This window comes from Mesorhizobium sp. B2-6-1, from assembly GCF_006440475.1.
Lineage (GTDB): Bacteria > Pseudomonadota > Alphaproteobacteria > Rhizobiales > Rhizobiaceae > Mesorhizobium.
This window is the reverse complement of record NZ_VFUH01000008.1, coordinates 113,876-170,611: the sequence shown is the minus strand read 5'-3', so window position 1 is coordinate 170,611 and position 56,736 is coordinate 113,876. Positions and strand designations below refer to the sequence as shown.

Here is a 56,736-nt window from a genome sequence, read left to right as displayed (position 1 = left end):
TCGGCCAAGCGCATCGAGTTGGGTGCTACCGCCATACATGGTCGACCACCGTTCGAACGCAAGGTCGTCGCTGATCAGCGAAGGTGAGGCGATCTGGTTGGCGATTTCCTGGTCTTCGCGCGAATAGATCAGGAATGAGGCCGAGGGACAGCCGTCTCGCCCTCCGCGCCCGACTTCCTGATAGAAGCGATCGAGCGTCTCCGGGACGGCGGCATGGATCACCGTGCGCACGTCCCGCTTGTCGATCCCGACGCCGAACGCGGAGGTGGCGACCACCCCGTCGAGTTCGTTGTCGGACCATTGATCGATGATCCGGACACGATCGGCGTGGGCAGTCTCGCCATGAAAGCAGTCAATGCGCGCACAGCCTTCCTTGCGCAGACGCTTGATCCACCGCCTCGCATCGCTGCGCTTAGTCACATAGAGGATGAATGGCCGCGGCGCGTGCCGCAAGATTTCAAGGACCTTGCGGTCCTTCTCCTCAGGATCGTCCTCGCGGTGGACCCAATATTGAGGTTCGGGCCGCAGATGGACCGAGGCGACCATGTGAACCGTGCGAGCCGGGCCGAAGAGAGCGTCGATCGTCTCCACGGTCTCCGGGGTTAGCGTCGCGGACATTAGCAGCGTCCGAAAGCGGCGACTGGTCGGGCAGGCCGCGAGCAATCCCCGTCGCACGCCTGCCAGCATCTGAAAGGCTGGTCGAAAACTGTCACCCCACTGGCTTACCAGGTGCGCCTCGTCGACGATCAGATAGGACAGCAATCCGGCGTACGCCGTCTCGTATAGCGACGGCAGCAAGGCTCCGGTCACCGCTTCGGGCGAGCAATAAAGGATGCCTTGGCGGCCCTCGCGTATCGCGGCCTTGATCGCCGCTCGTTCCTCCACGCTGAGGCCGGAATGCCAAGCGAGCGAAGGCACATCACGCCGGGGAAAGCGGCGCTTGAGCATTTGCCGCATTTGACGGGCCTGATCGAGCACTAGTGCCGTGGTCGGAACGACGCACAGCGACAATCCACCTTCCAATCCGCGGGCGAGGACCGGGGCCTGTGCAACGAAGCTCTTCCCAGACCCGGTCGGCAAGGCGACGACGAGAGTCTCTCCGGGCGGCAGCAGAAAGGCGCTGCGCACCGCCTCGCGCTGGCCCGGCGACACATAGCTGTCGAATCCGCTCGCTTCGCCGAGGAACGGGTCGATCGGCCGCTGCCAATCGAGCCGAACATTCTGCTCGGCGAAGATGTCCTCGAAAACCGGATTGTCGCTGTCGTCGAGCCAATCAGCGCGCCACGGTCGAGCTTCGACTAGGAAATAGCCTTGCGTCTCGCTATGAGCCCGCACCCCGAAATTCGCCCAGGAAGCTCGGTCCGGCCAGCCCGCGCGAGAGGGTACGCGCAACTGCGCCTGCTGGCCCGCACGAAGGGACTGGCGTCGCAATACGTGCCTAAAAAGGGCCATGGCATCATATGCACTTTGCAGCCGCCCAGTTGCCTGTGAGGCTTTCAGGATCTGAGCTAGGCGATCGAAGACCCCGTCGCGAGGTCCGGAGCCGCCAATCTCGTTCCGAGGGTCGAGCAGAAAGTCTTGCAGACCTACGAAGTCGAATGCGCCCATCACAGGTCACTCGAAATGCGCTCGGTGACAGAGCGGCTCGCCGAGACGAAGATCGCGCCAACAGTGTCGAGCCGAACCTGAGGGATGCGAATGCCCTCTGTTAGCGCAGCAGCGAGTTGCTCCTCAAACGCAAGCTCGGTGTCGTCGCCAGCACTCACTGCGGCGCGAGCGCGAGCCCGCAACTGGCCCAGCCGCCTCTGATCGGCCCGTAGAGCGCGCTGCTCCGCTTTCGCGAGGCTTTCGATGAGATCGGGGTCCGCGCGAAGCGCGTTTTCGGCCACTTCCCGCGCCTTAAGGCAAAGGTCAGACCAATGGGCGAACTCCGGAAGGTGCAACTGTGACAGGCGTTGCCACCGGCGAGCATTAAGATTGAGGTCGCGAGCCCCGTTCTGATCCGGTTCGACTCGATAGCGTCGCGTAAGGAGCGAAAGAAGCGCGTGATCGGTCACCAGCGTCAGTTCGCGGTCGAGCCAAAACGAGCGGTAAAAGGGCGGGAGTGCCATGTCGCCGCGACGCCGGATCGCTGCGTTCGCCGCGCTATCGTTGCGTTCGTGTCGGCTGAGAACTCTGTCCGCGGCCGCGACGTCGGCTTCGAGGACGAAGTCGAACCGGAAGAAGACATCGGCTGTGGGATCGCCGACATGGCTGGGAGCAAAGCGCCACATAGCAAAGGAACGGCCGCGATCGTCCGACTCGGTGAACGCCGTAATGCCGCTGATCAGGTCATCGCCGTAGCGCAGCAAGCCCACGCCATTGGCGCGCGCGCGCGGATGCAACGCGGTGCGTCGGCGAAAGGTGTAGGGCATAGTCCGGATCGTCCTGTCGCCTCTATATCTCGGACCGAAGTCTAGTGCAGCGTCACAATGCGCCAGGAAGGTTGGTAGCGGAATGAGTGTTTGACGCCCGGGGGTGGTGGAGTAGATGTATCGGAACGGCGTTCCTGCCCCAGCGCTAGGCGCGAACCGCGGCTCGTCGAGATGCTCAAATCTTAGAGTTTTTTCGAGCCAGATCGTCGTATCGCTCGCGATCGCGCGCCAATCGTCTTCGATCGCGGAGAGACCGTTGAAAAGAGCCGCAGGTGGCGTGCCGAGGGCATCGAGTGCATCCTGCTGATCTAGCGCCGAGATTTCTCGCTCGATCTCGCCGTGTTCGCCGGTGCTCCTCGCTGTGAGATCAATGAGCCCTTCGGCGCCCTCGACGAACAGCGGAAGCGCGAAGCCTCGCATAGTGCTTTCCAGCAGATATTGTAGGCTCGCCACCGATCGGTCGAAAACTTTGAGCGCTGTACCGAGATAGCCCACCCAAGCCATCTCAAAAGGGTCGTCCTCGCAAGCGAGCACGACGGACCGTACGGCCTGGTCGGATCCATAGCGATCAGCGCGACCTAAACGTTGCTCGATTCGATTGGGATTGAACGGGACGTCATAGTGAACCACGACTTTATTGCCGCCCTGAAGATTCAGACCCTCTTCCGCCCGTCGATCGCAAACCAGAATGGGTCGGTCGACGCTGTAGCTAAAAGCCCTCCACAGATCGTTGCTGGGGTCATGGCGGTCGACGACGATACCCAGTCTGTTCGCGATTCGATTTGCCAGGAGATCGGCAGTCTTGGCATCAGAACAGAAAACGATGCACTGCGAGCTTGTACTTACAAGCGGCTGCAACGCCTCAATCAGTGCGTCCGCGCGATCCGCGAACAAGCCAGGGCGCCCCAGGCACCGGCGAACCGCCTCGAACCGACTCTTATCACTAATTTTCCCGGTCTGCTGTGCCAGAAAACTGATTATCCCAGCCCCGGAGCTCGGATATTGCGATCCGCGATCGAGCACGCGCCAAAAGGTTTTCGCACGATCCGCCCACGGTGCCTCGCGGCCGGCTTCATCGAGCTTCGCCGACTCGCCGAACCGCCAGTCTTCCATTGCGGCGGTCAAGGCTGCCCGATCGCTGCTGCGATAGCGGACGATCGCGGCCCCTATTCTATCTGGCGTTATCCCGCTGACGTTTCGACGACGATGGCGCAAGATACGACGGTGCAGCCGATAGACTTCGCTCAGGTGGTCATGCAATTGATCGATCGCTTCCACCAGCGCCGGGTCACTCTCGTCTGGCATCGTATCGACAACGGCGCCGAGCTTGGCAACGTGTTCCAGTAACAGTTCGTCCTCTGGAAACAGCCGGCGCAATTGATCTGTCACATAATCGAGAAACAGCACATTTTCCGTTGTCAGACCGGCGACGATTTCTGCTAGGGGCTGCCGGCTTTCGACCTTGCGGCGGAACGAGTCCTCGCCATCGAGTGGATATGTCAGGGGATCGAGGAGATGGAGCATCCTCAGAAATCCGCGCTCATTATGAAGTGCTGGTGTCGCCGACAACAAGAGGACCCGCTCCATTAGTGGAACGGCGCGGGCGATATCCTGGTAGATGCCGGCCGCATTCGCGATACCGAGGTCGATCAGGTGGTGCGCCTCGTCGATGACGAGCATCGTCACCTTCGACAGAATCGCTCGAATCTGGTCATCGTCATCATGTGAAATCACATGAATACTGCGATCCAGATGGCGCCCGAGAAGAAATTTCTCGGAAAGCTCCGCGCGCCATTGGCTGACGAGTGGGGCAGGAACCGCCACGAGAACCGTGCAATTTTCTTTCACATCGAGAACGCATTGGCGGATAAGAACGCCCGCCTCGATCGTCTTTCCGAGGCCCACTTCGTCGGCAAGCAGGTAGCGCTGCACCGGGTCTTGCAGGATCCGTCGCACCACCTCAATCTGGTGCGGTTCGAGTTCGACAGCGCACGCAAGCAGCGCGGACATCCCCATCGACGCGGCCCGCTGAGACACCTGTGATCGGACAAACGCGCTGCGTCCATCCGAAAAGCCAGGGCTCTCGCTGATTTTGTTGGCGAGAAATGGTGTTGGGTCCCTAATTGGAAGTTCCCACCGAACGAACACAGAGTTGCATTTCAGCCGTTTGGACTTGCTTTCTGGAAACTGGATGAGTTGGCTTTCACCGCTATCTTTCAGCAGATGGCCAATTTCCCACGCCCCAGCGGCCTCATCGAAATGATATATGCGCGTCTGCTCCGGGAGGACTACATGCTCTATGTTGCTTTTGCCAATGTTGTGGACCAGAGGCTCCGATGTCGGCGAATCGAAATACTCTACAGACCGCAGTGATCCGTTCTGGCCAACTAGTTTCCCCACTCCCAGGGAAGCATACTTCCCAATTGCTCTAACGAACACGGATTCGCCGTCCCCTTCACCCTTCATTTCATTATGGTGAGGATTTGCATTCGTCTAGTGGCTCTCCCGGAAATCGGTACGAAGCGCGCCAACCCGGCGCAGGCGCCGCAGGTGGGGTGTGACCGCAACACCAGAAGAGCGTTCCCTCCGGGTATCAGCGGACGCCGGAAGGGCACTCGCTGCAAACGCGCTGCTAGCTCAGCTAGTATGCGTAAGTCGTGAGGCTGTCCGTACGCACTGCCAAGTTCCTTCGGCGATCCACGTGCAGAATGCAGTCCTGCGGGGCGGCGTTCAGAATTTGGGACGAGTGACTTGCGATGACGATCTGTGCAGGCAGGGAGTTTAAGAGCGCAACCAGCCGTTTCTGCAAGGTGGGGTGCAAATAGACTTCAGGTTCATCAAGGATGATGGTGCTCGCATCTCTGGCGCTGTAGAGATGCCACAGCAATTGTATAAATATCTGCAAGCCATCGCCCGACCATGATAATTCCTTTGGTACCCGGCTTCCCGGTTCGCGATAGAAGACGGAAATCCGATTGCCAACCATATCGAGATCGACGTCCTCCAGGCGCATTTCCGGTAGCCAGTCCTCGCAAAACCCTCGGAAGTCGTCCCACGAGGACGTTTTGCTCAACCGCCAGAGATGATTGCGAAAGTGCCTGCTAGCCAGGCGGCCACTGGAGTGCTTCGCGATGTACTTGGTGTCCTTGACCTGCTCCACGCGATCAAGAGGTGTGATGACCGGTATCGGAACAATCGGTAAAAACAGACTACGGACCTTGGCTGGGGTAGAAATGGCCCGCCCATTCTCGTCATGCAGCACAAAGAATGGCGCCTGATCATATGTAGCGTCCGGCCACACGATCTCTATCGTTGCGCCGCTTTCCCATCGAGCTTTAATCCTCGTCTCGTCGTCCCGGAACTCGTGACGGACAGGATCGTCCTCGTCCTCCGACGAACTCGGGACCCGATAGGCGGGAAACAAGACTCCGCCCCACGATATCTGCATGTGATGATTTTGTCGCTTGGCGAGGCGCAGGCAGCCTTCCGCCAACGCAATTGCCTCGAGGATCGTGCTCTTGCCCGCGCTGTTTGCTCCTGACACGAAGGCATGAGGGGCGAGGGCAGCCTCGACACGTTCGAAACCGCGAAAGCTGCGCAACTCAACCCTGATGATCATCCGACGGGCTCCCTCTGCGGATCACCTTAGGCTGGCGACGTCGACGTTCCAACCCCGGCAAGGCGGACCCGGAGGGGACATCAGGAAGATTGTTATGGCAACTAAAGTCACTGGAAACGCTAACTGGACTGCCCGGATTGGCAGACATTTCCCAGCCTCCGTCTCCGCCATCGCCGACTATCGCCTGCCGCAAATCCCGGTCACGCTCTCCGCTGGCTATGAGTATGATCAAACCAAGGCACTGGGAATGACATCCGGAGAAACTGAGCGTGAACACCTTCCTCACCGGTCTGCGCTTCAGCTTCGGGCTCCAACAGCCTCAAGGAAGAAGAACGCAAGGGACCAGCTTGGTCGATCTCGCCTGTCAATCTCTAGTGGTCTTATTCTGATATTTGCATCCCTCAATACAGGATCGTGGCTGGCGAAATTGCGGCACGCGTGCTGGCGCCCGCACGATTAGGCGGACTGCTCGAAACCTACACGAAATCGAGCAACGAGCGTGCTGGACAGATCAAAGATCAACTGGCGCAACTACGCCATTCCCACAAGGAAGCGGAGGTCTCGATTACTCGCCTGCTCGCTCTCGTGGAGAAGGGCTTGATGGGGACGACCCGAACCTGCGGGAGCGTCTGGTTGGCTTGAAAGTCCGCCGTGACGAGCTGGCGGTTGAGGTCGCCGAACTGGGCAAACGAGCCGGCAGTGGCGAAACGTTGATAACGCCGGAAAAGATCGCCAGGTTGTCGAACCTGCTGCGGGATAAGCTCACGATGGTTCACCTGAGTTGAGGCAGGCCTATGCTCGCTTTGTCGTCCAGCAGGTCACCGTGCAGGGGAAGGAAATCCGCATCAGCGGCTCGAAAGCCATCCTGGCACGCGCCGCATCAAGCGGAGTTGGCGACGATCCGCCCGCAGTTCTCTCTTTTTTCGGGGATACGCCCAACAAGACGGATGGAGGCCGGATAGAACTGGCGGAGCGGGTGGGATTCGAGCCGACGGTGGGCCAATCCCTCGGATCAAGGTATCGATCTGTCGTGCTGAATCTCACCAACAATGCGGTGCATTTCGGGCCTCTCATCGGGACCACAAATCTCAAATCATAGTCAAGTCATTGAAATATCTGGTACGCCCAATGGGAATCGAACCCCTGTTACCGCCGTGAAAGGGCGTTGGGCGATGGTGAAGTTCGTCCAAAGCCTTCCGTCACGCTGATCGCGGCAATCATCAGAGCAGCTCCATAGCGAAACCGGATTCTGTAGATATGCTGTAGATCAGCCGTTTTCCGGAGATTTTCAGGATCGACTAAGTCTTTGAAAAGATTGGCTCCCCGGGCCGGATTCGAACCAGCGACCAACCGGTTAACAGCCGGTTGCTCTACCACTGAGCTACCGGGGAACAGAGGCTCTCATGCGAGTGGCGCAGCCTATAGCAAACCCTTTTCGGCTTTGCAAAGAACCATTTCGCATTTTTCCGAGACTTTTTCGCTCAGGCGTTTCTCGCAATCGGCGGCGTTCGTCCTCATATTAGCCGTCTTGCGAGGGGCGCGGAACCGAATGCGCGGTCGCGGCTTTCGTCAAGTGACATCCTCAAACCACCAGACGGACCAGCCATTCGAGATGACGGCAGCAGAAGAAAACCAGGCACCGGCGCGAAAGATATCGGTCTTCGGGCGCAAGTTCACCATGCCGCGTTCGCGCGGCCTCAGGATTGCAATCGGCGTGCTTTTGACGATTGGCGGCATTCTGGGGTTCTTGCCGATTCTCGGTTTCTGGATGGTGCCGCTCGGACTTTTGGTGCTCTCCTACGAATTCGCCATGGTGCGCCGCCATCGGCGCCGGTTCGTCGTCTGGTGGGAACGGCGGCGCCGGCCGGATTGATCGGCCACGCCGGGGACCTTGCCCGGCTTCGTCGCGGCGGCCTTTGGGGCCCGAATCAAATCGCAGCGCTATCCTGCGTTCCAGTGCTCGCCTCCTCCGGGGCGTCCTGCTGGCCTGCTCTCAGATCCTCGCTGATTTCCTTCAGGACGGCGGAAGCCGAGGCAAGGCGCGCGCGGTCGCGCGGCGAAAGCCGGCCGGGGCCTTCTATCTTGAGGCAATCCATGGCGTAGCGCACCAGCTCCTCGCACCCCAGCAGCGGCGAGCTGTCCGCGTTGTTGGTCGACTCGTCCGGTTTGGCCAGCTGCATGGCGCAGTCCTCCTCGGCCTCAACGCAGCCCGGTGCGCGGAGTTTCTCCCGATCATCCGCCATGCTTAACGGCTTTCTAACGCAGCTCGAACCGCCCTGTCTCGCATTTAGGGCGGGGTGCGAGGACTGGCGCAGGCGAAACCGTCGCGAATGCATTGTCGCCGCTTGACGGCTTTTTCGCCGCAACCTATTGGAACCGGGTGGAACGCCGGGAGTAACGAGGCCTCGTGGCGGAGTGGTTACGCAGAGGACTGCAAATCCTTGCACCCCGGTTCGATTCCGGGCGAGGCCTCCAATCTCCGGGCTCCCGCGCGTCAGCGCAGGGAGCTCGCCGTTCCCGTCTAAATGAACCGCGATGTGGCGCGGCAAGCGGATTGGTTGGGACATGAGCGCTGATTTCTCCGAGCTTCGCGTCAAGATGGTCGATGGCCAGATCCGCACCACCGACGTGACCAGCACGCCGCTGCTCGACGCCATGCTTTCCGTGCCCCGCGAGCTTTTCGTCGACGAACGCCAGCGCAATCTCGCCTACATCGACGAAGACATCCGCATCGCGGACGGCCCCGGCGGCGCGCGATATCTGATGGAGCCTTCGCCGCTGGCCAAGCTGATGCAACTGGCCGAGATCAGTCAGGCTGATTCGGTCCTCGATGTCGGCTGCGGCACCGGCTATGCCTCGGCCATCCTGTCGCGACTGGCGGGCTCCGTGGTGGCGCTTGAAAGTGACTCGGCGCTGGCCGAAACCGCAAAGTCGGTGCTCTCATCGCTGGGCTGCGGCAATGTGACCGTGGTCCAGGGCCCGCTGCCGCAGGGATATGCGGCCAAGGCGCCCTACGATGTCGTCTTCGTCGGCGGCAGCGTCGGCAAAGTGCCGGCGGCGCTGCTCGACCAGCTCGCCGAAGGCGGCCGCCTCGTCGCGGTCGAAGGGCAGGGCAATTCCGGCGTGGCGCGGCTTTTTTTCAAAGCAGGGGGGGTTGTAACCGGTAGACGGGCATTTAATGCGGCAATTAAGCCACTACCCGGGTTCGAACGTGAGCATGCTTTCGAATTCTGAATGATTTGGCCTTGCAGCAGAGGCTTTGTCATGGTCGCTTGCATTTGAACAATCGTTGCTGATCCCAATGGGGGCACTTTGGGCCGAGCGACAGGGAACATTCTGACACGCCGCTCCGGTTCTCCAAGGAGAAGCCGGTGCGGCGTGGTTCCCATGGAAAACGAATGAGGGTTTAATGGTGCCGTCTCTACGCAAGTCACTTTTCACCGCCGTCCTCGTTTCGGCGACCGCGCTTTCCCCGCTGGCCGCCTCGGCCGAAACCATCTCCGGCGCGCTTGCAAAGGCCTATCAATACAATTCCTCGCTGAATGCCTCCCGAGCCGGCGTACGCGTCACCGACGAGAGCGTGGCCATCGCCAAGTCCGGCTGGCGCCCGACCATCACCGGGACGGCCGACACGAATTATGTGAATACCCGTGCCAGCGGCGCCAACGTCAAGACGGGGTCGGCCAGTGTGGGCATCGTCATAAACCAGAACCTGTTCGACGGCTTCCAGACGAGAAACAATGTGGCGGCAGCCGAATCGCGGGTCAAGGCATCCGTCGAAAGCCTGCGCAACACCGAGGAGAACACGCTGTTGAGCGCGGCCACGGCCTATATGGACGTGATTCGCGACCGGCAGATCGCGGTGCTGACGGAGCAGAATCTGCAGTTCCTGACCGAGCAGGCGCGCGCCGCGCGCTCACGGTTCGAGGTCGGCGAAGGCACGCGCACCGACGTTGCGCAGGCCGATGCGTCGCGCGCTTCCGCCGTGGCGTCGCTCAGCGCCGCCCGCGCGCAGGCGCTGGCAAGTGCGGCGAGCTATCACCAGATCGTCGGTGACGAGCCGGGCAAGCTCAGGCCTGCCTCGCCATTGGCCAGGCTGCTGCCGCCGAGCCTCGATTCGGCGATAGCCATCGCCTCGGCCGAGCATCCGGCGATCCTCGCCACCCAGCATCTGGTCGATGCGGCCGCGTTTTCGGTGAAGTCGTCCGAGGGCGCATTGCTGCCGCAGCTTTCCGCATCGGCCGGCATTTCGGAGGATTATCTGCATCGCAATCCCGACCTCCAGGGGAGCAACGGCGGTTCGACCTCGGCCAACATCGGTGCGACACTGACGATCCCGATCTATTCGGGCGGCCGCACCTCGGCGGTCGTGCGACAGAACAAGGAATCGCTTGGCGAGGCCCGCATCCAGGTCGACGTCAGCCGCGACCAGGTGCGCCAGGCCGTCGCCTCGGCGTGGTCGCAATACACCGCCGCGCAGCAGAGCGTCGCTGCCAACAGGCAGGTGATCGACGCCGCTCAACTGGCGCTGAACGGTGTCATCGAGGAACGCAATGTCGGCCAGCGCACCACGCTGGATGTGCTCAACGCGCAGGCCACCGTCATCACCGCCAAGATCAACCAGGCAAATTCCGAGCACGACGTTGTGGTGGCGAGTTATGCCATCCTGTCGGCGATCGGCCGCCTCTCGGCCGAGCGCCTTGCGCTGCAGGCGACGAAGTACAGGCCTGAAGAGCACTACAATGCCGTCAAGGACAAGTGGATCGGCCTGCGCACGCCGGATGGCCGCTAAACTCCACAGATTCGAGTAGTTCTCTCGAAGCGACCCGGCGTTCGATCGAAACGCCGGGTCGCTTCATTGTTTGCGCAACTGCGCCGGCAACTCGTCACATGCTTTTCGACGAATTGCGCTAATCTGTTGAAATCCCACATGTCCCCAGAATGGGGATTCTCGTACGGCGCTCCGTCGGTTACGCTGTCGCCATGATTCGAATCCGGCTTTTACCGGAGCGGAAGTCTGTAACAGGTCACAAGGGCGGCGGATGTGACGATGGCAACGGCAAGCAGCGCACAGCGCGAACCTTCCATGGAAGAGATACTGGCTTCCATCAGGAGGATCATCGAGGACAGCGACAGCGGCCGCAAGCAGCCGGACGATGCCGATGACTTGCGGCAGGATCTGAAGCCGGCGGCGGGCGCTGCTCCCGACGTCGATGCGCTCCGCGCCGAATTGCATGCCGCTCCCGAGGTCAGGAAGCCGGTCACGCTGGCGGAGGTGCAGGCACAGACATCGGCGGCCGAACCAACGGTCGCGCGCATGGAAGCGCCGGAGCGAACCGATCCCGTGGCACCAAGGGCGTCGATGACGCTTGCCGAGGTGAGCGCCCGGATCGCCGCCGAGCCGCTGCCCGCCGAAAGGACCGACAGGCCCGCGACGCCCGAGGCCGGTGCGGCAAGCGATGCCATCGTCGCCGATTGGCGCCGCGAGATCGCAGCGGTCGGCGAGCAGGCGAAGGCGATACCAGGCATTCGCAAGCCGGTTGTTCAGCCCGAAGCGCCGGTGGACGAGCCGATGCCGGAGCCGGCGTTCGAGCGGACCCCTTCGATCGCCGCCCCGGCGAGCACCGACGAGGCGCGCAAGGCGGCGGATGAAACGCCTGCGGCCCGTCCGGCAATCCTTTCCGAGCATACGGGCCGGCAGGTCGCCGCGGCCTTTGGCGAACTCTCCGACGCCTTTGCCAGCCGCAGCAAGAAGACATTCGACGAGATGGCCGAGGAGATGCTGCGGCCGATGCTGCAGGACTGGCTGGACAACAACCTGCCAACGCTGGTCGAGCGCCTGGTGCGCGAGGAGATCGAGCGCGTGGCGCGCGGCGCGTAATGATTTTCCCGGGTCGCCTTAGGTGGCTAGTTGGACACCGCTGCGCCTTCACCCTGGCGCAGCACGGTAATCTCAGGATCGGCACGTCGAAGGAGGCGGTGGCCGCAATAATAGCTCCGATGATGGCGATTGCCACGACCACGCCGCTCCACGCTTCATATAGGCCCGACCCAAGCATAGAGCCCGCCAACCTCATTGTTCGAACATATCTCGGCAGTCTTTCGGGTCTTCTCCGGGTTGGACTAGGCCCATGCGGGCCAAATAGGTTTCGAGCTTCGCGGTTCGGTCTGCATCAAGAATCGCCATCACACCGATATATCCGTCCGGCCGGATCAGCACACACTCGCCCGGTGCCAGTGCATAAGCATCGCGAAGGTGTCCCCAGGCATCGATGACATCGCCTTGCGGGCCGATGTGGTGGACATGCAGCCCCTTGAGTGGCCCAACCGTCTCTCTCCCGGCTTGATGAACAAGCAGTGTCCAATGCGGCCCTTGCAGCAATTGGAACAGTCGCCATGGTTGCCCCGCCGCGCCCCTGATTTGGGCATCCGGCGCGCGGTCCCCCGCGTGCGGGCCGCTGCTGCGTTCGGCCATTTCCCTGGAGAGCGGCGATTCCGGATAGGCGATATCGAGCTGGCGCACCTCGCGGCCGCGGTGCATTCCACCCTGTTTCTGGGTGTCGAGCAGCCGGGTCGAAAGGCCGAGAACCGATTCTGCGACCGGACGTCGTTCCTGCTCATAGGTGTCGAGCAGGCAATCATCCGCGCCGTCGAGGACGGCGGCAAGTTTCCAGCCCAGATTATAGGCATCCTGCACGCTGGTGTTCAGGCCCTGGCCGCCGGTTGGCGGATGGATATGAGCTGCATCGCCAACGAGGAATACCCGATCGACCCGGTAGCGATCGGCAAGCCGGGCGTTCATCAGGTAGGCCGACGCCCAGGCGACCGAATCCACCCGCACGTCGCCGCGGCCGGTCCGCTCATTAATCAAGCGCCCCAGCTGTTCTGCTGAGAGGTCCACTTCGCCGTCCAGCAGAATGGGTGCCTGAATCTGGAAGAGATCGGTTCCGGCGAGCGGGCAAATCGCGACCATTCGCTCCATGTCACCGTCGTTGAACTGGTGCCACGCATCGCGGTCCAGCCCGGTCAACAGCACATCCGCCACGACCGCACGCACGCCCAGCGTCTTGCCGGGGAAATTCAAGCCGAGCGCGCCGCGCACGAAGCTGTGCCCGCCGTCCGCCCCGACAAGATAGCGTGCGCGAACGGTTTGCTCGCCATTCGGCCCCGCAAGACGTGCCATGACACCGTTCTCACCTTGCTCGAACCCAACCAACTCACATCCGTACTCGACCCTATGGCCTAGTTCTGCCAGCCGCTCTCGCATGATCCGCTCGGTGAGGAATTGCGGAATCATTAGCGCGATGGCGTAAGGCTCTGCCGGCGTCGGATCGGGGCGCTCGCCGGTGTCCTTTTCGATATAGCTGCCGTCATCGCCATACACGCGCATCGGCGGATAGACGCCGCCTGCGGCAACGACCCTGTCGAGAATGCCAAGATCTTCGAAAATCTCCTGTGTCCTCGGCTGGATGCCCTTGCCGCGCGAGCCACGGAAGGGTTCGCTCATCTTCTCAATGAGCTGGAAGGATATACCGCGCCGTGCAAGCTCGATCCCCAGCGTCAGGCCAGCCGCTCCCGCGCCGCAGATGAGCACATCTGCCGCAAAACCGTTTGTCATGTCGATCTCCTTGTGTGTAAAATGCACATAATGGAGAGTCGGAGTGCTGTCAATGAAAAGCGTGAAAAATACACATATTGGGAGTCATCAGATTCGTGAACTCCACGGAGCGCTGATCGAGATTGCCAGCCTTATGAACCGGCCTCAGCGCGATGAGCAGATGGTAAAGGAGGCCGGAATTGCGCTCGACCGCGCACTGTTTCCTCTGCTGGTCGGGATAGAGCGGCTTGGGCCGATAGGGATAGTGGACCTCGCCGACCGGGCTGGCCGCGATTACACCACTGTCAGCCGTCAGGTGGCGAAGCTCGAAAGCCTTGGCCTGGCCGTGCGCCGGCAGAGCGAGACAGACCGCCGCGTGAATGAGGCTGTCGTCACGCCAAAGGGCAAGGCGATGACCGACAAGATCGACGCAGCACGAGAGAGAAACGCTCGCGCCGTTTTCGAAAGCTGGGACGCACACGACATCGACGAACTCGTGCGGCTCATGCGCAAGTTCGCCGAAGCTTTGAAAGAAAAACCAGAGGACTCCAGCGCGTCCTGAGACGTCGCACTATTCCTCGTTTCGTACGACCCGAGCTGGCATTTGGGATTGGGCGGCGTAGGCGTGCAATGCCTCTCCGGCTGGAGCCGGTGGCAGTGCCGACGCCACCAGGGATTGTCGCATACGGGACAGACACTATCTGAACGGTGATCCTCTTTCTGTTGTGCCGGTTGCCGAGGCGGCCCCTACGGTTGACTCGGTCAAAGCCTTCCGATTTACACCGGACCAGCAAAAATCCGACAGCGCGGACCATTTTCCCATGCTTGAAAAGACCTACGACGCCAAAACCGTCGAACCGAAGATTGCCAAAGTGTGGGAAGAGGCCGACGCGTTTCGCGCCGGCGCCGGCGCCGAGGAGGGGGCCGAGGCCTTCACCATCGTCATCCCGCCGCCCAACGTCACCGGCTCGCTGCATATGGGCCACGCGCTCAACAACACGTTGCAGGATATTCTCGTTCGCTTCGAGCGCATGCGCGGCAAGAACGTGTTGTGGCAACCGGGCATGGACCATGCCGGCATCGCAACGCAGATGGTGGTCGAGCGGCAGTTGATGGAAAAGCAGATCCATCGCCGCGACCTCACCCGTAAACAGTTCATCGAGAAAGTGTGGGAGTGGAAAGCCGAATCCGGGGGCGCGATCCTCAACCAGCTGAAGCGGCTCGGCGCCTCGGCCGACTGGTCGCGCGAACGCTTCACCATGGACGAAGGCCTGTCCAAGGCCGTGCTCGAAGTGTTCGTCACGCTCTACAAGGAAGGCCTGATCTACAAGGACAAGCGCCTTGTGAACTGGGATCCCAAGCTGCTCACCGCGATCTCCGATCTCGAGGTCGAGCAGCAGGAGGTCAACGGCAATCTCTGGCACTTCCGCTATCCCGTCGAAGGCGTGGCCTTCGATCCGGAAAACCCGAAGACCTTCATCATCGTGGCGACGACGCGCCCCGAGACGATGCTGGGCGATACGGCCGTCGCCGTGCATCCGGACGACGAGCGCTTCCGGCACCTGGTCGGCAAGAATGTCGTCCTGCCGATCGTCGGCCGCAAGATTCCCGTGGTGGCGGATGAGTATTCCGACCCCGAGAAGGGCTCTGGCGCGGTCAAGATAACGCCGGCGCATGACTTCAACGACTTCGAGGTAGGCAAGCGCCACAAGCTGCCGGCGATCAATATCCTCACCGTCGAGGCGGCGGTAAACCTCAGGGACAACGAGGATTTCCTCGCCGGGCTCGAGGTGACGCCGGAGCGCCAAGCCGTCTGGGATGAACTCAACGGCCTTGACCGCTTTGTCGCGCGCAAGAGGATCGTCGAATTGATGGAAGAAGGCGGCTTCCTCGACAAGGTCGAGCCGCATCGCCACGCCGTGCCGCATGGTGATCGCGGCGGCGTGCCGATCGAGCCGTTCCTGACCGAGCAGTGGTATGCAAACGCCGCCGAACTGGCCAAGCCGGCGATCGCCTCGGTGCGCGAGGGGCGTACCAAGATCATACCCGCGAATTGGGAAAAGACGTACTTCCAGTGGATGGAGAACATTGAACCCTGGTGCATCTCGCGCCAGCTTTGGTGGGGCCACCAGATTCCGGCATGGTATGGGCCGGACGGGCGCGTCTTCGTCGAGAAGACGGAGGAAGAGGCGCTGAGTGCCGCGATCGAATATTATCTGGCGCTCGAAGGACCCTGGAAGGCCTGGGTCGAGGACAAGCTCGAGAATTTCCAGCCGGGCGAAATCCTGACCCGTGACGAGGACGTGCTCGATACCTGGTTTTCCTCGGCGCTGTGGCCGTTCTCGACGCTGGGCTGGCCGGATGAGACGCCGGAGCTGAAAACCTACTACCAGACCGACGTGCTGGTGACCGGCTTCGACCTGATCTTCTTCTGGGTCGCGCGCATGATGATGATGGGCCTGCACTTCATGGACGAGGAGCCGTTCCACACCGTCTACATGCACGCGCTGGTGCGCGACAAGAACGGGCAGAAGATGTCGAAGTCGAAAGGCAATGTCGTCGACCCGCTCGACCTCATCGACGAATATGGCGCCGACGCGCTGCGCTTCACGCTGACGGTGATGGCGGCGCAGGGGCGTGACGTGAAGCTCGACCCGGCGCGCATTGCCGGCTACCGCAATTTCGGCACCAAGCTTTGGAACGCGACGCGCTTCGCCGAGATGAACGAAGTCGCGCGCAACGACGATTTCTGGCTGAACGACGCCAAGCTGGCGGTCAACCGCTGGATCCTGACCGAGCTGACGCGCGCCGCGCGAGAGGTCACGGACGGCATCACCTCATATCGCTTCAACGAGGCGGCGGGGGCGGCCTACCGCTTCGTCTGGAACCTGTTCTGCGACTGGTATCTGGAGCTGCTGAAGCCGGTGTTCATGGGCACGGACGAGGCGGCCAAGGCCGAAAGCCGCGCCTGCGTCGCCTTCGTGCTCGACGAAATCTACAAGCTCCTGCATCCGATGATGCCGTTCATGACCGAGGAACTTTGGGCGCAGACCGCGGGCGAGGGCAAGGAGCGCGCTTCGCTGCTTTGCCATGCCGCGTGGCCGTCGCCGGATTTCGAGGACGCTGAAGCGGCCGCCGACATCAACTGGCTGGTTGATCTCGTCTCCGGCATTCGTTCCGTGCGTTCGGAAATGAACGTGCCGCCGGCAGCCATCGCGCCGCTGATGGTGATCGGAGCCAACACGCTTACCCGCGAACGGCTGGGGCGCCACGCCGCCGCGATCAAGCGGCTGGCGCGCGTCGGCGACATCTCGCAGGTTGACGCCGCACCCAAGGGCTCGGCGCAGATCGTGCTCAACGAGGCAACGGTCTGCCTGCCGCTCGGCAGCCTGATCGATCTCGCCGCCGAGGCCGCGCGCTTGCAGAAAGAACTGGCCAAGGTGACCGAGGAGATCGCACGCCTGCACAAGAAGCTGTCGAACGAAAGATTCGTCGCCAGCGCGCCGGCCGAGATCGTGGAAGCCGAGCGTGAAAAGCTGGCCGAATACCGCGAGGCGCAGGGCAAGCTTTCGGTGGCGCTGGCCAGGGTTCGCGAAGCGGGTTGAGGGCAGATTCGGGAGACTTTAGGGCCCTCTAAAATGGGGTGGCTTTTTGCCTCGAAACCGGCATTCCGTAGCGTTAATGTTGACGTAAACGGAAGTTTTCGCCCCATTGTTGCCATAATGTAACAATGGGGCATTCGACTGCTCAAAACTGATTATTTTTGGCCTTTTTGGCCGATTTTCTCCCGTTTTTCTGAGTGAGACACGCCCGGCGAACCGTTTTTCTGCCTCGCTGCGCTGGTCTGCATTTTGTCCGGAATGCGTCCGGTGGACATGTACATGTACGCCCCAAGAATTCGTTGTTGCACCGTTAACCCGAATTGGTTCTAGCTGGATGCACTGACTATTCGGGGAGGACATCCATGAACAATCTGCGTTTGAAAGCACTGCTGGGGGCAGGGTGCTTTTCGCTGGCTTTGCTGGGGACGGCAATGAGCTCGGCACATGCCGGCGGCCTGGAACGTGGCGGCTACGATATCGACCTGCTGTTTGATCCGGCGCCGTTCGCGACGGACGCGGAAGCGACCTATGTGATGCCGGACCGTAAGTACGAGAATGCGCGTGGTCCCGGCGGAGCCAATCTCGGCCTTGGTACCTCGGCCGACGGAGCCGAGGGCTATTGGGTACCGCGCATAGGAATGAAGGCCCAGGTTGTGCAGGGCGTCGACTGCATGGTCGATTATTCGCAGCCTTGGGGCGCGCATACCGCACCAGGTATGTGGAACGGAGCGCTTTCTAACGTCGAGACTGATATCAAGAGCAACAATTACGCCGGCACCTGTTCCTACAAGTTTGATGCTGGCAAGGGCCAGCTCCGCTTTATCGGCGGGTTGTTCTATCAGGACATTTCAGGCTTCAAGGAAAGCTTGGTCGGTTTTACTCCCCTCGGACAACCGCTGCTTGGTCGTGTCGATCTGGAGGCTAACGGTTGGGGCTGGCGCGCCGGCGTTGCCTACGAAATCCCTGATATCGCGCTCCGCGCCAGCTTGGTCTACAATTCGAAGGTCAAGCTAGACAACATTTCGGGCACACTCACCTTACCAGCTATTCTTGGAGGTTCTCGGCCGATCTATGGCGCAGAGGAGTCGATGCCGGATTCGCTGGAACTGAAACTGCAGTCCGGTATTGCGCCTGACTGGCTGGCCTTCGGCTCAATCAAGTGGGTCAACTGGAGCGTGCTGCAGAGCGTTCCGATCTGTCCAACAATTGCGCCTGGGGCGGCTTGCTTCACGAACGGCCCGGGTCAGGTGACGTCGCTCGACCTGATGTATCGTGACGGCTGGACCGTTTCAGGTGGTATCGGCCACAAGTTGAATGATCAATGGAGTGCCGCCGGTCAATTGACCTGGGATCGTGGCACCTCGCATGGCTATGGTGCGCAGACCGATACGTGGACCCTGGGCGGCGGCGTCGCCTATACGCCGCAGCCCAACATCGAAGTGCGGCTCGCTGGAGCGGTCGGCGTTTTGACCAGCGGCCACTCGGGGACATTGGCTGGGGAGAACGGCTATGTTGCAGGCGAGGATGCCAGCTATGATTTCGGGAATGATCTGATCACGGCGATCTCTGGTGGTGTGAAGATCAAGTTCTAAGTCTCTGTAAAATCAAATGAAAGGCCGGGCAATGCCCGGCCTTTTTCGTTCCGGGGCTGTGGCCGAGCCTGTCGGCCCCAGGGCTGCGGTGCAGATAAACCGCACCAGCTCCGCCTCGTGTCGTTGTGATGTTTTGGCAACACTTTCTGAACAACCCCTGCGCTAGAAGTCAGGCCGACGAAATTGCCCATTTCCCGCCATAAACCCGGCGCACCTCGATCTTGTCTCGGGACACGCGCCAAAAGGCTCGGCGATGGGAGCAGGCCGCACCGCCCCCTTGCGAGGAAGATGTGGGGCAAGGAAGAGTATGGACGCCAAAGTCATCTCCAAGGCTAAGCTCCCCAGCCGCTATGTGACCGTCGGTCCGGCGCGTGCGCCGCATCGCTCCTATCTCTATGCCATGGGCCTGTCGGCGGCCGAGATCGCACAGCCGCTGGTCGGCGTCGCCTCCTGCTGGAACGAAGCGGCGCCCTGCAACATTTCGCTGATGCGCCAGGCGCAAGTGGTCAAGAAGGGCGTCGCGGCCGCCAACGGCACGCCGCGCGAATTCTGCACCATCACCGTCACCGACGGCATCGCCATGGGCCACCAGGGCATGAAGTCGTCGCTGGTGTCGCGCGAGGTCATCGCCGATTCGGTGGAGCTCACCATGCGCGGGCATTGCTACGACGCGCTGGTCGGGCTCGCCGGCTGCGACAAGTCGCTGCCCGGCATGATGATGGCCATGGTGCGGCTCAACGTGCCGTCGATCTTCATCTATGGCGGCTCGATCCTGCCCGGCAGCTACCGCGGCCGCCAGATCACCGTGCAGGATGTGTTCGAAGCGGTCGGCCAGCACTCGGTCGGCACGATCGGCGATGCCGAACTGCTTGAAATCGAGCAGGCCGCCTGTCCCTCGGCCGGCTCCTGCGGCGCCCAGTTCACCGCCAACACGATGGCGACCGTGGCCGAGGCGATCGGTCTGGCACTGCCCTATTCCTGCGGCGCGCCGGCGCCTTATGAAATGCGCGATCGTTTCAACTTCGCCTCCGGCGAGAAGATCATGGAACTGATCGCCAGGAACATCCGGCCGCGCGACATCGTCACGTTGAAAGCACTGGAGAACGCGGCGACGGTGGTTTCGGCCACCGGCGGCTCGACCAATGCGGCGCTGCATTTGCCGGCCATAGCGCATGAGGCCGGCATCAAGTTCGACCTGTTCGATGTCGCCCGGATTTTCGAGAAGACGCCATACATCGCCGACCTCAAGCCCGGCGGCAAATATGTCGCCAAGGACATGTTCGAGGCCGGCGGCATTCCGCTGTTGATGAAGACGCTGCTCGACCACGGCTACCTGCATGGCGATTGCCTGACGGTCACTGGCCGCACTTTGGCCGAAAATATGGAGCATATTGCCTGGAATGAACACCAGGATGTGGTCCGCCCGGCCGACAGACCTATTACCCAAACCGGCGGTGTCGTGGGCTTGAAGGGAAACCTTGCCCCGGAAGGCGCGATCGTGAAGGTCGCGGGCATGACGGAGTTGAAGTTCTCCGGCCCGGCGCGCTGCTTCGATTCGGAAGAGGAATGTTTCGAAGCGGTGACGCATCGCAACTACCGGGAAGGCGAAGTTCTCGTCATCCGCTACGAAGGGCCGCGCGGCGGACCTGGCATGCGCGAGATGCTGTCGACGACGGCGGCACTCTACGGCCAGGGCATGGGTGGCAAGGTGGCGCTGATCACAGACGGCCGTTTCTCGGGCGCGACGCGCGGCTTCTGCATCGGCCATGTCGGGCCCGAGGCCGCCGTTGGTGGTCCGATTGGCCTCATCCGGGACGGCGATGTGATCTCCATCGATGCCGTGAACGGCACGATCGATGTGGCGTTGTCCGATAGGGAACTGGCTGCGAGGGCAAAGAGTTGGAAGGCGCGCACAACCGACTATCAGTCCGGCGCGATATGGAAATACGCACAGACGGTAGGTTCCGCCCGCGACGGCGCGGTCACCCATCCGGGCGGTGCGAAAGAAACACACTGCTATGCGGACATCTGAGTTGTTGAGGTCGTCTGTCCTTCCGGCACTGGTCGCGTTAGCGATCTTTGGCGCCGTCGGCCAGGCCATGGCCTTCGACGACAAGGTGTTCGACGACAAGACCGGCGTGAAGCCGCAGTCGAGCCCCTGGGCGGTGTTCCAGTTCGGCTTCTCCGCCTACAAGAACGGCCACAAGGAACAGGCCGCGGAGGCTTATAAATACGCCGCCGAGAACGGCCAGATCGGCGCCACCTGGAAGCTTGCCCGCATGTATGCCGAGGGTGATGGCGTGGCGCGCGACGATTACGAGGCGTTTAAGTTCTTTTCGGAGATCGTCGATCAGGACGTCGAGCCCGGCTCACCGGAAGAAAGCTACGTTTCCGACGCGCTGGTGGCGCTGGGCGACTATTTGCGCAAGGGCATTCCCGGCAGCCCGGTGACCGAGAACGAAGTGGCGGCCCAGGAATATTACATGCGCGCCGCCGCCAACTACCGCAACCCGAATGCCCAGTTCGAGATGGGGCAGATGTTCCTGAAGGGCGAGGGCGGCGTGAAGGCCAGCGTCAAGCAGGCCGGGCGCTGGTTCCAGCTCGCCGCCGAAAAAGGCCATGCCGGCGCGCAGGCGACGCTTGGCCATCTGTTGTTCCAGAGCGGCAAGATCGTGCGCGGCCTGGCGATGATGACGGCAGCACTCGAACGTGCGGCGCCCGCCGACCAGCCCTGGATCCGCGGCATGCAGGAGGAGGCCTTTGCCGCCGCCGGCGAAGCCGACCGCCGCACAGCGATCTCGCTCGCTGACGACATCCTGACCAAGGGCAACAGCGCCGATCAGTAAGGATGATCTCCCCACGAGGAGATCGCTAATCAGACATTAATTCTCGGTCGGCTCCGCCGGCACCATGCTGGGAGCCGGCGCCGAGATCGGCGTCATCCGCCGGTGCGGCGCCAGCCTGTCTTGCGGGCAGCTGTCCCCGACTTTCGTCCATGAGGTGTTGTTGAGCACCATCTCGCAGCGGGCGAGGTGGTTCTTGTCGGCGATCGTCAGACAGGCGACCTGGCCGACCGGGTAGGATTTTCCATTGGCAAGACATTCCTCGGCGGCGAAAGCCGCCGCAGGGACGGCGACAGCGAATGCCAGGCCGATCGGACAAAGGACAAGTCGTATGGTCATGGGAACCCCAGCCGCCATGATGATCTCCCATCATGCGCCTGATTGTGGCGATACGAGGTCCAGCGCGGGCCCGGGGTCTCCCTCAGGCCGGCAGCAAATCGAGATCGATGGCCACCGGCACGTGGTCGGACGGTTTTTCCCAGGCGCGCACATGCTTTTCGATCGAGGCCGATGAAAACCGGTTGGCGGCCTCCGGCGACAGCAGCAGGTGGTCGATGCGGATGCCGTTGTTCTTCTGCCAGGCGCCGGCCTGGTAGTCCCAGAAGGTGAAGGTGTCGCCCGCATCGGTGACCGAACGCACTGCTTCGGTGAAGCCGAGATTCTTCAGCCTGCGGAACGCCTGCCGCGTCTGCGGCTGGAACAGCGCATCATTCAGCCAGTTCTCCGGGAACTTCGCGTCGACAGGTTCGGGAATGACGTTGTAGTCACCGGCCAGCACCAGGGCTTCCTCCAGCCTCAGCCGCTCCTCGGCCCAGCGCTCCAGCCGTGCCATCCAGGACAGCTTGTAGGAGAATTTCCTCTCGTCATCGATCGGATTGCCGTTCGGCAGATAGAGCGAGGCGACACGCAGCGCGCCCTTGTCGGTCGAGAACACACCTTCGATGAAGCGCGCGTGCTCGTCGGCGTCGTCGCCGGGCAGACCTCTGATGACCTCGTCGAAGCGCAATTTCGACAGCAGGGCGACGCCATTGAAACCCTTCTGGCCGTGGGTTTCCACATTGTAGCCAAGCGCCTCGATCTCGGCGCGCGGGAACTGCTCGTCGACCGTCTTGATCTCCTGCAGGCAGACGATGTCGGGGGCGCTTTCGGTCAGCCAATGGGTGAGATTGCCGATGCGGGCGCGAATGCCGTTGATGTTCCAGGTGACGATCTTCATGGCGGCCTCAATGTTCTTCCGGGGCAAGACGTTCGACCAGGCCGATCGTATTGCCTGCGGGATCCTTTAGAAAGGCCATCCACTCGCTTTCCCCCGCCGGACCGAACTGGCCCTCGGTGTCGCGATGAACAAGCGTTGGAGGCGCGGTGAAGGGAACGCCCGCAGCTTTCGCGCCGGCGTGGAAATCCTCGAGACCTGATATGTCGAGATAGACGGTTCCGGCCGGAATGCCGTCGGTGAACAGCAGCCGCACGCTGCCGGCCATGATGAAGGCGATGCCCGGCGGATCGTAACGCACATGCACGCTCATCCCGAGCACGTCGCACCAGAAGGCCAGAGTCGCGTCGAGGTCTCGCCCGGCCGAGAGCGCGACCTGACGAACCGCGCCAATGGCAGGCATGTTGTTCCTAAATGGAGAAGCTTGTGCCGCAGCCGCAGGAGGCGACCGCATTCGGGTTGCGGATCTGGAACGACTGGCCCATCAGGTCGTCGACGAAATCAATCACCGACCCGCCCATATAGACCAGCGACAGATCATCGATCAGAACCGTGGCGCCGTCCTTCTCGATGGCGACATCGTCGTCGTTGCGCGCGTCGACCAGATCGAACTTGTAGGAAAAGCCGGAGCAGCCGCCGCCTTCGACGGAAACGCGCAACGCCGTCTTGCCGGCCTCGTCCGACACAATCTTGGCGATCCGCCTTGCGGCGGCATCGGTCATCTCGACTTTCATGGCGGTCTTGGCATCCGCGCCCATGGGCGTCACCTTGCTTTCGGTTTCACATGATAGGTATGAAGCGCGAAGGGCCAAGTCAACCGGCCAAGTCAACCGGCCATAGTCTGGCGGCCAAAGTCAGGCGGCCAAAGTCAGGCGGCATCGACCATGACCAACGAGTTGGGCGACATCGGATTTGGCTATAGGCCCCGCGCGGCCTATGCCAGCGATCCGGCGCGCTCGCGCGGGCGCCTGTTCGAAGAGGTCGAAAGCCCGACCCGTACGCCGTTCCAGCGCGACCGCGACCGCATCATCCATTCCACCGCGTTCCGCCGGCTGAAACACAAGACGCAGGTCTTCATCGCCCATGAAGGCGATCATTATCGCACCCGGCTGACCCATTCGATCGAGGTGGCGCAGATCGCACGCGCTCTGGCGCGGGCGCTGCGCGGCGACGAGGATCTGGCTGAAGCGGTGGCGCTGGTGCATGATTTCGGCCACACGCCCTTCGGCCACACCGGCGAGGACGCCCTCAACGAGAAGATGGCTGATTGGGGCGGCTTCGACCACAACGCGCAATCGCTGCGCATCGTGACAAGGCTGGAAGCGCGCTATGCCGAGTTTGACGGACTGAACCTGACCTGGGAAACGTTGGAAGGCCTGGTCAAGCACAATGGTCCGCTGACCGATGCCAACGGCAAGGGCCTGAAGGGTCCGGTGCCGCAGGCGATCCGCGACTATTCGGAACTGCACGACCTCGAACTCGACCGGTTCGCCGGCATCGAGGCGCAGTGTGCTGCGATCGCCGACGACATCGCCTACAACACGCACGACATCGACGACGGCCTGAGGGCGGGGCTGCTGACGCTGGACATGCTGAAGGCCGTCTCGCTGCCGGGGACCATCCTGGAGGGGGTGCGCGCGCGCTATCCCAATCTCGACGAGGTGCGCACCGGCCACGAGCTGATGCGGCGCCAGATCACCGCCATGGTCGAGGACGTGATCAGGTCGACCACCGCCAACCTGGAACGCACCGGGCCGCGGAGCGCCGATGCGGTGAGGGCGGCGGGCGAGACGATGGTGACCTTTTCCGCCGAAATGGCCATCGCCGAGAAAGAGCTGAAGGCCTTTCTCTACAAACACCTCTACCGGCACAAGGAAGTCATGCGCGTGCGCGCCGATGCGGAGCGGATCGTCAGGGACCTGTTCGACGTCTATTTCGCCGATCCGCGCGCCATGCCGGACGGCTGGCGCGAGGGGCTCGACCGGGCCGAGGATCGCATCAAGGCGCGCAGCGTGGCCGACTTCCTGGCGGGGATGACCGACACCTACGCGCTGAAGGAACACCGCCGTTTGTTTGACCGTACGCCGGATTTGAGCTAGGGCGGGCTCAATTTTTGCCGGCCAACAAGCCGGATTCCCTGCAAAGCCGCCAGAGTCATACCCATGAACATCTTCGCCGACTTCACCGCGCGAATCATAAAAGCCGTCGAAGCGCTTGATCTGAAAGCCAGTGACGGTGTTTCGCCCGATCTGTCGCGCATCGCCGTCGAGCCGCCGCGCGATGCCAGCCATGGCGATCTCGCGACCAATGCGGCAATGGTGCTGGCCAAGCCCACCGGCCAGAACCCGCGGGTGCTGGCTGAGCGCCTGGCGCTCGCGCTGCGGGACGACAAGGATGTCGCGGCCGCCGAGGTTGCTGGCCCGGGCTTCGTCAATTTGCGGCTCAAGGACGGTTTTTGGCAGGCACATCTCACGACGCTTCTGGGCGAGGGCCGCAATTACGGCCGCTCCAGCATTGGCGGCGGCAGGAAGGCCAATGTCGAATATGTATCGGCCAACCCGACGGGACCAATGCATGTCGGCCATTGCCGTGGCGCCGTGGTTGGCGATGCGCTTGCCAATTTGATGGCCTTTGCCGGTTACGACGTGACCAAGGAATATGTCATCAACGACGCCGGCTCGCAGATCGACGTTCTCGGGCGCTCGGTGATGCTGCGTTATCGCGAAGCGCTTGGCGACGAGGTCGGCGAGATCCCGGCCGGGCTCTATCCAGGCGACTATCTGGTCCCGGTCGGGCAGGCGCTGGCCAAGGAATTCGGCCGGTCCTTGCTGCAGATGCCGGACGAAGAGGCGCTCGCCATCGTCAAGAACCGCACCATCGACGCGATGATGGCGATGATCCGCGAGGATCTGGCGCTGCTCAACGTGCATCATGACGTGTTCTTCTCCGAGCGCACGCTGCACGCCGACAATGCCAGGAAGATCCGCTCGGCGATAAACGACCTGACGCTGAAGGGCCATATCTACAAAGGCAAGCTGCCGCCGCCCAAGGGCGAGAGGCCGGACGACTGGGAAGATCGCGAACAGACCCTGTTCCGTTCGACGGCGGTCGGCGACGACATGGACCGGGCGCTGGTCAAGTCGGATGGTTCGTTCACCTATTTCGCCGCCGACGTCGCCTATCTCAAGGACAAGGTCGATCGCGGCTTCGTCGAACTGATCTACGTGCTCGGCGCCGATCATGGCGGCTATGTCAAGCGGCTGGAAGCGCTGGCGCGGGCGATCGCCGGCGACGAGGTGAAGCTCACGGTTCTTCTGTGCAACCTGGTAAAGCTGTTTCGCGATGGCGAGCCGGTGCGCATGTCCAAGCGGTCCGGCGATTTCGTGACGCTGCGCGAAGTGGTGGAGGAAGTCGGCCGCGACCCCATCCGCTTCATGATGCTCTATCGCAAGAACGATGCGCCGCTCGATTTCGACTTCGCCAAGGTGACCGAGCAGTCCAAGGACAATCCGGTGTTCTATGTGCAGTACGCTTCGGCGCGCTGCCATTCGGTGTTCCGGCAGGCGAGCGAACAGTTGGGCGAAGCGAATTTCGATCGCAACAGCCTGGCGGCTGCCGTGGCGTTGCTGACCGACGAAGGCGAGATCGGCCTGATCAGGAAACTCGCTGAATATCCACGGTTGATCGAGTCGGCGGCACTTGCGCTCGAGCCGCATCGGCTGGCATTCTACCTCTACGATCTGGCCTCAAGCTTCCACGGGCACTGGAACCGCGGCACCGATAATCCGGACTTACGTTTTGTTAAGGTTAACGACCGACAATTGACGCATGCCAGACTAGGGCTGGTGCAGGCTGTTTCGGATGTCTTGACGTCCGGCCTGACGCTGATCGGCGCCGCGGCGCCCACCGAAATGCGTTAGGTTTGACTAAAAAACCTGTCACCTTTTGCCCACATTGCGCTGGTAAGGGCCAACCCTGCGCGACGTCCATGGCGTCCGAATGAGTGCGAGTTCGGGAACAATAATGGCAGACAGAACCCAGCTGAGAATAGCCGACAACAACGACATCGCCAACGATGATCCGTTCGCGGAACTGACCAGGATCATGGGGTTCGACCCGCGCCAGCCGGTCAAGCCACAGGCGCCCGCCCAGCCGAAAGCCGCCGCTGACCAGCAGGCGCAGGAGGGCGATTTCGACATCGATCTCGAAAAGGAATTGATGGGCGACTTCGACTTTGCCGAAGGCAACGCCGCGACGGTCGCCGATGTTGATGAGCCGGCGTTCGACGCCGCCGCTACCGACGGCATGGATGACGAACTCGCCATGGCGTTCGACGACATGCAGCTCGACGATGAGCATGGTGCCGACGACGCTGTTGCCGAGGCCGCGCCAACCGTCGATGCCGCTTTCGACACGGATTTCGACGATGCGGTAGCCAGCTCTCTCGATGGCGTTTCGCCGCTCGATGACGATCTGCCCATGGCGGACGAGCTTGCGGCATCGCTCGATCAGGACTTCCGGCTTGATGACGCGACCGATGCGGCCGAGCCCGCCTTGGCCGCCGAAGTGGCGGAGCCTGTCGCGGAGCCTACCGTCGACCATGAATTCGACGATGGCTTTGCCCTTTCGCTCGAAGACGAACTGATGCTCGATGGTCACGTGGCGGAGCAGCAGCCTGAAGCGGCCGCGGCTCCGGTCGAGCCTCCCGTCGAGGCGGCGCTGAACGCGAACCATGCGGTTTCCGAAGAGGATTTTGGCGATCGCTTTGATGACGCCACGGCTTTCGACGACGGGCTGGCGGATATCGATTTCGATCTGGCTGCCGATCACTCGGTCGCGACCGATGCGCCCGTGGCTGCGGAGACGGATGCGCTTGACGCGCATGACGTGACCGCCGAGACGGCAGATGCGCACGAAATGGAGGACGTGTTCGCCGAGGCGACGGATGCGGAAGGCGAGGCGGCAGACCTGGCCGCCGATCAGCCGCTGGACGATGCTTTCGAGCAGGATTTCAACGACGCGCTTGCCGAAGCGACGGACGAGCCGGCCGCTGAGCCTGTGGCTGCCCCCGTTCATCCGGCCGCCCCGGCTATGGCCGAACCGGTGCATGCTGCCGTCGACGAGCGTAGCCTTGAAGACGAGTTGAACGCGCTGTTGGGCGCCATGAGCGCACGCTCGGCGCCGGTGGCCGAGGAGGAGGTAGCGGTTCAGCAGCCTGTCGCCGCGACCGCGAAACCCGACGAAGAACCGGCGGCCGGTGACCTCGACTGGAACCTGGACGAACCTGCGGCGGCGCAGCAGCATCAGGCGGTCTCGGCCGCTGACGTCGATCTTGACGATCTCATGCTCGATGAGCTTCAGGACCAGGACCTCGGCGCGCATGCCGCTGCCTCTGAAGGCGATGATTTCGAAGCGGAACTCGCCGCAAGCATCGACCTGGCCGAAGGCATCGACCTGGCCGAAGGAATCGACCGGGATGAAGACGTCGCCGCGGATCCCGCCGCGCCGGAAACTTTCCGCGACGATCCCCTCGATTGGCTGACGATGCAGTCCACGCCGCCCGAGCCGGCCCGCTCGTGGAGCCGGGTTACGCCGGTCCCACAGCCGCAACAGGCGAGTTTTACCGCCCAGCCGATGGCTTCGGCGGCCCCCATGGCCGCGGCGCCGTCTGCCGCGGTCCCGACCTATCGTGCGGCCGAGCCTGCCGCTTATGCGGCGCCGGCCGCCGCACAGCGCGAGCAGTCCGCGTTCGATGACGAGATGCCCGATGTCGAGACCGTCGATGTGCCGGAGCGCGTCGTGGCGCTTCAGGATGATCTCGAGATTCCGGAATTGCACTTCGAAGAGGATGAGCCGGCCGCGCCCGGCTACGACGATCTCGACGCCGAATTCTCCAATCTGCTGACCGAGATGAATACAGTGGATGTCGCTGCGGCTCCCGCAAACACCAGCGCGCCCTATGCCGACGACTCCTACAATCCCGGCTTCAAGTCGGGATACGATGCCTTTGAACAGGGCTATGAGGCTCTCAAGCCGGGCTATGAGGGGCTCAAGCCGGGCTATCAGCCCGAGGCGCGCACCTACGCGGCACGGCCAGCGGAAATGTCTGCCCGCGCGACAGCGCCGGCGGGTTATGCCGACGCCACCAATGGCTTCGACGTCGACGACTTGCCCGGCAGCCAGCCGGTTTCACAGGCCGACGATTTTGCCGTCGACGAGCTCGACTACGATCCCGAGCTGGACGAGGCGATGTCGGTTCCTGGTCTCGCCGAACGCGAGGCCGGCGGGTCGCCGCGCAGGCGCGGCCTGCTCATCGCCGCCATTGTCGGTGCAGTCGTTGTCACCGGAGGCCTCGGCGCCTTCGCGCTGTCTCCGGGCGGCCAGGGCGGCAGCGACGCCCCGGTCCTGGTCAAGGCGGACAATGCACCGATCAAGGTCAAGCCGGAAAACCCGGGCGGCGCCGTGGTGCCGAACCAGGACAACAAGGTCTATGACGCGGTCGCCAAGGGCGCCAAGCCCGCCGAGCCGGTCCAGCAGAAGCTCGTCACCAATGTCGAGGAACCGGTCGATGTGGCGGCGAAAGATCCGGCTCGCGCCGTCGATCTCTCGCCCGACCAGACCGCAGCCGACGCGACCGACGGCGACGGCGGCGATGCTCCAACCGCCGTTGCGGCGCCAGCCGATAACGCCGCGCCCGCAGCCAAATCCGAGGACCGCATCGCGCAGGTCCTCCAGGATGCCGACAAGGGAACGAATCCCGACGTCGTCGCCGTGGCGCCGCGCAAGGTTAGGACCATGGTGGTCAAATCGGACGGGTCGCTGGTGCCGCGTGAGGATCCGGCGCCCGCCGCACCGAAAGTGGCTGCCGTGGAGCCGGTCGATCCGGCGCCGCAACATGTCGCGCCGTCGGCTCAGGCTGATGCTGACCAGACCGGCACGGTGGCGCCGGACGCCGCGCAGGCGGCCGATGAGCCAGCCCTGAAACCGGTGACCGAGCCCAAGGCGGAAGCCAAGGCCCAGTCGGCCAACACGCCGGCCAAGGTCCCGGTCGCGCCGCAGCGCCCGTCCGACCAGCCGGTCGACGTGGTCGGCGAGGTCAAGCCCGATCAGGTTGCCTCCATCAGTCCCGCGGCGCCCTCGACCGGCGGCGGTTCGTGGTCGATGCAGATCGCCTCGCAGCCGACGGTCGAAAGCGCGCAGTCGACCTATCAGGATCTGCAGCGTCGCTATGGCGGCGTGCTTTCCGGCCGCACCGCCAACATCGTCAAGGCGGAGATCGCCGGCAAGGGGACTTTCTACCGCGTCCGCGTGCCCGCGCAGTCGCGCAACGATGCCATCAATCTGTGCACCAGCTACAAGGCTGCCGGCGGCAACTGCTTCGTGTCGAGGTAGTCATTCACCTCCCGTGTCGGAGGAGAGCAGTTTGAAAACCGGCGCGGCCTCAACGCCGCGCCGTTTTCTTTTTGCACTTTTCGACGTGATTCCCTTTGGCCGCGGAAGATTCTAGACTCGTCGGCATGACCGAATCAAAATCCATGATCCTCGGCTGTGCCGGGAAGTCGCTCACCCGCGAAGAAATCAGTTTCTATCGCAATGAATGCCCGTGGGCCTTCATCCTGTTTGCCCGCAATATCAGCGAGACCGAGCAGATCCGCGATCTGGTCGCCGAGATGCGCGACTGCATCGGACGCCCGGACGCGCTGGTGTTCATCGACCAGGAGGGCGGCAGGGTGCAGCGGCTGCGGCCGCCTCTGGCGCCGAACTATCCAGCCGGCGGCGCACTCGGTGCGCTGTGGCGCGACGACCATGACGCCGGAGCCCGCGCCGCCTGGCTGATGGCGCGGCTGCACGCTTTCGACCTTCTGCGCTACGGCATCACGGCGGATTGCCTGCCGGTGCTCGACGTGCCGATCGAAGGGGCGAGCGACGTCATCGGCGCGCGCGCCTATGGCAAGGAGCCGCGCCCGGTCATCGAACTCGGTCGCGCCGCGGCGGAAGGCCTGATGTCTGGCGGCGTGCTGCCGGTCATGAAGCATATTCCCGGCCATGGCCGGGCTTTCGCGGACACGCATTTCGAACTGCCTGTCGTCGACGCTTCGATGAACGAGCTGCAGCGGCACGATTTTGCGCCATTCAGGGAACTCAACCACCTGCCGATGGCCATGACCGCGCATGTCGTCTACAGCGCGATCGATCCCAAGAACCCGGCGACCACCTCCGGCAAGGTCATCGACGAGATCATTCGCCGCGAGATCGGCTTCGATGGGCTGCTGATGAGCGACGACACCTCGATGAAGGCACTTTCTGGGGATTTCCCGACAAAGGCGGCCTCGATCCTTGCGGCCGGCTGCGATCTGGTCCTTCACTGCAACGGCGTTTTCGAGGAGATGGCGGGCATCGCATCGCGAACCAAAGGGCTTGAGGGCAAGTCGCTTGAGCGCGCAAACCGGGCAATGACCTATATAGAAAAACGCGACGCGGCTGAAGAAACCGAGATACGCGCCGAATTCGCCACCTATTTCGATGCGGTGGCCTGACAGAGGGAAGAACGGGACGTGGCGGAAGCATTGGAAAGCAAGGCCGGGAAGGCCGCACCGATGGACCGCCTGTGGGCCGAAAGCGATGATTCCCGGCTGACCGGCGATCCGTCGCTGGTCGTCGACGTCGCAGGATTCGAAGGCCCGCTCGATCTTCTGCTGCATCTTGCCCGCAACCAGAAGGTCGATCTCGCGCGCATTTCCATCCTGGCGCTGGCCGAGCAGTATTTGGCCTTCGTCGAGACGGCGAGGGCACTGAGACTTGAGCTCGCCGCGGATTATCTGGTGATGGCGGCGTGGCTCGCCTTCCTCAAATCGAAGCTTTTGATCCCGAAGCAGCCGGGCGAGGAAGGCGAAAGCGGTGAGGAACTGGCGGCGGTGCTGCAATTCCGGCTCAAGCGGCTGGAAGCCATGCGCGATGCATCGGCGCGGCTGGTCAACCGGAACCGGCTCGGCCGCGACGTGTTCGCGCGCGGCATGCCGGAAATGGTGATCATCGAGAAGCGCAACGCCTATTCGGCGTCGCTCTACGATCTGCTCACCGCCTATGCCCAGCAGCGGCAGAAGCAGGCAATCACCAATGTCACGATCGCCAGGCGCGGCGTCTGGTCGCTCAAGGACGCCCGCGACATCCTGACCAGGCTGATCGGCAGCTTGCGGGACTGGACGTCGCTCGACAGTTTTCTCGTCCAATATCTGTCCAGCCCTGAAGAGCGGCGCACCGCGATCGCCAGCTCGTTCGCGGCGACACTGGAACTGGTGCGTGAGGGCAAGATGGATGTGCGGCAGGACGAGGTGTTCGCGCCGATCTATCTGCGCGATCACCGCGCACCGGCAATCAAGGCAGTCGAGGTGGCATCATGAGCGAACGCGCCAACGCTTCGGTTGTCCCGTTCAAGGTGGACAACGAACCGGAGGAGGGCGAGGTCGACCAGGCTTCGGTTCAGAATCCGGCCCAGAATCCGGCGCAGAATCCCGCCGAGCGGCTGCATATGGCGGAGGCGGTGCGCATGGCCGAGGCGATCGTTTTCGCCAGTGCCGAGCCCGTCAGCGAAAAGCAGTTGGCCGCGCGCCTTCCCGATGGCATCAACATCGCGCTCGCGATGGCCGAGCTGCAGCAGATCTATGCGCGGCGCGGCGTCAACCTGGTGCGGGTCGGCGATGCCTGGGCGTTTCGCACCGCCGGCGATCTCGCCTTCCTGATGAGCCGCGACACCGTCCAGCAGCGCAAGCTGTCGCGCGCGGCGCTCGAAGTGCTGGCGATCATCGCCTATCACCAGCCGGTGACGCGCGCCGAGATCGAGGACATCAGAGGCGTCGAAACCTCGAAGGGCACGCTGGATACGCTCTTGGAGACGGAATGGGTACGCATGCGCGGCAGGCGCAAAACGCCCGGCCGTCCCGTGACCTATGGCACCACCGAAACCTTCCTCGACCATTTCGCGCTCGAGGAAATCCGCGATCTCCCCGGCATGGAGGAGTTGAAGGGCGCCGGCCTGCTTTCGGGCCGCATGCCGTCGAATTTCTCCATTCCGCAGCCGCCGGCCGATCCGGATGCGCTGACCGAGGACGAGGATCCGCTGACCGATATCGATCTCGAGGAACTCGGCCTGCTGACGCCGCGCGTCACGGAAGATTGACCACAAGCCCCTGTTCCTGGAGGCTTTCCCGGGCTAGATGCGCCGATTGGTAGCGGACCGCATCGCCGAAAATGCGTGACATCCGACACCCTTTCATAAACTCTGTCGCGGTTGTGTTTGAATCCCAACGCGAAAACGCATAGATCATCGCCAGGGAAACCATTCGAGAGAGAGTTGCTATGGGTTCATTTTCGATTTGGCACTGGATGATCGTGCTGGTCATCGTGCTTCTGGTGTTCGGCCGCGGCAAGATACCCGAGCTGATGGGCGACATGGCCAAGGGTATCAAGAGCTTCAAGAAGGGCATGGCCGACGACGACGTTGCCGACGACAAGCGTACCGTCGAACATCGCGCCGACGAAACCGTTTCGGCAGCGAAGGAAAAGGCCAGCAAGAGCTGAGCCAAGGGTTGTTGCTTTTGTGTGTGTCGTTGTCCCAGAACCGCTTCGCACTTTTGGGCGGCATGCATTAGTCGGAACGGATAGCCATGTTTGAAGTCGGCTGGACCGAAATGCTGGTGATCGCGATCGTTATGATCGTGGTCGTCGGGCCGAAGGATTTGCCCAACATGCTGCGCACCTTCGGCCGCACGACGGCGAAGCTGCGTGCCATGGCGGCCGATTTCCAGAAGCAGTTCAACGAGGCGCTAAAGGAAGCGGAGCTCGACGACGTCAAGAAGTCGGTCGACGAGCTAAGGGGGCTCAGCCCGGTTGCCGAGATCAGGAAACAGCTCAATCCGTTCGAGCAGGCGGCCGCCGATGTGCGTTCCGGCGTCGACGCGGCGATGAAGCCGAAGCCGGCCGTCGATACGGCAGCGCCCGCCGGCTCGGTATCGCAGGCGGCCGAACCGTTGAAGAACGGCGCGACCACCATGCCGGGGGCCAATGAACCCGATACCGCGCCGGCCGCGCCGATCTTCCCGGTCATGACCGATGAATCGGTAGTGGCGTCCTCAGCGCCGACAGAGCTGACGCCAAAGGCACCCGCGGCAGGGAAAGCGGCCAAGCCCGCCAAGGCTTCGGCGAACGGCGCGAAAGCTTCCACGCCTGCGAAAGCGGCGACCGCCAAACCCGCGCCAGCACCCAAAGCGCCGGCGAAGCCCGTGGCGGCGTCAAAGGATGCCAAACCGGCAGCAGCCAAGGCGGCGACGACCAAGGCCGAGGCGAAACCGGCTCCAGCGAAGAAGCCAGTGGCCAAAAAGACGGCGGGAGCCGCCAAGTGAGCGTTTCGGACAAGGAAAAGGACGAGATCGAGAAATCCTCGGCGCCGCTGATGGAGCATCTCATCGAGTTGCGCCGCCGGCTGATCTGGTCGCTCGGCGGCTTCTTCGCCGCGTTCCTGGTCTGCTTCTTCTTCGCCAAGAAGCTGTTCAACCTACTTGTCGTGCCATTCAAATGGGCGACGCAATGGGCGGGACTCGACCCGCACAAGGTCGAGCTGATCTATACCGCGCCGCAGGAATTCTTCTTCACGCAGGTCAAGCTCGCCATGTTCGGCGGCATGGTGATCGCCTTTCCGCTGATCGCCACGCAGATCTACAAGTTCATCGCGCCCGGCCTCTACAAGAACGAACGCAACGCCTTCCTGCCGTTCCTGATCGCGTCGCCAATCCTGTTCCTGATGGGCGCCTCGCTGGTCTATTTCTTCTTCACGCCGATGGTGATGTGGTTTTTCCTCGCCATGCAGCAATCGGGCACCAACGACCAGGTGCAGATTTCGCTGCTGCCGAAGGTGTCGGAATATCTCAGCCTGATCATGACGCTGATCTTCTCCTTCGGCCTGGTATTCCAACTGCCGGTGGTGACCAGCCTGATGACGCGCGTCGGCATGCTGTCATCCAAGGCGCTGGCCGAGAAGCGCAAATGGGCGATCGTCATCGCCTTCGTCGTCGCGGCGGTGCTGACGCCGCCCGACCCGATGAGCCAGATCGGCCTCGCCATCCCGACCATCCTGCTCTACGAGGTCGCCATCTGGTCGGCGCGGATGATCGAACGCAGCCAGGAGCGCGAGCGCCTGGCGCGGGAGAAGCAGCAATCCGAGGAAGAGGTGGCGGAAAAGCCGGCAGACGCATCCTCCACATAGGGCAGGCGCGTCGCCCCTGCGGGCTGCCGGCCTCGGAATCGGTGCGCGGCCCGGTGCCGATAGGAATTTTTTCTTGACTTGGTGCCCGCCGCTATGGTACATATTCGGTTATGGTGCTGATTTGCGCCAACGACCCGACGCCGAGGCGGGTTTTTTATTTCTGGACTGTCGCGCTATCCCTCACCACTCGAAAGCGGGCTCGCGGCCCCTGCCGTCAGCAAGCCCGATCTTGCATCGATCAGAGATGCGGTTTACCCCCTCTGGCCTGAAACGCATCGCGAAACCGACGATGCGTTTCAGGCTATATTCTTGAGCATATCGTAGCGCAAACCGCCGCGCGCTTTGGCGGCAAGCTACCGCAGGAGCTTTCAGACCATGCTTGACATCAAATGGATTCGCGACAACCCGAAGGCCCTTGTCGAGGCGCTGGTCAAGCGCTCGTGGTCGGTCGAGGAAGCGCAGTCCACCGTCGATGACCTGATCGCCAGGGACGAGGCGCGGCGCGAACATGTTACCGAGCTGCAGACCAAGCAGGAACGCCGCAACGCCGCCTCGAAAGAGATCGGCAATGCCATGCGTTCGGGCGATGCCGCCCTTGCCGAAAAACTGAAAGCCGAAGTCGGTGAGATAAAAACCTTCATCCAGAACGGCGAGGCGCGCGAGCGCGAGCTCGACAAGGCGCTGAACGACGCGCTGGCGGTGCTGCCCAATGTGCCGCTCGACGATGTGCCGGTCGGCAAGGACGAGCACGACAACGTGGTCAAGCATATCGTCGGCAAGGTGCCGACCCGCCCGAACTGGGTGAAGGAGCATTTCGAGATCGGCGAAGCGCTCGGCATGATGGATTTCGAGCGTGCGGCAAAGCTGTCGGGCTCGCGCTTCACCGTGCTGAAGAGCGGGCTGGCGCGGATGGAACGCGCGATCGGCCAGTTCATGCTCGACCTGCACACGACCGAGCATGGCTATGAGGAAGTCATCCCGCCGCTGATGGTCAAGGACGATGTTCTTTTCGGCACCAACCAGCTGCCGAAGTTCGAGGAGGATCTGTTCTTCACGCCGCATGGAGATGGCAGGCTTGGCCTGATCCCCACCGCCGAAGTGCCGCTCACCAACCTCGTGCGCGAGGAGATCACCGCCCATGAGAAACTGCCGCTGCGCTACACCGCGCTGACGCCGTGCTTCCGCTCGGAGGCCGGCTCGGCAGGGCGCGACACGCGCGGCATGCTGCGCCAGCACCAGTTCTACAAGGTCGAGCTGGTGTCGATCACCGATCAGGAGTCCTCGCTCGCCGAGCATGAGCGGATGACCGAGTGTGCCGAGGAAGTGCTGAAGCGGCTCGAATTGCCGTTCCGCACCATGGTGCTGTGCACCGGGGACATGGGTTTTGGCGCGCGAAAAACCTATGACATCGAGGTGTGGCTGCCCGGCCAGAACGCCTATCGCGAAATCTCGTCCTGCTCTGTCTGCGGCGATTTCCAGGCCAGGCGCATGGAAGCCCGCTACAAGGACAAGGACGGCAAGGGCAACCGCTTCGTCCATACGCTGAACGGCTCAGGCACGGCTGTCGGGCGCGCACTTATCGCCGTCATCGAAAACTACCAGAACGAGGATGGCAGCGTAACCATTCCTGAAGTGCTGCGGCCTTACATGGGCGGGCTGGAAAAGATCGAATCGAAATAATGCGTATTCTCCTGACCAATGACGACGGCATTCATGCCGAGGGCCTGGCGTCGCTCGAGCGCGTCGCGCGCACATTGTCCGACGATGTCTGGGTGGTGGCGCCGGAGCAGGACCAGTCCGGCTATGCGCACTCGCTGTCGATCTCGGAGCCGCTGCGGCTGAGGAAAATCGGCGAGAAGCACTTTGCCGTGCGCGGCACGCCGACCGACTGCGTCATCATGGGCGTGAAGAAGATCCTGCCCGGCGCGCCCGACCTGATCCTGTCGGGCATCAATTCCGGCGCCAACATCGCTGACGACGTCACCTATTCGGGAACCGTCGCCGGCGCGATGGAGGGCGCGTTGCTCGGCATACGCTCGATCGCGCTCAGCCAGGGCTACAGCACTGTCGGCGAGGACCGCGTCGTTCCCTACGAGACCACCGAGGCGCTGGCGCCGGCGCTGCTCAAGAAACTCGTCGCGACGCCGCTGCCGGACGGCGTGCTGCTCAACGTCAATTTTCCGAACTGCCTGCCTGAAGAGGTCGCCGGCACGGTGGTCACCTCGCAGGGCAAGCTCGTACACAGCCTGTGGGTCGAGGAACGCCGCGACGGGCGCGGGCTGCCGTACTACTGGCTGCGCTTCGGCCGCGAGCCGGTCGAGGGCAAGCAAGGCACCGACCTTTTTGCCCTGCGCAATCGCCTGGTATCGGTGACGCCGTTGCAGCTCGACCTCACAGCGCATGAGATACGTGACCAGCTGAGCAAGGCCCTTGCATGAACCTGCCAATCGATGACCGAGAAGGATTTGCCGCCTTCCTGCTGCGCCTGCGCGGCAGGGGGACCGTGCCGAAAGCGCTGATCGCGGCTTTCGAGGCGACGCCGCGGCGCGGCTTCCTGGCCGCCCAGTTCCATTCCATCGCCTGGTCGGACCGCATGCTGCCGATCGAATGCGGCGAAGCGATCGAGGGCGCGGACATGCAGGCGGCGGTGATCGCCGCACTCGCCATCGAAGTCGGGAATCGCGTGCTCGAGATCGGTACCGGCTCCGGTTATACGGCAGCGGTGATGTCGCGCCTGTCAGGCCGGGTTGTCACCATCGACCGCTACAAGACGCTGGTCGAACAGGCGCGGCAGCGCTTCGAGGCGCTCGGCATCGGCAACGTCATCGCGCGCCAGGTGGATGGTTCCTCCGGTTTGGCCGCAGAAGGCCCGTTCGACCGGATCGTCGCCTGGGCCGCCTTCGACAGCCTGCCGCGTTTCCTGCTCGACCAGTTGTCGAGCGGCGGCATCGTGATCGCGCCGATCGGACCGGAGGAGGGCGAGCAGGTGCTGGCCAAGCTCACCAAGGTCGGCAGCCGTTTCGAGCGCGAGGATATCGGCCTCGTGCGCCTGCAGCCGGTATTGCGCAGCCTGGCGGCCGTTATCTAGGGATTGTCCATGTCAGCCGGCCTGCAACGGCGGCTGCGCGTGCCTCTATATGGGCAGTCTGGGCGGCCTCAAATATTTTAAGAAATTTTGCGTCTGATTCTAAGGGGTTAACCGACCAGTAACATTAACGCGCTTTAATCCTGTCCAGTTGGTGCAGAGTTTGTGCGGGTTAGTGCGATGCAACTCAGTGTTTTGAAGGCAAACAGTCGCAATTTGGCGCGGGGCTGCGCTGTTCTCATGATCGCGGGTGCCGCGGCTGGGTGCAGCTCGCAAGTGTCGCGGTTCAACGGCGTCGACGACGTCTTCACCTCCTCGACAAACAATCAGCGCGCCATCATCAACAAGCAGGATGCCGTGCAGCAGCCCTATCCGGGGGATGTCGCGGCCGCGCCGCTCGATGGCAGCCACACGCAGTCGGTCAGCCGCTCCAGCCTCGAACCGGTGTCGACGCGGCCGCTGCCGCCACCGGTCGCCCAGGCGCAGCCCGCTCCCGCGCTGGCACCCGCCGCCAATCCGGTGCGTGTTGCATCGGCGCCCGCTCTGGTGCGCCCGGCACCGCATGTCGACCGGACGGCGACCGGCACGGTTGCTCCCGCGGCCAAGCCCTTCAAGGATGCCCAGCCCGACGCCAAGGCAGCCGGCACGGCGCATGCCACCGAAATCGTCGTCAGGGACGGTGAAACGATCTCCGGGCTGGCGCAGCACTACAAGGTGCCGGCCGACGTGATCATGAAGGTCAACGCGCTGAGCGCGACCAAGGGGCTGAAGACCGGCCAGAAGATCATCATTCCGGCCTACGCCTATTCCAGCAAGGCCGAGCCCAGGGTTGCCGACGCCAAGCCAGCCAACGGCAAGCGCGACTTGCCGGCCACCGCGCCGGAAAAGGTCGCCGTGCTGCCGCAGCAGCCGAAGCTCAAGGAGGGCAAGCCGGCCGCGCAGGTCGATGCTTCGGCCGCGGCGAACAAGCCCAAGGACAACAAGCCCGCGCCGCAAATTGCCGCCGCCGCGCCCAAGGCCGGCGCCGGTGCCTATACGGTGCAGTCGGGCGATACGCTTTCCTCGATCGCCAGGAAGACCGGTGTCGGCGTTGTCGCCATCAAGCAGGCAAACGGCATGCAGGACGGCTTGCTGAAGATCGGCCAGACGCTGAAGGTGCCGGCCGGCGGAACGGCCACGGTGGCCGCCGCAAAGCCTGCGGCGGTAGACCCGGTGACGACAGCCACGACGCAGCCGACGGCCAAGACGACGCCGTCGCAAACGCTGGCTTCCTACACGCCGCCGAAGAAAGACGCCAAGGTCATCCAGCAGGCCGAGGATGACGACGCTGTGGCGCCGGACGCCACCGGCATAGGCAAGATGCGCTGGCCGGTGCGCGGCCGCGTCATTTCCGGCTTCGGTTCCGGCAAGGACGGCGTCGACATCGCCGTGCCGGCAGGCACGCCGGTCAAGGCGGCCGAGAATGGCGTCGTCATCTATGCCGGCGACGGCCTCAAGGAATTCGGCAATACGGTGCTGGTGCGGCACGAGAATGGCCTGGTCACCGTCTACGGTCACGCCAGCTCGATCGAGGTCCAGCGCGGCCAGAAGGTCAAGCGCGGCCAGGAGATCGCGCTGTCGGGCATGAGCGGCACGACGGACTCGCCGAAGCTGCATTTCGAAGTGCGCAAGAACTCGGCCCCGGTCGATCCCTCCGGCTATCTCGAATAGTCGGGGCTATTTCGAATAGAATAAAAAAAGCGATTTGCGGGCCGCCTGACCTCCAGTCCGGCCCGCCGGCTCAGCCCGCCCCGCAAGGAGCGGGCTTTTTCAGTTGGTTGCTGGATGCACGTCGTTGTTTTCATGCATGTCTAACCAGGATCAAATTTTGAGTGACATGCTGAACCAAAGAGCAGCCCTCAACCGCGCTAATGGCGCGGGGACACATCACGCCAAATAGCTTTTGGGAGTCTAGACGTTTGCCATTGGCGGGCGCCTGAGCAGCGCCCGGAACCGTCGTGCGCACCACGTCTCCGGTGCCGCAGTCGCTCCCTTGGCGGGGATCGGCGCAAGAGCCGTATTGCGACTCGCGTTATCGAAAATGGTTTATCTGCATTTTAACTAATGTAGAGGAAAGTCATTCTCGACGCTCTGCAAGGAGAGTGGAATGATTGAATCTGTCGAAGAGGATGAACTTCCGTCCGCCAGCCCAACGCATCGCTGGCAATCGCATGTACGAGCAACTGCTTTAATCGTTGCGCCGGTCATTTCGATCGCAAGTGCCGCTTTGGCCGGCTATTTCTCCTATGCGGTGATCAATACCAAGCCGCCCACAGACATGTCCGAGCTGGCCATTTCCATCCTGAAATCAGGTGATGCTTCACCAGAAATGCAGGCCTGGGCGACCGATACACTCGGGATACAAACCGATATTCCCATGGTTCTGGGAAGCATAAAGCCTGTGCGGGAATGAACACGATATAGAAACCGGCGTCCCCGGACGGGTCGGCCACGAAACTTTTGTGGCCGGCTCCTGCCGTCACTCGGTGAGCCGCGCCTAATCCTTCAACGGCTTGCCGAGCCGGCCTGCGAGGTCCTGCGTGAACTGCCAGGCGACGCGGCCCGAGCGGCTGCCGCGTGTCGTCGCCCATTCCAGCGCCTCGGCGCGCAACTGCCCGGGGTCGATGTCGAGCCCATGATGGCTGGCGTAGCCGTTGACCATTTCGAGATATTCGTCCTGCGAACATTTGTGGAAGCCGAGCCACAAGCCGAAGCGATCGGAGAGCGAAACCTTCTCCTCGACCGCCTCGGACGGATTGATGGCGGTGGAGCGCTCATTGTCGATCATGTCTCGCGGCAGAAGATGGCGGCGGTTCGACGTGGCGTAGAAAATGACATTGGCCGGGCGGCCTTCGACGCCGCCTTCGAGTGCTGCCTTCAACGATTTGTAGGAGGTATCGTCATGGTCGAAGGAGAGGTCGTCGCAAAACAGGATGAAGCGGTAAGGCGCGGCTTTCAGCAGCGTCATCAGCTTCGGCAGCGTATCGATGTCCTCGCGATGGATCTCTATCAGCTTGAGCGGGCGGTCGAGTTTCGGCGAGGCGTTGATTGCGGCATGCACGGCCTTGACCAGCGACGATTTGCCCATGCCGCGCGCGCCCCACAAAAGCACGTTGTTGGCGGCATAGCCGGAGGCGAAGCGTTCTGTGTTGTCGACGAGGATGTCGCGCACACGGTCGACGCCGCGGATCAGGCCGATGTCGACGCGGTTCACCTTGCGCACCGGCTCCAGGTAACCCGGATCCGCCTGCCAGACGAAGCAATCGGCTCCGCCAAGGTCGGTTTCGGGCACAGGCGGCGGGGCGAGGCGGCTGACCGCCTCGATCAGGCGGTCGAGTTTCTGGTTCAATGCGTCGATGCTGGTATCGGTCATCTCAGGTCTTTTGCTCTGGTTCCGCGAGGGAAGGTGTGGCCGGGTTCGATCCCGACGGTTTCGAAACTCGCTGCAACCGTTTGTTACAGCGCGATCTTTTGCGAAAACCCGCTCGCGCTTTTCGCGGTCATGCTCTAACACGGGTGAACAGGCCGGAAAAGCAGCCGATTTGCCCGGCCACGCAGTTGCATTGGCAACTTTACCGACTATATTCCGGCCAAATTTCGCGGGGCTGCCAAATCCACTGAACCGTTTGGCGGCTGTTTTCAAAATTCAGGAGTACCTCGATGTTCGTGACACCGGCATATGCCCAAGGCATTGGGGCTTCTCCCGACATGTTCATCAGCATTTTGCCGTTCGTCCTGATCTTCGTGATCATGTATTTTCTCATCATCCGGCCGCAGCGCACGCAGCTGAAGAAGCGCGGCGAGATGCTGGCGGCCGTGCGCCGCGGCGACACGGTCGTCACCGGCGGCGGCTTCGTCGGCAAGGTGACCAAGGTGATCGACGACCATGAGCTCGAGATCGACCTCGGTGGCGGCACGAAGGTGACGGCGTTGCGCTCGACGATCGCCGACGTGCGCGTCAAGGGCGAGCCGGTAGCGAACCAGAACGCCAAGAAATAACCAAATTCCAGGCGGAGCGATCCGCGGACGGGGCCCTGACAAGCGACGGCATATGTCTCATTTTTGGCGCCTGAAGATGATGCTGACGTGGCTTGCCGTAGCCACGATGACCGTCTTCGACACGTCCAACCTTTTCGCCGCCAGTCCGCATGCCATGCGGCCCGAGCGGCCTGCCGACAGTCCGGCAGTCGTTCGAGCAGGGCAAGACGGTTCGCATCTCCTGCTCCATCTGGTGGTGGCGGATGTGATCGACGGCCGGCTGAAGATTGCGCGTGGCGATGTCCGGGCGCTTCTGATGGAGGCCAGGATCGGCTACACGGGGCTTGCTGTGTCGGGCAGGACCTTGCAGGTGCGCATCACGAATCCGGCTCAGCTTGAGGCGGCAAAGACAGCGCTCAAGACGGTAACGGATGTTGCCCCGGACAGCCGCGTTCAGGAAATGACGCTGGATTCCAAAGCCGGCTTGCTCAAATTCACGCTGACGGATGCGGGTTTGAAGTATCAGACCTCTAACGCGATTTCTCAGTCGATTAAGGTCATCAAAAATCGTCTCCAAGATCTGCGTGTCGCCGGCACGGTGGCCCAACCAGCGGACCAAGACGGCATACTTGTTCAGACGTCAGACATCGCCGATCGGCAAACGCTGGAAAAAATTCTCACCCGGCCTGGTCGCCTGAGCTTCCATTTGGTTGACCTTTCGATGCCGGTGAACGATGCGATCAGCGGTTCCCCGCCTGTTGGCTCGCTGGTGGTGTATACGCAGGACGATCCGCCGGTTCCTTACCTGGTCGAGAATCGGGTCATCCTCTCGGATAAGGACGTGCTCGACGCCCGCCCAACTTACAGTGGGCAGCAAAATGACGAACCGGTTGTCGTGTTCCGGTTTGGCGCCAAAGGCGCGGCACGGTTCAAACAGGTTACAACGCAAAATGTGGGCAAGCCATTGGCTGTGATCCTGGATGACCACGTGATTTCAGCACCTGTCATTCGCGAGCCCATCGATGGTGGTTACGGTCAAGTCTCGGGCAATTTCACGGTCCGGGAAGCCAACACCATCGCCATGCTGTTGCGAACCGGCCCATTGCCGGCAAGATTGACAATCGCTGAAGAAGCACGATAGGGCCGGCCGTGCTCAGAATGAGAAACGGGCCCGCGAACCGAACCGATGGCGGAATGCTGCCGCTTGTACGCCTGAACGGATAAGAACTGATGCTTTATTTCTCGCGCTTCAAGATGATCCTGATCTGGCTGGCCGTGGCCGCCACAGTGGTCCTCGCCGCGCCCAATCTCATTCCCGCAAGCACGCTGGCGCAGCTTCCGAGCTGGGTGCCCAAGCGGCAGATGACGCTCGGCCTCGACCTGCAGGGCGGCTCGCACATCCTGCTCCAGATGGATCAGAACGATCTGGTCAAGGCGCAGCTGGAGACGACGCGTGACGAGATCAGGACGCTGCTGCGCGAGGCCAAGATCGGCTATACCGGCCTGGCGGGCACGGGCAGGACCGTACAGGTCCGCATACAGGACCCGAACCAGCTCGATGCGGCCAAGACGGCACTGAAGCCGCTGACCGATCCGGTCGCCGCAAGCCTGTTCACCGGCGGGTCCGTCCAGGAGATGGCGCTGGATGATTCCGAGCCCGGCCTGCTCAAATTCACCGTCACCGACGCCGGCATAAAATATCGCACCTCGGCTGCGTTGGCACAGTCGATCGAAGTCGTCGAACGCCGCGTCAATGAACTCGGCACCACCGAACCGATCGTGCAGCGGCAGGGCGATGACCGCATCCTGGTGCAGGTGCCCGGTTTGCAGGACCCGCAAAGGCTGAAGGAAATCATCGGCCAGACCGCCAAGCTGACCTTCCAGATGGTGGACCAGTCTATGCCGGTGCAGGATGCGCTGAAGGGCCGTCCGCCGGCCGGTTCATCGATCCTCTATTCGCAGGACGATCCGCCGGTTCCCTACCTGATCGAAAACCGCGTCATCGTTTCCGGCGAAGACCTCTCCAAAGCGACCGCAACCTACAACTCGCAGACCAACGAGCCGGTGGTTTCCTTCACCTTCAACTCGCGCGGCGCGACACGGTTCGGGCAGGCGACATCGCAGAATGTCGGCAAGCTGTTCGCCATCATCCTCGACAACCAGGTGATTTCGGCGCCGCAGATCCGCGAGCCGATCCTGGGCGGCAGCGGCCAGATCTCAGGCAATTTCACGGCCGAGAGCGCCAATGACCTCGCGGTCCTGCTGCGCGCAGGCGCGCTGCCGGCAAAGCTGACCGTGATCGAGGAGCGCACGGTGGGTCCGGGCCTCGGCCAGGATTCGATCCATGCCGGCAAGGTCGCCGGCATCATCGGCTCTATCCTTGTCGTCGCCTTCATGTTCGTCGCCTACGGCTTCCTCGGCTTCCTCGCCAACATCGCGCTGGCGGTGCACGTGGCGATGATCGTCGGACTGCTATCGCTGCTTGGCGCGACACTGACCTTGCCAGGCATTGCCGGTATCGTGCTGACCATCGGCATGGCCGTCGATTCCAACGTGCTGATTTATGAGCGCATCCGCGAGGAGCGGCGCGCCGGACGCTCGGTGATCCAGGCGATCGACACCGGCTTCTCGAAGGCGCTGGCGACGATCGTCGATTCCAACGTCACCTCGCTGATCGCGACCGTGGTGCTGTTCTATCTCGGAACGGGGCCGGTGAAGGGCTTTGCCATCACCTACGCCATCGGCATCCTGACCACGGTGTTCACCGCCTTCACCTTTACCCGGCTGCTGGTGTCCATTTGGCTGCGCCGCGCGCGCCCGAAGGAATTGCCGCGGGCGCCGGTAACCTTCATTCCGCCCGGCACGAAGATCCCGTTCATGGGCATCCGCCGCTGGACCTTCGCGCTGTCGAGCCTGCTGTCGGTCCTGTCGGTGGTGCTGTTCATGACCGTCGACATCAATTACGGCATCGATTTCAAGGGCGGATCGCTGATCGAGGTGAAGTCCAAGAGCGGCAATGCCGATCTTGCCGACATCAGAGCCAGGCTCTCGGAACTGAATATCGGCGAAGTGCAGGTGCAGCAGTTCGGCGAGCCGAATGACGTGCTGATCCGTGTCGGCACGCAGGACGGCGGCGAGAATGCCGAGCAGACCGTCATCGACAAGGTTCGTGGCGAGTTGCAGGACAATTACGATTTCCGCCGCGTCGAGGTGGTGGGACCGACCGTGTCAGGAGAACTGGCCAAGCAAGGCACGATCGCCATGCTGGTCGCGCTGGTGGGTATCCTGATCTATGTCTGGTTCCGCTTCGAATGGCAGTTCGCGGTCGGCGCCATCGTGGCGACGGTCCATGACGTGGTCATGACCATAGGCTTCTTCGTTATAACCGGGCTGGAGTTCAACCAATCGTCGCTGGCGGCGATCCTGACCATCATCGGCTACTCGCTGAACGACACGATCGTGGTCTATGACCGCGTTCGCGAGGATCTCAGGAAATACAAGAAGATGCCGCTGCCGCAGCTCCTCAACAACGCCATCAACGAGACGCTGTCGCGAACGACGCTGACCTCGGTGACGACGATCCTGGCGCTCCTGGCACTGGTGCTGTTCGGCGGCGAGGTGATCCGCTCGTTCACGATGGCAATGCTGTTCGGCGTCATCTTCGGCACCTATTCGTCGATCTTCATCGCCGCGCCGCTGCTGATCCTATTCAAGCTGCGGCCGCAGGCCACGAGTTCGGACGAGGAAAAGCCGGTCGGCGGCGGCAAGGCGGTCGCGACCTGACGCGCGACCCGAAGGGCGGATCGGCAGGGATGGCCAAAGGTATCGTCATCCGCGAGGCGCATTTCCCCGGCCGCGCCCCTATCGAGGCGTATGGCAATGGCGGCTTCCGCTTCGCCGACATGTCGCATCGCGGTTCGCTTCTGTGCCTGCCGTCGGGTATCCATGGCTGGGAGCCGGCGGACCCATCTGCGCTGACGGTGGCGGATTTCGAACGGCTGCTGGCCCAGGCCGAGAAGATCGAAATCCTGCTGGTCGGCACGGGCAAGGATTTACGACCCTTGCCGGCGGGGCTTCGCGCCGCCTTGAAGACCGCGGGCATAGCCGCCGACCCGATGGCGACCGGTGCAGCGGTGCGGACATATAATGTCCTGCTCGCAGAGGATCGCGCGGTAGCCGCCGCGCTGATCGCCGTTGACTGACGTGGACCAAAAGGGCGAAATCGTCATGGGCGCCGTGCGCGCCGCCGACCATGACCGCTATCTCAGCGCGCTCTACGCGCCGACGGACAAGCGCGAAGCGCTGTTTTCGCTCTACGCCTTCAATGCCGAAATCGCGGGCATTCGGGATCGCATCCGCGAGGCCTTGCCGGGCGAGGTGCGGTTGCAATGGTGGCGCGATGTCATCGCAGCCGAAGGGTCCGAGACGGGCCATCCGATCGCGGATGTGCTGAAGGCCACGATTTCCAGGTACGGCCTGCCGAAACAGGCATTCGAGAATATGCTCGAGGCCCGGATCTTCGACCTCTATGACGACCCGATGCCGTCGCGAACCGATCTCGAAGGCTATTGCGGCGAAACGGCAGCCGCGCTTATTCAACTGGCGGCAATGGTGCTGGATCCAGGAGTGGCGCCACGTTTCGCCGAACTGGCCGGTAGGGCCGGTTGCGCGCAGGCGATTACGGGACTGTTGCTCCTGCTGCCGCTGCACCGCAGTCGCGGACAGTGTTTTGTTCCGGCCGATATCCTGGCCGCGGCGGGTTCGTCTCCGGAGGAATTCGTCACCGACGATGGTGGACCAGGTGCGCAGCGCGCCGTCGCCGCCATGATCGCGCTGGCGCGGGAGCATCTCTCGGTCTTCGAGAAAGGCGCATCGGATTTGCCGGCTTCACTGCGCCCGGCCTTTCTGCCGCTGGTCCTGTCGCGAGCCTACCTGACGAAAATGGAACGCGGTTCGCCGCTCGACGGCACGGTGCGACTCTCGACCATGCGCCGCCACTGGCTCATGCTGCGTCGCGCCATGGTGGGCTGGCCAGCAGTTTGACGTAAACGTCAATTGTGTTAAGGGATCGCTCAACCGGAACTGTTGCCAAGACAACAGGCCGGCTGGAGGAGATGCCTGTCCATGAGCCTGCCCGTGCTGGTCGTGATCGTCGTATTCGGCATCGCGTTGTCGGTCGCCGCCGTTCATTTCACCGGCGGCAGCCGCAAGGCCAGGCTGGCCGATGCAGAGCAGGCGCGAGAGCGTTTTGCCGAGGATTTTCCGGATGAACCGGCGGCCGCCATCCACCTCACATCCGATGGCCGAACCGCGTTCCTGGAACTCGGGCGAGGGCGCCTTGGCATCGTCCATGCCATTGGAGATCGTTTCCTGACGCGGATCGTCACGCCGCGCGATGTATTGGCACGCAGCGAAGATGATGTCGGCACGATTGTGCTGCGCCTTGCCGATTTCACCTGGAAAGGCGGTCACTTCACCTTCGCTAACGCTGCCGACGCGCACGCTGTGCTAAGAGTTCTTCAGCCGCAGCATCCTAGTTCGACCAAGGAGGCCGCGTGATGGGCGATTACAATTTCCCGCAGGTTACCCAGCTCGCCATCCCGTTCTTCGTTGCCGCCATCCTGATCGAGCTGTGGCTGGTGCGCACCGGCCGGGCCAAGGGCTCGTTCGAGACGCACGACACGCTGACCAGCCTGATGATGGGCACCGGCAATGTCGTCGCCGGGCTGCTGCTCGGCGTCGTCTCCTACTGGGCGCTGCTGTGGCTCTGGCAGTTCCGTTTCTTCAACCTCGGCCTGTCGATCTGGGTGTTCCTGACGGCCTTCCTGCTCGATGATTTGCGCTACTACATCTACCACCGCATCGCGCATCGGGTGCGCTGGGTGTGGGCCGAGCACGTCAACCACCATTCCAGCCAGCACTACAATCTATCGACGGCACTCAGGCAGAGCTGGACGGGCCTGTTCACCTTCATGTTCGTGCTGCAGGCGCCGCTGGTGCTGCTCGGCTTCCATCCGGCGGTGATTGCCTTCACCTTCGGCTTCAACCTTATCTGGCAGTTCTGGATCCACACCGAGACGATCGGCAAGATGTGGGGCTGGTTCGAATTCGTCTTCAACACGCCCTCGCACCACCGCGTCCACCACGCCACCAATCCGCGCTACCTTGACGCCAACTACGCCGGCACGTTGATCATCTGGGACCGCATGTTCGGCACCTTCGTCGAGGAGTTGGAAGAGGACCGCCCGCGCTACGGAATCGTGAAAAATCTTGGCACCTTCAATCCGCTGAAAGTGGCTTTCCACGAATGGATCGGCATGTTCAGGGATGCCTTCGCACCTGATCTGACCCTGAGCGACCGCCTGAACTACCTGATCAAGCCACCCGGCTGGAGCCATGACGGCTCGCGCGAAACCTCCGAGAGCCTGAAAGCAGCCTATGTCAGGCGAAATCCGGGTGAGGCCGGGAAGCCCGGGCTGCGACCGGCGCGTGCCGAGCCGGCCGAGTAGTTATTTCGGGCCAATCTAGGAAGGGCCCGATCCGCCATCTCGCATCAATGTCTCGTAGTCGCGGCCGCCGTAAAAGATGTTGACGATGCGAATATGTCGCTCTCGATTAGATAGGCTATGACGGCGGAGTGCTCGAACGGAACGGTTCGCAGTCCCGGCACGATGTCGTCGCGCAGGCGACCGCCACGAGGTGCGTTGCCGATGTTTTGACAACGGTCTTCAATTCGAAGCACGAATCTCAGCGCCGCGTTGGGGCTTCCGCCCGACTCAACTATGTATCTGAAAATGTTGGTAAGATCGTCTCTGGCACTTTCGCGATACTCGACCTCAAGCCGCCGAATCATCAATGCGGCTCGAATATTGCTCAGCGAATTTCTTAAGCTGGTCGCGAACCTCTTTTCCGGAAAGGTTCGGCCTTGTGTCGTCAATCGAAGATTTTACCCGCGCCCGGATCGACGCCATGCGCTCGGCATGCTCTTCCTCTTCGCGCTGGAAAGCGCGGAGCGCGGCGCGAATGACTTCGCTTGCCGAGCCGAAGGAACCGTCCTCGACTTTTTCGCGGATCATGCGCGCCATGGCCGGCGTGACGGTGACGGACAGTTTCTCGGCTGTTTCCATGCAATGACTCCCACTAGGCGAGTGGGATAGTATCCTACTTCCGCGGCAAGGCCAGTCAGTAAGGCTATTCCGCCGCTTGAGCTTGCGCCGGCAGTCCCAGCCATCGCCGGCAATCACCCAGCGCACGCGACGTAATCGCATGCCGCTTGGCGACCGTCTTGTCCTTGCCGCGCAGGCGTTTGCCTTCGATCTTCACCGCCTCGACAGGCGGGAACAGGCCGAAATTGACGTTCATCGGCTGGAAAGAGCGCTTTCCCGGCTCGTCGTCTGAAACGATGTGTCCGCCGGTGATGTGGTTGAGCAGCGCTCCGAACGCCGTGGTGAGTGGCGGCAGCGACGGCGCGTGGCCGAGCCGCTCGGCAGCGGCGAAGCGGCCGGCGAGCAGGCCGATGGCGGCGCTTTCAACATAGCCTTCGCAACCGGTGATCTGGCCGGCGAAACGCAGGCCCGGGCGCGACTTCAGCTGCAGCGAGGCGTCGAGCAAGGTCGGCGAGTTGATGTAGGTGTTGCGATGCAGGCCGCCGAGGCGGGCGAATTCGGCGTTCTCCAGACCAGGAATCGTGCGGAAAATGCGCACCTGCTCGGCATGCTTCAATTTGGTCTGAAAGCCGACCATGTTGTAGAGCGTGCCCAGCGCATTGTCCTGCCGCAGTTGCACGACGGCGTAGGCCTTGACGGTTGGATTGTGCGCATTGGTGAGGCCCATCGGCTTCATCGGCCCGTAGCGCAGCGTCTCGACGCCACGCTCGGCCATGATCTCGATCGGCAGGCAGCCGTCGAAATAGGGCGTGCCTTCCCATTGCTTGAATTCTGTTTTCTGGCCCTCCACCAGTGCCTGCACGAAGGCAAGATACTGGTCCTTGTCCAAGGGACAGTTGATGTAGTCCTTGCCGGTGCCGCCGGGCCCGACCTTGTCGTAGCGCGACTGGAACCAGCAGGTGTCCATGTCGATCGTGTCGAAATGAATGATCGGCGCGATCGCGTCGAAGAAGGCGAGCGCATCGGCGCCCGTCGCTTCGGCAATCGACTGTGCGAGCGAGGGTGCGGTCAGCGGGCCGGTGGCGATGATGGCCTGGTCCCATTCGACCGGCGGCAAGCCGGGTACTTCCTCGCGCTGGATGGAGATCAGCGGATGGGCCTCGATCCTGGCCGTCACCGCGTCGGAAAATCCGTCGCGGTCCACGGCCAGCGCCCCGCCGGCCGGCACCTGGTTGGCGTCGCCGGCGCTCATGATCAGCGAGCCGGCCAGCCGCATTTCGGCATGCAAAAGACCGACGGCGTTGTTCTCGGCGTCGTCGGAGCGGAAAGAATTGGAGCAAACGAGTTCGGCCAAGCCGTCGGTCTTGTGCGCCTCTGTGCCGCGAACGGGCCGCATTTCGTGCAGCACAACGGGAACGCCGGCTTGGGCTGCCTGCCATGCTGCTTCGGATCCGGCGAGGCCACCGCCGATGATGTGAATAGGTTTTTTGCTCATGAGCGCCGGAATAATCGCTTGGCGGGACGATTGCAATTGCCGCACCTGGAACATGCCGCGGCGGCGAAGGCGAAGGCTGCCCTGAAAACAACAACACCCGCCGGGGGAGGAGGTCCGGCGGGTGTCGTTTTGGGGGTCGACCCTCGGGAGGAGGTGAAGGCCGACCGTATTCGTCATCGCCGGGGAGGAGGTCGGCTTTGACGAAATTCCTTTCGCCGTTTGAAAAGGGGCGAAGCCTCTGGAGCAAAATTCGTTTTGCTCCGGGGAAACAACGCCCGCCGCGGGAGGAGGTGCGGCGGGCGCCGTTTGGGTGGCCAACCTTCGGGAGGAGGTGAAGGTCGGGCCTATCCGTCATCGCCGGGGAGGAGGTCGGCTTTGACGAAATTCTTTTCGCCATTTTGAAGAGGGGCGAAGCCTCTGGAGCAAAACTCGTTTTGCTCCGGGAAACAACGCCCGCCGCGGGAGGAGGTGCGGCGGGCGCCGTTTTGGTGGTCAACCCTTGGGAGGAGGTAAGGGGTGACCGTATTCGTCAGGATCGGGGAGGAGGTCGACCCTGGCGAAATTCCGTTGTTAGATCGCCTGGCGGGCGACGATCTTGATTTCGTCGCGGACGATGCCGAGATCATGCAGCTGGCGGTTGGAAAGGCGACCCAGCTCGGTAACCGTCTCGCGATAAACGCGCCAGTTACGATAGTTGCGGATCAGGTTCATTGTCATGCTCTTCTCGAAACTGGTTCGGACCATTCGCGGTCCGAAGGATTAGACCGCCTTGCGAGCGACGTAAGGAATGTCGCTGCGGCTGATGCCGAGGTCGGTCAGTTCACGGTTGCTCAGGCGGCTCAGCTCGGAAACGGTGTCCCGGTAGCGGCGCCAGTTGCGGTAGTTGCGGATCAGGTTCATGGTATTGCTCGTTTCGTCTTTTCTTGCGGATCATTCCGTTTGTGTACAAACCATAAATAGGCGGGCCCATATCGATTTAAAAGCGCTATGGCTGCATGGCAGCAATGCAAATTGTGCAATGCAACATTAACAAGCCTTCGCGGACCTGACACAAAGAAGCCAGAATCAGAAAGTGCCGTGACGTCAACGGTTTGGCAGCTCCAGCTGAAAAACCGACCAAGCAGCGGGGGAAGGTATGCCGGGCTACGCGACACGGGTCAGGTCGGACATTGCGCGATGGCTTGAGGCCGGACTGATCGACGCCCCGACGGCCGATGCATTGCGGCGCGACGTCGAGATCAACGCGCGCCAGTCGTTGAGCTTCGGTTCGATCCTGGCGATGATGGCGGCGCTGCTGTTCGGCGCGGCCATCCTGATCTTCGTCGCCGCCAACTGGGAAGCCATCCCGCGGCTGGCGCGCGTTGCCGCGCTCTTTGCCGTCATCCTTGGCGGCTATGTCGGCGGTGCGGTGCTGAAAACCCGCGACCACGCGGCGATCGGCGAGGCGTTGTGGATCGTGGCGGCGGCGGCTTTCGGCGGTTCGATCGCGCTGATCGGCCAGATGTACCATCTGTCGGGCGACGAGGCCTCGGCCTTGATCACCTGGGGCGCCGGCACCGCATTGGCGGCGGTGGCGCTGCGGTCCAACCCGCTGACCGTCGCCGCGGTCGGCATCGCCGACGCCTGGCTGTTCCTGAAAGGGTTCGACTATTTCAATCGCAGCGAATTTCCGCATCTCTTCCTCGTCATGGCGGCTGTGCTGTTTGCCGTCTCGTTCTGGACCCGCAGCCAGGCGGCGCGGCACCTGATCATCCTGTCGCTGCTCTTCTATCTTGTGCTGGTCGCCGTGGATCACGAGACGCTGCCGGTGGCGATCCCGCTGGTCATCGTATCGGTATTGTTGTTCGTGGCTTCCCTCTTCGCGCCGGAACCGGTAGACCGGATCGTGCAGCTTGGCGGCCGCTTGCCGCTGCATGCTCTGCTTGGCTTCCTCACTGGACTGGCCATCATCCAGTTCGAACTGGCCGGCGAAAGCAGCTACGACAGAGGCTTCGCCATTGCTTCGGTCGTCGCGCTGGCCGGCATTGTTGCCGCCATTGTGCTCGCGGGGCGCGAGAGCCGTGGCCTGCGCTGGCTTGCCTATCTCGGCTTCGCCTTCGAACTCGCCATGATCTATGTCGTGACCTTGCAGTCGATGCTCGACACCGCCGGCTTCTTCCTTGCCGCGGCGGTGCTGCTTGGCATCCTGGCGATCGTCATCATCCGCGTGGAGAAACGCATGAAGGATCCGGCCACCGGAGGAGCCACGGCATGATGTCCGGGAAGAGGCTTGTCATCTCGGCGCTGGTGCTGGCGCTCGTCCAGATCGGGTTCCTGGGTTGGATCATCGCCGGCCGGGCGGCGATCCTGCGCAGCGGCAAGGAAGTGCTGCTGAAGATCGAGCCTGTCGATCCGCGCGACCTGCTGCGCGGCGACTATATCATCCTCGGCTACGACATCTCGCGCATACCGGTGAAGATGATCGCCAACATCCCGGCCGGAAAACTTTCCAGCGACGACACCTCGATCGTCGTCCGTCTGAAGAAGAACGCCGACGGCTACTGGACGCCGAGCGCCGCGTGGTTCGGCGCGGCGCCGACACCGACCGATGCCGACGAGGCCGATATTCGCGGTCATGTCGCCGGAGGCTGGGATCTTCGCGGCGAGGGACTGACGATCGCGCCGGATTACGGCATCGAACGGTTCTACCTGCCGGAAGGCGAGGGGATGGCAATCCAGAACGACATGCGGGTACGCCCGTTCGGGATCCGTCTTGCACTGGCCAGCGACGGCACCGCCCAGATCAAGGCGCTGGTGGACGGCGACAAGACGCTGTTTCAGGAGCCTCTATATTAAGGTGTGCAGGGGTGGGCTGCCATCCATAGCTTGAACGGGGAGGGCGGTGCGGCCTCGAAGGCTCAAGCCTTGGAAGCTTACGTCTAATCGACCTCAGGGGCGTCCTTTAGGCGCTAGCGTCTCGCCACTGGATTGTGTCGCGTGGTAGGTATATTCTCGACGCTGGCGGTGGCATTCAGAAAGATGGAAAGCCCATGGCGACCGGGTACTTGGATCACCAGTTGGAGTGTCCTTTTTGCGGCACGATAAGGCTGCGGATTCCTGCCGATGCCGAACCTTCGACGGGCATCCGGTGCGACGACTGCGGTCAGTATCTTGGCACATGGGACGAATTGCAGGATGATTTCCAGCGCCAAGGCGGTAACGATGGCATCTTCCGCCTCGACAAGGGACGTATCAAGAAGCTCGCCTAGGCAGTGTCCTGATTTCCCGCCAGCGCCTGTGCGCTAGTGGACTATCCGATGCCATGCGGCAGTGGTGCGCGTGAAGGGACTCGAACCCCCAAGCCTTGCGGCGGCAGGACCTAAACCTGCTGTGTCTACCAGTTCCACCACACGCGCCTCGGGCGGGCTGTAGCAGAGCCTCGGCGGCCTTGTCGAGGTCTTGGGAGTGAGGTGGAATACCGCATCGTCCTTTGAATATCGCGGCAGCCGCCAGCCGCGACCTGAGGGTCTGGCAATTCCGTCACGCCCGCACGGTCTGGCGATCCCATTAGCCATCATTCTGTCAATGTCAGGGCCGAAATGATGGTTATTCGCCTAAACGCGAAGATGGTTGAAAATTGGCCTCGCCTGTGACAAAAGGCGTGTCGAATGTGACGGGACGCGACGATCCGCTTCTGCAAAATGTGATAAGAAGTAGGAAAAACAAAGACTTATTCACATTTTGGAACGCAGTTTGGAAGAGTTTGAGCCGTATTTCAGGTCAAATCGCCAGGTTCCGTACCAAAAGCCATTCCCGGCAAGATTATACCGGCAGGCTGTGAACGGCAGAGAGCCGTTTGGCAGCCTCATTGGTGAAAACAAAGGTTTTACGATGCAGGTCACCGAAACACTCAATTCCGGTCTCAAGCGCGAGATCAAGATCACCGTGCCGGCTGGTGACATGGAAGCCAAGCTGATGGCGCGGCTGACGGACGCCAGGAATAAGGTTCGCATCAACGGCTTCCGTCCCGGCAAGGTGCCGGTGCAGCACCTGCGCAAGGTCTATGGCAAGTCGTTCATGGCCGAAGTGGTCAACGAGATCCTCAACGATTCGACCCGGTCGATCATTTCGGGCCGCGGCGAAAAAGCCGCCATGCAGCCCGAAGTCATCATGACCGAGGACGAGAAGGAAGCAGAGAAGATCCTGGCCGGCGGCGCCGACTTCGAATTCCGCCTTAACTACGAGATCATCCCGCCCATCGAGATCAAGGATTTTTCCGACATCAAGGTGACGCGCCAGGTGTTCGACGTCCCTGACGCGGAGATCGACGAGCAGGTCAAGCGCGTCGCCGAATCGGCGCGCAGCTACGAGCCGAAGACCGGCAAGGCGGCCGAAGGCGACCGCGTCACGATCGACTATGTCGGCAAGATCGACGGCGAGGCCTTTGCCGGCGGCGCCGGCACGGATCAGCCGCTGGTGCTTGGCTCCAAGGAATTCATTCCGGGCTTCGAGGATCAGCTCATCGGCGCCAAGGCCGGCGATGAAAAGCAGGTCACCGTGACCTTCCCGGAAAACTACCAGGCGGCGCATCTGGCCGGCAAGGAAGCGACTTTCGACGTCACGGTCAAAGAAGTGTCCAAGCCGGGCGAACTCGAAATCAACGATGAGACCGCCAAGAACCTCGGCCTGGAATCGCTGGAGCGCCTGCGCGATGTGGTGCGTGGCCAGATCGAGAGCCAGTTCGGCTCGATGACGCGCCAGAAGGTCAAGCGCCAGCTGCTCGACCAGCTTGACGCGGCTTACTCGTTCGAGGCGCCTTCGAGGCTTGTCGAGGCCGAGTTCAACAACATCTGGGCGCAGGTCAACCGCGATCTGGAAGCGGCCGGCCGCACCTTCGCCGATGAAGAGACGACCGAGGAAGAAGCGCGCGCCGAATATATGCGGCTCGCCGAGCGCCGCGTGCGCCTTGGTCTTGTGCTGGCCGAGATCGGCGAGAAGGCCGGGGTCACCGTGTCGGACGAGGAATTGCAGCGCGGCCTGTTCGAGCAGGTTCGTCGCTTCCCGGCCAACCAGCAGCAGGAAGCCTTCGAGTTCTACCGCAACAATCCCGAGGCGCTGAATGCGCTGCGCGCGCCGATGTTCGAGGAGAAGGTGGTCGATCACCTGCTCGGGCAGATCTCGGTTACCGACGTCAAGGTCAGCAAGGAAGAGCTGATGGCCGACGACGAGGAAGCCGAGACGGCGACCAAGGCGAAGCCGGCGAAGAAGGCCGCGTCGAAGAAGACTGAAGACAAGAAGAGCGACGACGCGGAAGAGCCGAAGAAGAAGGCCGCGCCGAAGAAAAAGGCCGCCAAGGACGCCGAGTAAATCCCGAGTTGATGGAACTGACGAAGGCCGCCCCTCGAGGCGGCCTTTTTCGTTGCGAAACTGCAACAGCCAATCCGTTTCGCGGACGGTGACCATTGTCGATACCAAGCATTGATCACTATCTGCGCTCCTGCTGCAAACCACAGGGTTGTTGGAGGGGCGGTTGAGCCTATTCTTCGAAACGCGACGCGTCGTCGCCTTGGCGATCGTCCTGGCCTTTGCCTGCGATTTCGCCCAGGCCGATGCCGGCACCTGGCGCATCGGCACGGACGATGACGGCCTTGTCACGGCTTCGGTCCATGCCACCAACAAGCTGATCACCGGCGGTGGCGCCCTGAGCTATAGCCCGATCCTGACCATCGCCTGCCGCCCGGACAGCCAACCGCGCTGGACCGAATGGTTGCAATTGAACGACACCGTCTCGGCCAATCGCAAGATCACCATGTCGGTCACCGTCGACGGCGACAACAAGTTCGACGAGAGCTGGTTGGTCGGCCCGCGCGGCCGCATGCTGGTGCGCGATGGCGCCGACGGCATAAAGCGCCTTA

The 56,736-nt window shown here is 62.4% G+C and carries 53 protein-coding genes and 3 tRNA genes (2 of these 56 only partly in view); 39 read left to right on the top strand and 17 right to left on the bottom strand.

Translation table 11 applies throughout. From position 1 onward, the window contains the following. From dpdF to FJ443_RS18125, 3 genes are all read right to left on the bottom strand, one after another. Positions 1-1,608, bottom strand: the 5' portion of a protein-coding gene (gene dpdF / locus FJ443_RS18135) for a protein DpdF (RefSeq protein WP_140665156.1). It extends 978 nt beyond the left edge of the window; only the first 1,608 of its 2,586 coding nucleotides appear in the window; its start codon is at positions 1,606-1,608; the stop codon falls past the left edge of the window. Then, complete coding sequence (dpdE, locus tag FJ443_RS18130) at positions 1,608-4,880, bottom strand: protein DpdE (RefSeq protein ID WP_140665153.1); 3,273 nt, start codon at positions 4,878-4,880, stop codon at positions 1,608-1,610. Before dpdE ends, dpdF begins: the two co-directional genes overlap by 1 nt. A 175-nt stretch (positions 4,881-5,055) precedes the next feature. Then, positions 5,056-6,033 carry an ATP-binding protein gene (locus tag FJ443_RS18125; protein ID WP_140665151.1) on the bottom strand — a complete coding sequence of 326 codons (978 nt, stop codon included), beginning with the start codon at positions 6,031-6,033 and terminating at the stop codon, positions 5,056-5,058. Positions 6,034-6,447: 414 nt separating this feature from the next. On the opposite strand from FJ443_RS18125, the gene FJ443_RS31415 reads away from it, so the two are divergent. The 3 genes from FJ443_RS31415 to FJ443_RS18115 are packed head-to-tail and all read left to right on the top strand — an operon-like array spanning position 6,448 to position 7,132. Continuing rightward, positions 6,448-6,675, top strand: coding sequence for a hypothetical protein (locus tag FJ443_RS31415; protein ID WP_140665148.1), 228 nt, complete (start codon positions 6,448-6,450; stop codon positions 6,673-6,675). Further along, a complete protein-coding gene (locus FJ443_RS31190) occupies positions 6,672-6,818 on the top strand; it encodes a hypothetical protein (protein WP_181175107.1) in 147 nt (48 codons plus the stop codon). The genes FJ443_RS31415 and FJ443_RS31190 overlap by 4 nt, the downstream gene beginning before the upstream one ends. After that, positions 6,815-7,132 carry a hypothetical protein gene (locus tag FJ443_RS18115; protein ID WP_140665145.1) on the top strand — a complete coding sequence of 106 codons (318 nt, stop codon included), beginning with the start codon at positions 6,815-6,817 and terminating at the stop codon, positions 7,130-7,132. Before FJ443_RS31190 ends, FJ443_RS18115 begins: the two co-directional genes overlap by 4 nt. Positions 7,133-7,349: 217 nt before the next feature. On the opposite strand, the gene FJ443_RS18110 is transcribed toward FJ443_RS18115, so the two are convergent. Continuing rightward, a tRNA-Asn gene (locus FJ443_RS18110) sits at positions 7,350-7,424 on the bottom strand. Positions 7,425-7,645: 221 nt separating this feature from the next. Here FJ443_RS18110 and FJ443_RS18105 point away from each other — a divergent pair. After that, a complete protein-coding gene (locus FJ443_RS18105) occupies positions 7,646-7,906 on the top strand; it encodes a hypothetical protein (protein ID WP_140495745.1) in 261 nt (86 codons plus the stop codon). 55 nt (positions 7,907-7,961) lie between these two features. On the opposite strand, the gene FJ443_RS18100 is transcribed toward FJ443_RS18105, so the two are convergent. Continuing rightward, positions 7,962-8,213, bottom strand: coding sequence for a hypothetical protein (locus tag FJ443_RS18100; protein WP_140665143.1), 252 nt, complete (start codon positions 8,211-8,213; stop codon positions 7,962-7,964). 221 nt (positions 8,214-8,434) lie between these two features. Between FJ443_RS18100 and FJ443_RS18095 the strand changes: the two genes are divergently transcribed. The 4 genes from FJ443_RS18095 to FJ443_RS18080 all read left to right on the top strand — a co-directional run bounded on the left by FJ443_RS18095 (position 8,435) and on the right by FJ443_RS18080 (position 11,914). Next, a tRNA-Cys gene (locus FJ443_RS18095) sits at positions 8,435-8,508 on the top strand. 90 nt (positions 8,509-8,598) lie between these two features. Continuing rightward, a complete protein-coding gene (locus FJ443_RS18090; RefSeq protein WP_140495747.1) occupies positions 8,599-9,267 on the top strand; it encodes a protein-L-isoaspartate O-methyltransferase in 669 nt (222 codons plus the stop codon). Positions 9,268-9,445: 178 nt separating this feature from the next. Beyond that, on the top strand, positions 9,446-10,825 hold the full coding sequence (locus FJ443_RS18085) for a TolC family outer membrane protein (RefSeq protein WP_140521260.1): 1,380 nt from the start codon (positions 9,446-9,448) through the stop codon (positions 10,823-10,825). Between the two features lie 258 nt (positions 10,826-11,083). After that, a complete protein-coding gene (locus FJ443_RS18080; RefSeq protein WP_140521041.1) occupies positions 11,084-11,914 on the top strand; it encodes a PopZ family protein in 831 nt (276 codons plus the stop codon). Between the two features lie 192 nt (positions 11,915-12,106). On the opposite strand, the gene FJ443_RS18075 is transcribed toward FJ443_RS18080, so the two are convergent. Then, on the bottom strand, positions 12,107-13,651 hold the full coding sequence (locus tag FJ443_RS18075) for an FAD-dependent oxidoreductase (protein ID WP_140517150.1): 1,545 nt from the start codon (positions 13,649-13,651) through the stop codon (positions 12,107-12,109). Between the two features lie 43 nt (positions 13,652-13,694). On the opposite strand from FJ443_RS18075, the gene FJ443_RS18070 reads away from it, so the two are divergent. The 5 genes from FJ443_RS18070 to FJ443_RS18050 all read left to right on the top strand — a co-directional run bounded on the left by FJ443_RS18070 (position 13,695) and on the right by FJ443_RS18050 (position 21,670). After that, positions 13,695-14,192, top strand: a complete 498-nt coding sequence (locus FJ443_RS18070) for a MarR family winged helix-turn-helix transcriptional regulator (RefSeq protein WP_140517148.1) — start codon at positions 13,695-13,697, stop codon at positions 14,190-14,192. A 259-nt stretch (positions 14,193-14,451) separates the two neighbouring features. Further along, positions 14,452-17,235 carry a valine--tRNA ligase gene (locus FJ443_RS18065; protein WP_140665140.1) on the top strand — a complete coding sequence of 928 codons (2,784 nt, stop codon included), beginning with the start codon at positions 14,452-14,454 and terminating at the stop codon, positions 17,233-17,235. A 359-nt stretch (positions 17,236-17,594) separates the two neighbouring features. After that, positions 17,595-18,824, top strand: a complete 1,230-nt coding sequence (locus FJ443_RS18060) for an OmpP1/FadL family transporter (protein ID WP_140665138.1) — start codon at positions 17,595-17,597, stop codon at positions 18,822-18,824. Between the two features lie 307 nt (positions 18,825-19,131). Beyond that, on the top strand, positions 19,132-20,856 hold the full coding sequence (gene ilvD, locus FJ443_RS18055) for a dihydroxy-acid dehydratase (protein ID WP_140495754.1): 1,725 nt from the start codon (positions 19,132-19,134) through the stop codon (positions 20,854-20,856). Next, the gene (locus FJ443_RS18050; RefSeq protein WP_140517142.1) at positions 20,843-21,670 is read left to right on the top strand and encodes a tetratricopeptide repeat protein; all 828 of its coding nucleotides are present in this window, start codon (positions 20,843-20,845) and stop codon (positions 21,668-21,670) included. Before ilvD ends, FJ443_RS18050 begins: the two co-directional genes overlap by 14 nt. A gap of 36 nt (positions 21,671-21,706) precedes the next feature. Here the strand turns inward: FJ443_RS18050 and FJ443_RS18045 are convergent, their stop codons facing one another. The 4 genes from FJ443_RS18045 to erpA form a co-directional block, all read right to left on the bottom strand. Continuing rightward, complete coding sequence (locus FJ443_RS18045; protein WP_140579767.1) at positions 21,707-22,024, bottom strand: hypothetical protein; 318 nt, start codon at positions 22,022-22,024, stop codon at positions 21,707-21,709. Positions 22,025-22,088: 64 nt separating this feature from the next. Continuing rightward, positions 22,089-22,883 (bottom strand): exodeoxyribonuclease III, encoded by a 795-nt coding sequence (xth, locus tag FJ443_RS18040; RefSeq protein WP_140495757.1) that lies wholly within the window; start codon positions 22,881-22,883, stop codon positions 22,089-22,091. 7 nt (positions 22,884-22,890) lie between these two features. Beyond that, entirely contained in the window at positions 22,891-23,283 is a 393-nt protein-coding gene (locus FJ443_RS18035; RefSeq protein ID WP_140495758.1) for a VOC family protein, read from the bottom strand. Positions 23,284-23,290: 7 nt separating this feature from the next. Continuing rightward, positions 23,291-23,638: an iron-sulfur cluster insertion protein ErpA gene (gene erpA, locus FJ443_RS18030; protein ID WP_140495759.1), complete on the bottom strand. Its 348-nt coding sequence runs from the start codon at positions 23,636-23,638 to the stop codon at positions 23,291-23,293. Positions 23,639-23,764: 126 nt separating this feature from the next. Here erpA and FJ443_RS18025 point away from each other — a divergent pair, with 126 nt between their 5' ends. The 14 genes from FJ443_RS18025 (at position 23,765) to FJ443_RS17960 (ending at position 40,676) form a co-directional block, all read left to right on the top strand. Next, complete coding sequence (locus FJ443_RS18025; protein ID WP_140517136.1) at positions 23,765-24,979, top strand: deoxyguanosinetriphosphate triphosphohydrolase; 1,215 nt, start codon at positions 23,765-23,767, stop codon at positions 24,977-24,979. A gap of 63 nt (positions 24,980-25,042) precedes the next feature. Next, on the top strand, positions 25,043-26,800 hold the full coding sequence (gene argS / locus FJ443_RS18020; RefSeq protein WP_140665135.1) for an arginine--tRNA ligase: 1,758 nt from the start codon (positions 25,043-25,045) through the stop codon (positions 26,798-26,800). Positions 26,801-26,903: 103 nt separating this feature from the next. Further along, the gene (locus FJ443_RS18015) at positions 26,904-30,272 is read left to right on the top strand and encodes an SPOR domain-containing protein (RefSeq protein ID WP_140665133.1); all 3,369 of its coding nucleotides are present in this window, start codon (positions 26,904-26,906) and stop codon (positions 30,270-30,272) included. A gap of 125 nt (positions 30,273-30,397) precedes the next feature. Beyond that, positions 30,398-31,417, top strand: coding sequence for a beta-N-acetylhexosaminidase (gene nagZ, locus FJ443_RS18010; RefSeq protein WP_140665130.1), 1,020 nt, complete (start codon positions 30,398-30,400; stop codon positions 31,415-31,417). A gap of 60 nt (positions 31,418-31,477) precedes the next feature. Beyond that, positions 31,478-32,281: a ScpA family protein gene (locus FJ443_RS18005; RefSeq protein WP_140665311.1), complete on the top strand. Its 804-nt coding sequence runs from the start codon at positions 31,478-31,480 to the stop codon at positions 32,279-32,281. Then, the gene (gene scpB, locus FJ443_RS18000; protein ID WP_140656494.1) at positions 32,278-33,057 is read left to right on the top strand and encodes an SMC-Scp complex subunit ScpB; all 780 of its coding nucleotides are present in this window, start codon (positions 32,278-32,280) and stop codon (positions 33,055-33,057) included. The genes FJ443_RS18005 and scpB overlap by 4 nt, the downstream gene beginning before the upstream one ends. A 179-nt stretch (positions 33,058-33,236) precedes the next feature. Then, complete coding sequence (locus tag FJ443_RS17995) at positions 33,237-33,458, top strand: twin-arginine translocase TatA/TatE family subunit (protein ID WP_015317533.1); 222 nt, start codon at positions 33,237-33,239, stop codon at positions 33,456-33,458. Between the two features lie 86 nt (positions 33,459-33,544). Beyond that, the gene (tatB, locus tag FJ443_RS17990; RefSeq protein ID WP_140665128.1) at positions 33,545-34,279 is read left to right on the top strand and encodes a Sec-independent protein translocase protein TatB; all 735 of its coding nucleotides are present in this window, start codon (positions 33,545-33,547) and stop codon (positions 34,277-34,279) included. Beyond that, positions 34,276-35,139 carry a twin-arginine translocase subunit TatC gene (gene tatC / locus FJ443_RS17985; protein ID WP_140495766.1) on the top strand — a complete coding sequence of 288 codons (864 nt, stop codon included), beginning with the start codon at positions 34,276-34,278 and terminating at the stop codon, positions 35,137-35,139. Before tatB ends, tatC begins: the two co-directional genes overlap by 4 nt. 375 nt (positions 35,140-35,514) lie before the next feature. Next, positions 35,515-36,819 carry a serine--tRNA ligase gene (serS, locus tag FJ443_RS17980; RefSeq protein WP_140495767.1) on the top strand — a complete coding sequence of 435 codons (1,305 nt, stop codon included), beginning with the start codon at positions 35,515-35,517 and terminating at the stop codon, positions 36,817-36,819. Then, positions 36,819-37,577 carry a 5'/3'-nucleotidase SurE gene (gene surE / locus FJ443_RS17975; protein WP_140517122.1) on the top strand — a complete coding sequence of 253 codons (759 nt, stop codon included), beginning with the start codon at positions 36,819-36,821 and terminating at the stop codon, positions 37,575-37,577. Before serS ends, surE begins: the two co-directional genes overlap by 1 nt. Next, positions 37,574-38,227, top strand: coding sequence for a protein-L-isoaspartate(D-aspartate) O-methyltransferase (locus FJ443_RS17970; RefSeq protein ID WP_140495769.1), 654 nt, complete (start codon positions 37,574-37,576; stop codon positions 38,225-38,227). The genes surE and FJ443_RS17970 overlap by 4 nt, the downstream gene beginning before the upstream one ends. A gap of 177 nt (positions 38,228-38,404) precedes the next feature. Beyond that, positions 38,405-39,934, top strand: coding sequence for a LysM peptidoglycan-binding domain-containing M23 family metallopeptidase (locus tag FJ443_RS17965; RefSeq protein WP_140665125.1), 1,530 nt, complete (start codon positions 38,405-38,407; stop codon positions 39,932-39,934). 436 nt (positions 39,935-40,370) lie between these two features. Continuing rightward, positions 40,371-40,676 (top strand): hypothetical protein, encoded by a 306-nt coding sequence (locus FJ443_RS17960; RefSeq protein ID WP_140521031.1) that lies wholly within the window; start codon positions 40,371-40,373, stop codon positions 40,674-40,676. Positions 40,677-40,760: 84 nt separating this feature from the next. Here the strand turns inward: FJ443_RS17960 and FJ443_RS17955 are convergent, their stop codons facing one another. Next, a complete protein-coding gene (locus FJ443_RS17955) occupies positions 40,761-41,636 on the bottom strand; it encodes an ATP-binding protein (protein ID WP_140561514.1) in 876 nt (291 codons plus the stop codon). Positions 41,637-41,923: 287 nt separating this feature from the next. Here FJ443_RS17955 and yajC point away from each other — a divergent pair, with 287 nt between their 5' ends. The 7 genes from yajC (at position 41,924) to FJ443_RS17920 (ending at position 48,750) form a co-directional block, all read left to right on the top strand. Then, the gene (yajC, locus tag FJ443_RS17950; RefSeq protein WP_140495773.1) at positions 41,924-42,262 is read left to right on the top strand and encodes a preprotein translocase subunit YajC; all 339 of its coding nucleotides are present in this window, start codon (positions 41,924-41,926) and stop codon (positions 42,260-42,262) included. 52 nt (positions 42,263-42,314) lie between these two features. Next, positions 42,315-43,382: a hypothetical protein gene (locus FJ443_RS17945; RefSeq protein WP_140521029.1), complete on the top strand. Its 1,068-nt coding sequence runs from the start codon at positions 42,315-42,317 to the stop codon at positions 43,380-43,382. Between the two features lie 89 nt (positions 43,383-43,471). Next, positions 43,472-46,024, top strand: coding sequence for a protein translocase subunit SecDF (gene secDF, locus FJ443_RS17940; RefSeq protein ID WP_140495775.1), 2,553 nt, complete (start codon positions 43,472-43,474; stop codon positions 46,022-46,024). Positions 46,025-46,053: 29 nt separating this feature from the next. Beyond that, positions 46,054-46,443, top strand: a complete 390-nt coding sequence (locus FJ443_RS17935; RefSeq protein WP_140495776.1) for an Mth938-like domain-containing protein — start codon at positions 46,054-46,056, stop codon at positions 46,441-46,443. A gap of 25 nt (positions 46,444-46,468) precedes the next feature. After that, positions 46,469-47,284 (top strand): phytoene/squalene synthase family protein, encoded by an 816-nt coding sequence (locus tag FJ443_RS17930; RefSeq protein ID WP_140495880.1) that lies wholly within the window; start codon positions 46,469-46,471, stop codon positions 47,282-47,284. A gap of 81 nt (positions 47,285-47,365) precedes the next feature. After that, on the top strand, positions 47,366-47,800 hold the full coding sequence (locus FJ443_RS17925; protein ID WP_140517113.1) for a type II secretion system protein: 435 nt from the start codon (positions 47,366-47,368) through the stop codon (positions 47,798-47,800). Beyond that, positions 47,800-48,750 (top strand): sterol desaturase family protein, encoded by a 951-nt coding sequence (locus FJ443_RS17920; protein ID WP_181175106.1) that lies wholly within the window; start codon positions 47,800-47,802, stop codon positions 48,748-48,750. Before FJ443_RS17925 ends, FJ443_RS17920 begins: the two co-directional genes overlap by 1 nt. A gap of 44 nt (positions 48,751-48,794) precedes the next feature. On the opposite strand, the gene FJ443_RS17915 is transcribed toward FJ443_RS17920, so the two are convergent. From FJ443_RS17915 to FJ443_RS17895, 5 genes are all read right to left on the bottom strand, one after another. Next, entirely contained in the window at positions 48,795-49,094 is a 300-nt protein-coding gene (locus tag FJ443_RS17915; protein WP_348640086.1) for a type II toxin-antitoxin system RelE/ParE family toxin, read from the bottom strand. Continuing rightward, the gene (locus tag FJ443_RS17910; protein ID WP_140495779.1) at positions 49,078-49,368 is read right to left on the bottom strand and encodes a type II toxin-antitoxin system ParD family antitoxin; all 291 of its coding nucleotides are present in this window, start codon (positions 49,366-49,368) and stop codon (positions 49,078-49,080) included. The genes FJ443_RS17915 and FJ443_RS17910 overlap by 17 nt, the downstream gene beginning before the upstream one ends. 64 nt (positions 49,369-49,432) lie before the next feature. Then, positions 49,433-50,842, bottom strand: coding sequence for a methylenetetrahydrofolate--tRNA-(uracil(54)-C(5))-methyltransferase (FADH(2)-oxidizing) TrmFO (gene trmFO / locus FJ443_RS17905; RefSeq protein WP_140495780.1), 1,410 nt, complete (start codon positions 50,840-50,842; stop codon positions 49,433-49,435). Positions 50,843-51,412: 570 nt separating this feature from the next. After that, a complete protein-coding gene (locus tag FJ443_RS17900) occupies positions 51,413-51,553 on the bottom strand; it encodes a DUF1127 domain-containing protein (RefSeq protein WP_140495781.1) in 141 nt (46 codons plus the stop codon). Positions 51,554-51,601: 48 nt separating this feature from the next. After that, positions 51,602-51,742, bottom strand: coding sequence for a DUF1127 domain-containing protein (locus FJ443_RS17895; RefSeq protein ID WP_013531315.1), 141 nt, complete (start codon positions 51,740-51,742; stop codon positions 51,602-51,604). A 235-nt stretch (positions 51,743-51,977) separates the two neighbouring features. On the opposite strand from FJ443_RS17895, the gene FJ443_RS17890 reads away from it, so the two are divergent. From FJ443_RS17890 to FJ443_RS17880, 3 genes are all read left to right on the top strand, one after another. Beyond that, positions 51,978-53,096 (top strand): DUF2157 domain-containing protein, encoded by a 1,119-nt coding sequence (locus FJ443_RS17890; protein ID WP_140561508.1) that lies wholly within the window; start codon positions 51,978-51,980, stop codon positions 53,094-53,096. Next, the gene (locus FJ443_RS17885; RefSeq protein ID WP_140665120.1) at positions 53,093-53,677 is read left to right on the top strand and encodes a GDYXXLXY domain-containing protein; all 585 of its coding nucleotides are present in this window, start codon (positions 53,093-53,095) and stop codon (positions 53,675-53,677) included. The genes FJ443_RS17890 and FJ443_RS17885 overlap by 4 nt, the downstream gene beginning before the upstream one ends. 194 nt (positions 53,678-53,871) lie before the next feature. Then, on the top strand, positions 53,872-54,090 hold the full coding sequence (locus FJ443_RS17880; protein ID WP_140495784.1) for a hypothetical protein: 219 nt from the start codon (positions 53,872-53,874) through the stop codon (positions 54,088-54,090). Positions 54,091-54,152: 62 nt separating this feature from the next. Here FJ443_RS17880 and FJ443_RS17875 read toward each other — a convergent pair. Beyond that, a tRNA-Leu gene (locus FJ443_RS17875) sits at positions 54,153-54,237 on the bottom strand. A gap of 475 nt (positions 54,238-54,712) precedes the next feature. Between FJ443_RS17875 and tig the strand changes: the two genes are divergently transcribed. Both tig and FJ443_RS17865 read left to right on the top strand, forming a co-directional pair. Continuing rightward, complete coding sequence (gene tig, locus FJ443_RS17870) at positions 54,713-56,188, top strand: trigger factor (RefSeq protein ID WP_140495785.1); 1,476 nt, start codon at positions 54,713-54,715, stop codon at positions 56,186-56,188. 163 nt (positions 56,189-56,351) lie between these two features. Further along, positions 56,352-56,736, top strand: partial view of a hypothetical protein gene (locus tag FJ443_RS17865; RefSeq protein ID WP_140495786.1) — the 5' portion only. Its footprint extends 134 nt past the window's final position; only the first 385 of its 519 coding nucleotides appear in the window; the start codon lies at positions 56,352-56,354; its stop codon lies off the right edge, out of view.

Coding starts and splice junctions, on each gene's coding strand:
- dpdE (WP_140665153.1), bottom strand. CDS start 4,880: ATGAAGGGTGAAGGGGACGGCGAATCCGTGTTCGTTAGAGCAATTGGG.
- FJ443_RS18125 (WP_140665151.1), bottom strand. CDS start 6,033: ATGATCATCAGGGTTGAGTTGCGCAGCTTTCGCGGTTTCGAACGTGTC.
- FJ443_RS18105 (WP_140495745.1), top strand. CDS start 7,646: ATGACGGCAGCAGAAGAAAACCAGGCACCGGCGCGAAAGATATCGGTC.
- FJ443_RS18100 (WP_140665143.1), bottom strand. CDS start 8,213: ATGCAGCTGGCCAAACCGGACGAGTCGACCAACAACGCGGACAGCTCG.
- FJ443_RS18090 (WP_140495747.1), top strand. CDS start 8,599: ATGAGCGCTGATTTCTCCGAGCTTCGCGTCAAGATGGTCGATGGCCAG.
- FJ443_RS18080 (WP_140521041.1), top strand. CDS start 11,084: ATGGCAACGGCAAGCAGCGCACAGCGCGAACCTTCCATGGAAGAGATA.
- FJ443_RS18075 (WP_140517150.1), bottom strand. CDS start 13,651: ATGACAAACGGTTTTGCGGCAGATGTGCTCATCTGCGGCGCGGGAGCG.
- FJ443_RS18065 (WP_140665140.1), top strand. CDS start 14,452: ATGCTTGAAAAGACCTACGACGCCAAAACCGTCGAACCGAAGATTGCC.
- FJ443_RS18060 (WP_140665138.1), top strand. CDS start 17,595: ATGAACAATCTGCGTTTGAAAGCACTGCTGGGGGCAGGGTGCTTTTCG.
- ilvD (WP_140495754.1), top strand. CDS start 19,132: ATGGACGCCAAAGTCATCTCCAAGGCTAAGCTCCCCAGCCGCTATGTG.
- FJ443_RS18050 (WP_140517142.1), top strand. CDS start 20,843: ATGCGGACATCTGAGTTGTTGAGGTCGTCTGTCCTTCCGGCACTGGTC.
- FJ443_RS18045 (WP_140579767.1), bottom strand. CDS start 22,024: ATGGCGGCTGGGGTTCCCATGACCATACGACTTGTCCTTTGTCCGATC.
- xth (WP_140495757.1), bottom strand. CDS start 22,883: ATGAAGATCGTCACCTGGAACATCAACGGCATTCGCGCCCGCATCGGC.
- FJ443_RS18035 (WP_140495758.1), bottom strand. CDS start 23,283: ATGCCTGCCATTGGCGCGGTTCGTCAGGTCGCGCTCTCGGCCGGGCGA.
- erpA (WP_140495759.1), bottom strand. CDS start 23,638: ATGGGCGCGGATGCCAAGACCGCCATGAAAGTCGAGATGACCGATGCC.
- FJ443_RS18025 (WP_140517136.1), top strand. CDS start 23,765: ATGACCAACGAGTTGGGCGACATCGGATTTGGCTATAGGCCCCGCGCG.
- argS (WP_140665135.1), top strand. CDS start 25,043: ATGAACATCTTCGCCGACTTCACCGCGCGAATCATAAAAGCCGTCGAA.
- FJ443_RS18015 (WP_140665133.1), top strand. CDS start 26,904: ATGGCAGACAGAACCCAGCTGAGAATAGCCGACAACAACGACATCGCC.
- nagZ (WP_140665130.1), top strand. CDS start 30,398: ATGACCGAATCAAAATCCATGATCCTCGGCTGTGCCGGGAAGTCGCTC.
- FJ443_RS18005 (WP_140665311.1), top strand. CDS start 31,478: ATGGACCGCCTGTGGGCCGAAAGCGATGATTCCCGGCTGACCGGCGAT.
- scpB (WP_140656494.1), top strand. CDS start 32,278: ATGAGCGAACGCGCCAACGCTTCGGTTGTCCCGTTCAAGGTGGACAAC.
- FJ443_RS17995 (WP_015317533.1), top strand. CDS start 33,237: ATGGGTTCATTTTCGATTTGGCACTGGATGATCGTGCTGGTCATCGTG.
- tatB (WP_140665128.1), top strand. CDS start 33,545: ATGTTTGAAGTCGGCTGGACCGAAATGCTGGTGATCGCGATCGTTATG.
- serS (WP_140495767.1), top strand. CDS start 35,515: ATGCTTGACATCAAATGGATTCGCGACAACCCGAAGGCCCTTGTCGAG.
- surE (WP_140517122.1), top strand. CDS start 36,819: ATGCGTATTCTCCTGACCAATGACGACGGCATTCATGCCGAGGGCCTG.
- FJ443_RS17970 (WP_140495769.1), top strand. CDS start 37,574: ATGAACCTGCCAATCGATGACCGAGAAGGATTTGCCGCCTTCCTGCTG.
- FJ443_RS17965 (WP_140665125.1), top strand. CDS start 38,405: ATGCAACTCAGTGTTTTGAAGGCAAACAGTCGCAATTTGGCGCGGGGC.
- FJ443_RS17960 (WP_140521031.1), top strand. CDS start 40,371: ATGATTGAATCTGTCGAAGAGGATGAACTTCCGTCCGCCAGCCCAACG.
- FJ443_RS17955 (WP_140561514.1), bottom strand. CDS start 41,636: ATGACCGATACCAGCATCGACGCATTGAACCAGAAACTCGACCGCCTG.
- yajC (WP_140495773.1), top strand. CDS start 41,924: ATGTTCGTGACACCGGCATATGCCCAAGGCATTGGGGCTTCTCCCGAC.
- FJ443_RS17945 (WP_140521029.1), top strand. CDS start 42,315: ATGTCTCATTTTTGGCGCCTGAAGATGATGCTGACGTGGCTTGCCGTA.
- secDF (WP_140495775.1), top strand. CDS start 43,472: ATGCTTTATTTCTCGCGCTTCAAGATGATCCTGATCTGGCTGGCCGTG.
- FJ443_RS17935 (WP_140495776.1), top strand. CDS start 46,054: ATGGCCAAAGGTATCGTCATCCGCGAGGCGCATTTCCCCGGCCGCGCC.
- FJ443_RS17930 (WP_140495880.1), top strand. CDS start 46,469: ATGGGCGCCGTGCGCGCCGCCGACCATGACCGCTATCTCAGCGCGCTC.
- FJ443_RS17925 (WP_140517113.1), top strand. CDS start 47,366: ATGAGCCTGCCCGTGCTGGTCGTGATCGTCGTATTCGGCATCGCGTTG.
- FJ443_RS17920 (WP_181175106.1), top strand. CDS start 47,800: ATGGGCGATTACAATTTCCCGCAGGTTACCCAGCTCGCCATCCCGTTC.
- FJ443_RS17915 (WP_348640086.1), bottom strand. CDS start 49,094: ATGATTCGGCGGCTTGAGGTCGAGTATCGCGAAAGTGCCAGAGACGAT.
- FJ443_RS17910 (WP_140495779.1), bottom strand. CDS start 49,368: ATGGAAACAGCCGAGAAACTGTCCGTCACCGTCACGCCGGCCATGGCG.
- trmFO (WP_140495780.1), bottom strand. CDS start 50,842: ATGAGCAAAAAACCTATTCACATCATCGGCGGTGGCCTCGCCGGATCC.
- FJ443_RS17900 (WP_140495781.1), bottom strand. CDS start 51,553: ATGAACCTGATCCGCAACTATCGTAACTGGCGCGTTTATCGCGAGACG.
- FJ443_RS17895 (WP_013531315.1), bottom strand. CDS start 51,742: ATGAACCTGATCCGCAACTACCGCAACTGGCGCCGCTACCGGGACACC.
- FJ443_RS17890 (WP_140561508.1), top strand. CDS start 51,978: ATGCCGGGCTACGCGACACGGGTCAGGTCGGACATTGCGCGATGGCTT.
- FJ443_RS17885 (WP_140665120.1), top strand. CDS start 53,093: ATGATGTCCGGGAAGAGGCTTGTCATCTCGGCGCTGGTGCTGGCGCTC.
- FJ443_RS17880 (WP_140495784.1), top strand. CDS start 53,872: ATGGCGACCGGGTACTTGGATCACCAGTTGGAGTGTCCTTTTTGCGGC.
- tig (WP_140495785.1), top strand. CDS start 54,713: ATGCAGGTCACCGAAACACTCAATTCCGGTCTCAAGCGCGAGATCAAG.